Below are 57,671 nucleotides of genomic sequence, written 5' to 3'. Positions count from 1 at the left end.
TATATCACATTGATCCTTGGCATATTCAATATGCTTATCCACAGAATTCTTGGCTCTCTGACGGATATCATTAATAATGGTACGAGCCTCTTCCAAATTGCCTAACTCTATCAAAGCCTCGGCACGCATCAACATGATATCGCTATAACGGAGCACATAGTCGTTCATCGCAAACGCCTGCCAAGAGCCATTGTAAGTTTCACCCTTTGAACGCTGTGGTACTTCCTTCAGAGAGGTATAGTAACCGTAAACGTTTGGTGTACGAGAGTTGGCTGTAGTCATCGTGTGTTCTGACTCATATTTATATGGGAAGGTAGGCATTCCTACAGTATGGAACAAACGTGGATCCCATTTCTGACTATTAGGCTTACCGTTTACAGGATAATCACAAGTCTTGTTGTAGTCATCAAACTCAGGAAGTCCGTTCTTGGTCTTGAAGGCATTCACCAGGTCCTGTGAAGGCTTGTGGAAATCCCATCCGCAAGACCACATACCCCAACAGCCATTCAGCATATTAGACCAGTTGGCACGTCCGAAGGTGGTATGATCCTCGCTATAGTCGGAAGTCTGGACAGCAAAAACTGACTCCTTGTTGTTCTTATTGTCTGGCAGGAAGATGTCGCCGAAATCTGTCATGTAACCATAGTCTGAATTCTTCACAACATCGGTGTAATCTACTACCTTCTGCATATACTCCTCATTAATATGGTCAACGCCATTGGTTGCCTCATAACCATCACCCCAGGCAATGGTAAGATAACATTTGGCCAGATAACCTGCGGCAGCAATCTTGTTGACACGACCGCCATCCTTCTGCTTAGCAGGAAGTACATCGTATGCAGTCTGGAAGTCGGCAATCACCTTTTGCCACAATTCCTCGTAAGTAAACTGAGTGTTTGATGTGCTCTCTGTTGTTTTATCCTCATAAACCTTCTCGTCTATCCAAGGAATCTGACGATACATGCTAAGTAACTTGAAATAGAAATGAGCACGGAGGAAGCGAACCTCAGCCTCACGCTGCTTGGTTACCTCAGCACCCAGTGTGCTCTCACCATTCTGTTGCAAAGAAACCAAAGCACGGTTGCAACGGGAAACGGCACAATAGAGACGATACCATAACTCGTCGAGTTCGCCCTTAGTAGAGGTTAAGGTACTCCAGATCTCCACATCGTGATAACCGGTGTCACCGGTGCCACCGCCACCCTTCAAGCAATCGTCTGAAGAAAGGTCACCATATGGCCAAAGGTTGAATGGGTAAGAATACCAACAGTCGCCCAACATCGCATAGGCACTGTTTACCATCTTGTCTGGCTCGCTGAAAGCCTTGTCTTCATCAACCACAGCTGTTGGGGTGTAATCCAGGAAATCATCACAACTGGTGAATGTTCCTACCAGTGCTGCTGCAAGCACCATTGTATATAACTTTTTCATCTTAGAATTCTCTTTAAAAATATGAAACATTTTAGAAACCTACCTGAAGTCCGAATGATACGGATGTTGAAAGCGGATAGTTCCAGTTTGGATTCTCTGGGTCTGAACAAGTCAGGCTATTGCTCTTGATGGTCAAAAGATTCTGACCTGAGAGATAGACACGGGCACTTGTCATCTTCAACTTAGAGAGGATGCTGCTTGGGATGGTGTAACCCACCTGCAAGGTACGCAACTTCAAGTAAGATCCATTCTCAACGTAGTAAGAGGAAGCACGACCCTCATCAGCTGTATTCATGGTGCTCAGACGTGGGATAGAAGAACCGGTATTGTTGGTATTCCAAGCATCGAGCAAACGGGTTCCCTTGTTAGAACCACCATCAGTAATAGCCCAGAAGTCGGTCTGGAACTTTTGGTTGTTATACACATCCTGGTCATAGACACCCTGCCAGAACATACTGAAATCAAAGCCCTTGTAGTTGAGAGCAATATTCAAACCATAAGAGAAGGCTGGCACAGGGTCGAAAATCCAAGTCTGGTCATCTGAAGTAATTCCATTTTTACCATCTAAGTCCTTGTATTTCAATCCACCGACACGTGCGTTTGGCTGTCCAGACTTATCTACTTCTTCCTGATTCTGGAAAATTCCATCGGCTACATAACCTACGATAGAACCATAAGACTTGCCACTCTGCACCAGGTTTTCCTTAGATGTGTGAGCGTAAGCACCTGTTGTTGATGCTGGCAAATAAGTAACCTTGTTGCGGAAAAAATCCAGATTGCCGTTCACGTCAATGCCAAGTCCATTAGCCAAGGTCTTGCGATAGCCCACGGTGAACTCCATACCCCAGTTGCGGAGCGAAGGACCATTCTGCCATGAATTTCCACCTTCACCAGTTGCACCCAGATAAGCAGGATTAATCAACATATCCTTCACATTCTTAATATAGGCATCCACTGTACCATAGAGGGTGTTGCCAAACAGGGTGTAATCCAAACCTACGTTATACTGGGTAGCAGCCTCCCATTTCAAGTTAGGGTTAGCCAACTGTGTGGCACGATAACCAGAAGGGAAGGTACCTGAACCTTGCAGGAAGAGGTCGTATGCAGTAGAGGTTACACGGTCTAATCCGTAATCCACTACATAAAGACCAAACTGTGCATTGTTGTCGATAGCCTGGTTACCTGTCTGACCCCAAGAGAGTCGCAACTTGGCATCATCCAACCAATCCTTCTTCAGGAGATTAGAGAATCTGAAACCGAGTGATGCAGCAGGGAAAGTACCCCAGCGATGTGCCTTACCAAATCGGGATGAACCATCATGACGGATAGTAAAGGAAGCCAGGAGGAGATCATCCCAGTTGTAGTTCACCTTTCCAAAGAAAGAAGCCAGGCGATAACCAAACTTTGCACCCGAGTTACGCATCGTTCCCGTGGCAGCATTTGGCCACATATAATCTTTATCTTCCAGCGCATAGCCTTCTGAATAGGCAGAGAAATCGATAACCGACTGCTTGGAAAATTCCATACCACCGAGTACATCAATGTTGTGCTTGCCAATCTGGGTAACGTACTGGGCTGTGTTAGACCATGTCCAGTTGGTCTCATTGTTATTCGAGAGCGTTGTCTTGGCGATGTCATTGTTGACAATATCGGAATGATAAGTATTCGTCATCGCATTGATAAACGACGTTTTGAAATCCAAACCGAAGTTAGAACGCAGGGTCAATCCCTTGACAGGCTTCAATTCTACGAAAGCATTACCGAAGATGCGCCAGTAGTCGAGGTGGTTATTGCGGTTCTGATACTGCTCACGACAAGGGTTCTGACGGTCGGCCATACTTCCTACAGGACCAGCGAAGGTCTTGCCATCTTCTTCGTAAACCGGAACAATGGAAGGCATCTTCAAGGCATTCTCCATCGGATGGCAATCTACCTGAGAGGTATAAGTCAAAGTCAAATTCTCACCTACGGTTACGATCTTGTTTAAATTCCAAGAAGTATTCAAACGAGCTGAGATATTCTCGAAGTCGGTATATTTCAAGACACCCTCATTGTTCTTGTATCCCAAGGAGAACATAGCGCTATGCTTGTCATTGGCATGAGATACAGAGAGGTCGTAGTTCTGCGAGAAACCAGTGCGAGAGATTTCATCGAGCCAGTCGGTATCAGAGAATCGCATGGTTTTCTTGGCATTGATGTAGCCGTCATATCGACCATTGATAGTATAGTTCTGATACTGGTTGGTAGCAGGATTCCAAACGGTGATTGGAGTACCAGAGGCCGCATTCAAGTCGATGCCGTAGTTGGCAGCATAAGCCACAGGATCGAGTCCATCGTTCAGGGCAGCCTGAGCCATCGCAGTAGCATACTGGCTGGAGTTCATCAACTTCATCTTCGACTGGTTGGAATAGAACTGTGCAGTTAGGTTGGCAGAGAAGTCAACAGCCACCTTGCTACCCTTCTTACCTTTCTTGGTGGTGATGATGATGACACCATTCGAAGCACGGGAACCATAGATAGAAGCTGATGCAGCATCTTTCAAAACCTGCATACTCTCGATATCATTTGTATTGAGGGTATTCAAAGCCATATTGGTAGGTACACCATCTATGATATAAAGAGGGTCCTGAGAAGAGTTGAAAGAACCGATACCACGAATACGCACGGTTCCTGAACCAATAGGAGAACCATCAGTAGTAACAGTCATACCAGGAACACGCCCCTGCAAAGCACGCATCGGGTCTGTCTCTGAACTTGTCTTCAGGTTCTTGGTTGAAACCACAGCCACGGAACCGGTCAAGTCTGCCTTCTTCTGAGTGGTATAACCTGTTACAACTACTTCCTGCAAGTCGTTGGCATCTTCCTGAAGTGTTACCTCCATATTGTCTGAAGCCTTTACTTCTTGCGTCTTATATCCAATATAAGATATAACAAGTGTGGAACCAGGAGCACATTCTACATGAAAGTTACCATCAAAGTCGGTAACAGTACCAGTCTTTGTGCCTTTCACCATGACAGATGCACCAATGACTGTCTCACCAGCAGCATCTTTCACAATGCCATTTACATTTACCTGTTGTGCACTAGCTACGGTGCAAACAGTACAGAGCGCAGAGCTCATCAGTAATCTTGAAAGATTGTTCATACTATTTCTAACGTTTTAAGTTTCAAAATTGTTTTATTTTAATTTCTGCCGCAAAATTAGGCAAAGAATGGTAACATAAATAAAAAAAATCGTTCCTGCAACAGTAATTATGTTACATGAAACGATTTTCGAATCTTACGCCACGATTTTAAAATACTTATTTTAAAGGAGTTAGAAAACTATTTCTTTTTAGATGCCTGTTCATTTCTAAAATCGGTAGGAAGAACTCCAAACTGCTTCTTGAAACAGGAAGAGAAATAGCCCGGTAACGCAAAGCCTACTTCTGCCGAAACTTCAGAGATTGTCTTGTCTGTTTGCTGCAAGAGGGTATAGGCTCTCTGCAGGCGCATCTCTTTCAGGAGCTCGGCAGGCGTTTTTCCTGTCATAGCCTTCACCTTGCGATAGAGCTGCACCTTGCTCAACTGCATCTGGGCTCCCAAATCATCCATCTTCATATCAGCATTGCCCATATTCTCAAGGATTTTCTTCTTGAAACGATCCATGAAGTAACGATCACTCTCATCCAGATGATTCAGTTCAGCAGCCCAGCCCTCCTTGTTCTCGATAAAGCCACGAGCCACGGCTTTCTGTTTCTGCAGCTTCTTTCTATATACCTTATATATATAGTAGATGACAAAGAACTGAATCAGAACTACAATAAAGGCGATCAAAAGCATCCATTTCTGGATACGGGAAACCTTTGAATAAGAATCAAGACTGTCAGAAATCTGATCCAGATTCTTCATCTTGGCTACCAAATCCTGATATTGTAGGGCGATGGCATCGCAGTTTTCCTGGGTAGCAAGAAATGATTTCATCACATTATCCTTCTTATAGGATTTACCCTGAAGGATATTCATCGCCAATTCCATAATCTTTTCGCCCTGGGTAGGATAGACATAAGAAGCTGCAAACTGTCCTCTCTTCACTCTATCCACTCCTTCCCATTCTCCAGGCAATCCATCAATGCCTACTATCAGCATCTGCTTATCAATGCCTCGTCTCTCTGCTTCCAGAAAGGCTCCTATGGCTCCCAGGTCGCTATGTCCGAACACGCCATCCGCATGTCCGCCCTTATCCAGATATTGCTTCATCAACTCCTGGGCACGTTCCATCTTCCAGTTGCTTTCCAGGGTAACCACCTTGATTCCCGGGTAATTCTTCATCACCTCTTGAAAACCACGATGGCGCTCGATGACAGGAGAAGCATCCTTCAAGCCCGTAATCTCAACAACGGTACCTTTTCCATCCAGCTTCCTGGCAAGAAAGCGGGCTACTTCCCTACCCGCTTCTACATTATCGCCACCGATGGAAGCTGTATAATGGGTTGTCTTTACCTTTCTGTCAAAGAGAATAACCGGGATATGCGCACGATAAGCTCGCTCGATGGCGGGAGTAACATCATTCACGTTATCAGGGGCCACCACGATTAAATCTACCTTCCTGGCTATCATACTGTCTATCTGGCGAGCCTGGCGTTGCCCGTCGTTCTCTGCAGTAGTAAACAGCAAATCCACATTCTTATATTGATACTGCGCCAGTCGCATCTCATTATTCACCTTCTCGCGCCAAACTCCGCTGCAACATTGCGACACACCAATCACCATCTTCTTCTGGGTGCATGAATCCAGAAGAAGAAGCATACTACTAAGTAATACTATTAATATAATATAGAGTCTTTTCATTAATTTCATACTTCTTCCATCCGTTTAAGTTCCCACCCCTCAAACTGCATGATGATGAGATGGAGTTTTGTGCCTTGGCGCAAAGCCTCAACCCTTGGAGCCTCAGCATATCGATGAATCTGTTCTACAGCCTCACGCCACTGTTTCTCGGCCTTGGTCATAGGCTTGCCATCTTCCGTAAACTCACCTTCAACTATCGCAGAGAAATCTTTCTTAGAAAGAACCTTCAATTCCAGAATGTAGCTATGCTGACTGGCATAATGGGTAAGGTCCGGCAAAAGGAAGAAATCACAATAGCCATGATTCAACTCTAACTCTGGAGCCGTGATATAATAATCATTCAGATTCAGATAAGCCATGAAGAATCCCTGCAGGTTTCGCTCAGCCTCAATGCCATCACGCACCGATGAAACCTTGGCATAGGCATCTGCCATGAAGCGCAATCCTTCATCCCACTTACCATCGTATGCCATATCATAATAGTAATCGGTGAGCTGGTTGACATCCACATAAGCCTTTGCCTGATACTCCTCTTCCAGATAACCATAATACTGCTTGCGGACATTATTGTTCGGAATGCCCAGAATGAGCTTGGAGCCACGAGTTCCCTGTCTTATACGTGAAAAAGTTGTCACCTTTAGGATGGTTAAACTAAATATGTTACTATCTATTTTTCTTATCACTAAATGAGTTACGCATTTTTAATTTTATCACTATATGGGTTGTCAGCGAATCCCCATTATACCTAACTAGGTTACTCTTTTTAAGGAGCTATCCCTAGAAAGGTTACGGTGATGATATTCTTTCAAATGCAAAGATACACATTTTCAACTAATTAGAAGAATTTTCCCAAGGATTTTTCCACATTTTCTGCTGTGGCCCCGCTTGAGTATGTGCAACAGATGGTGTTTGATTACCGATACTCATATGCGGTCTTTCGTCGTTATAAAACGCAATAATCCTGGTCAGTTCCTTCTTACATACTTTACGAGTAGGAATTGTCATCCTATAAAGCCATTCCGTTTTTAAAATGCCGTTTGCACGTTCTGCTATGGCATTCTCCAAAGGATCTCCTGTTTGAGTCATACTTATTTGTGAGCCATGACTTTTTAGGATAGACACATAATTCTGACTGCAATACTGGCTTCCTCTGTCAGAGTGATGGATGAGTCCTTTTGCAGTTTCTTCATCAATGCTTTTATATGCCATTTTAAGCGCTTCTAATGGATATACAGTTTCTAATGTTGGACCAACAGCCCATCCAACGATTTTATGGGAATACAGGTCTGTTATAAGCGAGAGGTAGCACACACCTTCATTGGTTTCAACATAGGTGATGTCACTTGCCCAAATCTGGTTCGGATGGGTAGGAACTACTCCCTTAATCAAGTTTGGATATTTGCGGTAATTATGGTCGGAATCTGTTGTCTTATAGCGCCTACGGCGCTTTATACGCACCATGAGCCCATGCTTACGCAGCATCTCAATAAATGCGTCACGACCAGGGAAGCAGCCTGTATCCTCAAACATCTGTTTCAATATGGCATGCAACTTTACAGCTCCTAAGCCAGGATTTGACTTACGATACTCACGTGCCTTTTCAATGATGATAGACTCAATGACATCTTCAGCAAAGCCGTCAGAGACATTGCGCTTATTATATGCTTGCCGGGTGAAACCAAACAGCCCGCATAGAGTGCCTAAACCTTGACTCTGGCACTCTGTGCGGAGCAAGCTTACTGTTTGGTACCAGATTTTTTTCTCACAGGAATATTGAAGGTTTCTTCTGCGAGGTCAATCATGGTGGAGAATGCCTTAGAGCGAAGCTTCTCTAACTCCAAAGCCTTGCGGAGACGCTTAATCTCTGCATCTTTCTCTTTCAACTGTTCATTTGTTGTCTTTGCCATATCGTCACGGTTTTGGTCTTCTGGCGGCAAAGATAACAAATCTTTTTCATTTAAGAACTTATCCATCCAAGAAAATAGCACTGTACGACTGCTTATATAGTATTTCTTGATGATTTCTTCTGCTGGGAGCCCACTCTCCATATACTCTCGAACTATCATGATACGATCATCATCTGTAAAAGAGTAGCTATTCAACTCTACCTCACGGGTCTCAAACCAACCAGTGTCCTCATTATACACACGTTCAATTCTTGTCTTACGTTTCATTGTCACTTCTGTTTGTTCCTAAGTGACAACCTTTTTCAGGGAAGTACACATAGCTTTTCCGTAATGTCTTAGACGAACCGTTTTAAATTACGTCCTGATGCGGCATCTGATACGTCCCGACGTAACAACCGACGCGTCGCGATGTAGCGTAAGCTACGTCGCGACGCATTTTCAGCTACGTCCTGCCACCATCAAGTGAGTCTTCAGTATTACGGACTTATACCACAGTACCTTCTGCCCTGTTAAGGCATGTGGAGCTTACTTGCGAAAGTTCTGTAAAAAATAGTAGAGAAGAAAGTATTAGTTAAACCGCAGAAAAGTGTGAAATTCCGTTCATGTAATAGCAATTATGTTACAATGAACGGATTTTTTTATTCGATGAAATGATTTTTTAAGCCGCTGTTCAGACCTTTATGTACTTTTGCACCAGAAATCAAAACAATAATGCTAACAAAATTAAACGAATAAGGTTATGAACAACTTTTTCAATGGAAAGAGCGCAGCCATGATGCTTGCACTTTCATTAGTTAATGTTACAGCAGCTTTTGCACAGGATGATAATTCTAGTGCGAAGGAAGAGGGTAATCGTAATGTGATGCTCAATGCTGCCAGTGCGAATGGTCCTCGTGAGATTCAGATAGGTCTTCCATCTGCCGATGTCAATGTATTGGAGAATGGATTGCCTGTTACTTACGCAACCAATCCGCACTCTGTGAATACAATCTGGCGTGGCGATGCAAGTTTGAGCCATCAGGGTTTGCTCAAGATAGCTGAAACAGCCATCACTACCGGTAATATCGGTTATGCCGTGAACTCTTTCACCCAGAAGGGTCAGAAAGGTTTCAATGGTACTTTGAATTACAAGAGCAATCACTTCGGATTGCAGGAATTCTCTTTGAATATGAATGGCGACTTGGGAAGCGACTGGTACTACAGCTTTAATATGTATCAGGATTTCGACCCGGGAACCTTCAAGATCAAGTCAACTCCTTATCAGGACCGTACTCAGATTTACAAGGCGCTCCTCACCAAGAAGTATAACGGCAACCGTGGTGAATTTACCGCTATGTATAAGTATGCCAACAGTCATAATGTATATAACTATGCCACCCAGAGTGCTCCATTCATTTATGTAGGTGATGGAAGCGTGAAGGAGTATGGCAACTTCAAGCTCGGAACCACCTCTTATCTTCCTATTGATAATGAGATGACTTATCGCGATATGCGTACCGGCAAACTGGAGCAGACCTCTCTCTACGATGCCTGTCTGAACAAGACAAGCGAGGTAACCCTGATGAACAACTACCGTTTTAACAACGGTTTGAACTGGAAGGCTACCTTGAAGTACGATCACTCACGTGGTGCGATGGTTTACCAGTCACCAATGTCTATCATCGATTTGAAGAACGAGGCTAACAAGGGTGTATATAATTATATGTATCGTGATATCGATGGACAAACCAAGTCTTACGATGGTCAGTATGTGCAGACCCGTATGTCTTGCCTCAATTCCGGAACCATCGATGAGGCTCTCTTCACTACCGAACTCAGCAAGAAATTCAGAACTTCCACCTTCCGCCTTGGCGTGAACGAGTGGTTCTACCATATTGATTATTGCTCAAATACAACCATGTATGATCAGAGCGTTCCATCTGATGGCAGTTATGCGTTGCGTGTCTGGGATGCCAACCAGCGCAACAGCTATTTCTATGATTTCAACAAGAACGCATCTGAGTATTACAAGGGAAGCGAAAACAAACTGGCTCTCTACTTCACCCACGATTGGGACGTGACCAATAAGTTGAACCTCTACTATGGTGCACGTTTGGAGTGGCAGAAGCTGAAGGGTGAAAACGCAGCAGTGAAGAATGCAAACGGTGATTTTGTTGGTCGTTTCACAGATTACCATCTCGGTGCTACGGCAGCAGATGGAACTAAGATTGCACCAGCAGACTTGAGTTACAGCTGGTTGAACTACGATTTCTCTGTAGCAGCAACTTATAAGTTGACCGATAACTTCGGCTTCACTGGCGATTTCACTTACATTGTGCAGCATCCTAAGTTCGAGGCTTTTGCTCCAGCTACATTGCCAAATACAGGTAAGATTTCTGTGCCACTCGGTCGTGCAGGTATCTACTACAACAACTCTTGGCTGAGTTTGACATCGTTGTTCTCTTACATCTCAAAGACCAACAACAACTCAACTCTGAACCTGCAGCATGGCAGGGAGATCAAGGCTGCGCCAATGACTTACGATATCCAGACATGGGGTTGGACAACCGATGCTGTGGCTCATCCTTTCAAGGGATTCGATTTCCACTTCCTCTTCACTTATCAGAAGCCAACTTACAAGAAGTATGAAACCTGCATCACCTTCAGCGATGGCTATGTTGGCAACATCAATGCCACAGGTAATATCGTAGCCGAGATTCCTCAGATTCTCATCGAGTTGGATCCTAGCTACATGATTACCAAGGACATTAAGCTCTGGACCAGTTTCCGTTACTTCAGCAAGACCTACGCCAACATCAACGAGGCATATTACTTCAATGGTCACTGGGAGACTTTCGGAGGCTTGAACTGGCAGGCAACCAAGCGCTTGGCTCTCGGCTGCACCGTAGTCAACTTCCTCAACCAGACTGGTGCCAAGGGTAGTATCGCAGGTGCCGAGCTGATTACCAAGGATGAGGCCAAGGGAATCAAGAACCAGATAATGACGGGTAGCTATCTCCGTCCATTCACGGTAGAATTCACAGCTTCGCTGAAGTTCTAATTAGTTCAAACATAATAAGATAAGGCAGTACTATATTGTATAGTGCTGCCTTTTTCTTGTTTGGATTTTGAACTTTGGAGAAAACGCTGTTTTTCCATAATAAAATAGGTGAAAAGAGTGTTTTTATCAGTCATGATTAATAAAATAGAGGAGTTTTAGTGTTTGTCTTCCTAAAAACGTCCGTAAAAGAAAAGTTTTAGGAATCAATTCCTAAAACTTTCTAAATAATCGCACTTTTAGTATGTAGATTCCTAAAAAATATGTATATTTGCAGCGTGACATGTAAAAATACAAAAATGAAGAGAATAGAACGACATAACTATCTGCAAAAGCTGATAGCTTTCAAGGATAAAAAGCTTATCAAGGTGATAACAGGCATCCGCCGTTGTGGTAAATCGACCATTATGGAGATTTATCGTGACTGGCTGATAGCTCATGGAGTAATGCAAGAGCAAATCATCTATCTCAATTTTGAGGACTATGACTATTTTGAATTGCGAGACCCGAGAAAACTGTATTCTTATGTCAAACCTTTGATACAGCAAGATAAGATGACTTACATCTTTTTTGATGAGATACAGCATGTCACGGATTTTCCGGATATCATCAATAGTCTTAATTTGAAGCCAACAGTTGATTTATATGTGACGGGTTCGAATGCCTACATGCTTTCTAGCGAGATAGCTACACTCTTGTCTGGCAGGTATGTAGAGATTGCGATGCTTCCGTTGTCTTTCAAGGAGTATGCGGAAGGTATCGGTGGTACGGATCAACTTCCACAGACATATATAGAATATGTGAGCAAGAGCAGTTTCCCATATACATTGGAGTTGGATACGGCGAATGAGATTAGCGATTACTTGAATGCTGTTTACAATACGATAGTGGTAAAGGACATCATGAGTCGAAATAAACTTTCTGATGTGATGATGTTGGAGAGCGTGATACGTTTTACGGCAGATAATATCGGCAATATTCTCTCGACGAAACGTATTGCAGACTTGATGTCGGCTGATGGGCGAAAGATTGACCAAAAGACCGTGGAGAAATACCTGTCAACCCTTTGCGAGTCTTTCTTCTTGTATGAAGTGAAGCGATATAACATCAAGGGTAAGCAACTCCTCAAAACTTTGGGAAAATACTATCTGGTTGATATTGGTTTGCGACGTATGTTGCTTGGCTCTCGCTCTTTTGATGCAGGGCGCATTTTGGAAAATATCGTTTTTCTGGAACTCTTGCGTCGGCAGAAGAAAGTGTATATAGGCAAGATGGATAATTTGGAGGTTGATTTTGTTGCTATCGACGAGAATGACTTAACCTATTATCAGGTAGCTGCAACGGTAAGGGATGAGAAGACCTTGAAGCGCGAACTCGCTTCGCTTCAGCAAATCAAGGACCAATATCCCAAGTATATCTTGACGCTCGATGAAGACCCGACGGCAGATTATGATGGTATCAAGCGAATCAATGCGTTGAAATGGCTGATGGGGGAAGTATAGTCTTGTTGCCTCCAAGGAGATGTGAGGAAAAGAATCGTTCATGCACTGCAAAAGATGTTGCATGAACGATTTTTTGTATCGGATGAAACGAGATTTATATGATAATTCCTGCTTTATCCTTACCTTTGCAGCAGAATTTTAAACAATAACGCTAACAATTTAAAAAAGAAAAAATCATGAAATCCAATTCAATGATTACAAAGGCTGCCTGCCTCATGTTGATGGCATCAGCTACCACTTCTGCTTTTGCACAGAAGATGAACATCGAACACAAGGGTGATACTACTATCATCAAGGTGGAGAATCCTACCAAGTATCTTCTTCTCCCTATCCAGGAAGAGAAGGATGAGGCTCAGGTTTTGCTCGATACAGGTTCTAAGGATGATACCTGGATGGACGTTCGCCTGGCTCAGAATGGTTCTGATTACTATGTGCCTTTTGCTTTGGGCAAGGGTAAGACTGCTACAGTCAAGATTCTTGGTCTGAAGAAGGATGCTTTGGCACTCAACTTGCTCAAGCTCAGCGATACATTCGACACCACCAATACCGATTACTATCGCCCATCTTATCACTTCACTCCGCTCTATGGTTGGATGAACGACCCTAACGGAATGGTGTATAAGGATGGTGAGTATCATCTCTATTTCCAGTATAACCCATACGGAAGTAAGTGGGGCAATATGCACTGGGGACATGCCGTAAGCAAGGACCTCGTTCATTGGGAACACCTCGATCCAGCCATCGCCCGCGACCCTGTAGGTCATATCTTCTCTGGTAGTTCGGTTGTGGATAAGAAGAATACGGCAGGTTTCGGCAAGAATGCCATCATCGCCATCTATACCAACAACAGTAGTGTAAACCATGATGAGGTGCAGTGCATCGCTTATAGCAATGACAATGGTCGTACCTTTACCAAGTACGAGGGCAACCCAGTGTTGACTCCATTCGATGGCTTGAAGGACTTCCGTGACCCTAAGGTGTTCTGGTATGAGAAGGGAAAATGCTGGTATATGATTGTTTCTGCTGATAAGGAGACCCGCTTCTACAAGTCAAAGAATCTCAAGAAATGGACTTACGTGAGTGCCTTTGGTAAGGGTTTGGGTCAGCAGCCATGCCAGTATGAGTGCCCAGACTTCTTCCAGTTGCCTGTAAATGGTGATAAGAAGAAGATGAAGTGGGTGATGACCATGAATATCAATCCAGGTTGCTGGTTTGGTGGCAGTGCAACCGAGTATTTCGTAGGCGATTTCGATGGCAAAAAGTTTACTTGTCCTGATGCCCACGATGTGAAGTGGCTCGATTGGGGTAAGGATCACTATGCTACCGTTACCTTCTCAAACACAGGCGACCGAGTATTGGGTATCACCTGGATGAGCAACTGGCAGTATGCCAACCTTACTCCGTTCAAGCAGAATCGTGGTGCCAATGGTTTGCCTCGAGAGTTGAAGCTTTACGAGAAGAATGGCAAGTATTATATTTCAGAAGATGTAGCTCCTGAGGTTTATGCATTGCGTAAGGACACCAAGAATGTAGCAGATGCTTCTGTCGTCGGCGAAAAGATGCTTGCTGGTGTTGCTGCCAATATGGAGGGAGCTTTCGAGATTGAGGCTGATGTAACTCCAGATGCCAACGGCATTGCCGGTATTGAGATTTCTAACAACAAGCGTGAGCGTACCATGATCTACTTCGATATGAAGCAGGGCAAGGTAGTGATGGATAGAACAGAGAGCGGTTTGACCGATTTTGGCAAGCAGGCAGTTCCTCACGATATCGAGTTGGCTTGGGACAAGCAGCGTGCTGCAGAAGGCAAGGAGCCTGCCCGCATCGCCAACTCCATCAACTACAAGAACGATTTCGCCCTGGCTACCTGGGCTCCATTGAGTCTTTGCGAGGATGGCAAGAAGACCTATCATGTTGATATCTTCGTAGATAAGTCATCTGTAGAGCTCTTCGTAGATGGCGGTCGCATCGCCATGACCAACCTCGTCTTCCCTGTAGCTCCATACGAGAATGTGAAGCTCTACACTCAGGATGGCAAGGCTGAATTCAAGAATCTGAAGGTTCATAAACTTGGCTTGTAATCACGTAGATATTGTATGGTCGAATTGTAGGTTTAAATGTAAATAGTAATGAGTCGCAACCTGATAATATTTTAGGTTGCGACTCTTTTTTTTGGCTCAGGGGAGATTGTCCGTGGATAAAACAACCTCTGTTTCTTATTTACCGGTTTGCTGTTTCATTCCCTCAAAAAACTTTTGCTGCAATTGTTTGGCCAGTTGATTATCAGGGTTGAGTTTGAGAGCTTTCTCGTAATCCTGCATCACTTCCAGATAATAGCGTTGACCGTTTTGCTCTGGATTCTGTACGATGCGTACCATATAGAGAAAACCGCGAAGGGTACAGATGTCAGACGGGTCAGCATGTTTTATATTCTCCATCTTAGCAATAGTTTCTTCAGTCTCTTTTAGAAGATTCTCCGTTTGTGGAGCATGCGGATTCATCACGGAATAATTGAGACTTTGCAAAGCTATCTGAAACTTGGGCTGGATGCTATCAGGAAACATATCATCAATACGCTTCATCTCTGCAATACAATTAAGTATGCTCTCTGATGTCGGTTGCTGGAGTTTAGCAAGCGACTGTCCGATTAGTCCCTGCATTGTGGATTGCTGGGCATAGATAACTACAGATGTTGTCATGAAGAAGACAGACATCAATACGAATCGTTTAAAAGTTTGAAATGTCATATGCTTTATTATTTTTAAGTGAAACAAATATGCCTATATATAAAAATCTGTCTCTAGAAGGAACTATCGAACGTCCGTTAGTATCATATCCGAAAATATTTGTACGACCGAGGATGTTGTTCAGAGAAGAATAGATAATGACCTTGGGACTTAGCAGATAAGTAAGGTTTATATCTACGCTATTATAATGTGGTGTCTTGCCAATCAGGAAATGACGCCCGCTTGCATACGATTCTGTCAGTCCAATGATTGCTTTGCCGAATGAATATTTTGCTGTCAATCTCAGATTATGCCTTGAGGCGTAGTCAGGTATTCGCTCTTCTGTGTATTCGTGATAGAATCGCTTGGAATCGTTGTAGGAATATGAAAATGCTGTGGTCAGATGTTTGAAAAGCGAATGCTCTTCTACAAAAATGTCTATACCTTTACTCTTTCCATATCCTTTCGGTTGGTAAATACCCTTTTCCCATAAAGGCAATCGCTGATATTTTTTCCAGTAGGGTTCTATTCGTATGAGTGTACCAGGCGATTTATATTGTATGGATAGGATTGCATGATCTGCCGTACTTTGTCCAAGAGATTTCTTGTTTGTTGCAAGATAGTCATCTCCAGGAGTCTGGCTATATCGGCCGGTAGCGAATGAAAGCTGAAAATTCTTGTTGGGAATATAGCATAGTGTAGCCCTTGGCATAAACAGCCAGTTGGCATGAGTCATATATTCTGTCCTTGTCGAAATATTCAGGAACATATGGGGCATCATCCTCCATTGGACATCAATATGAGCAGCAAGAATATTATAATCCAACTTGTAGCAATCGTTTTCGTACTCCATGAGGCTGTTTCGCTGATAGTCCTCCATTCCTACCGATATTTTTAGTGCATCCGAGCAAATCTTGCGTATTTCTGTTTTCAGATGTATCTCATTTCTGAAGTTGTAATATCGGTCACCAGCAAACTTCGCATCTTCTATATCGTTGAATACCGATGAGTTTGCCATACCGCAAAAGAGCGTGTAGCCAGCACCCCACTGTGCTTTGTAGGTTGTGTTGGCATAGATATTATTCTCTTTGAGTGAAAGGTTTTGGTTGTCTATATGCTGTCCTACAGATGTAAAATCATAGCCAACGTATGTTTTCAATATTCCGGCATTTCGGAATTCATTCTTGTATTGTGATTCGCCTGACAGTTTTAGATATGGCTTGTTGAAATCAAGCCTTTCTGAAAATAGTTGATTGTAGATTCCCAAACTTGTCAGTGCGGCATTAAATGATAGGCTGCTGTGGGGATATGCCTTGGTGCCACCGATGTTCCAGTCAACCAATGATGCGCTGACTCCATATTTGTCACTTGTCGCAGCATCTGATGTTTCCATAGGGAGAACGGAGGAAAGTGCTTGTCCATATTCTCCGCTATATCCACCAAGAGAAAAGTTGATACCTTTAAATATAAAAGGAGAGAATCGTCCACGTACAGCAGTATTTTCTGTGTTTGTACTATATGGAACAAGGACGTGCATTCCGTTAACAAAAGTCTGGCATTCTTCGCTTTCTCCACCACGGACATAGAGTTTTCCATTTTCTCCCACTTTTTGAGTTCCAGGTAAAGTTTGCAGGGCTGCAACAATGTCTCCGCATGAATTACCTGCCATCACAACATCTAGGGCATCCATAGTCTTGAAGTTGTCACTTTTCCCGAAACTGTAAGTGCTGGCAGATATTACAACTTCTTGAATTGCCGTAGCTTTTTCTTTCATTTGGATAGAAAGATTACGTAGCTTGCTGGCATCTGCAGTCTGCATATATTCTTCAAAACCAATCATGGTAATCTTGATAGACGCTTCTCCAGTTTTTGATGTGGAAAAGGAAAACCTACCCAGAGAATCTGTCAGGCATCCATCAATCGTACCTATGATGAAAACATTGGCACCAGCAAGCGGTTCCTGACCGCTTTTTACCATGCCTGATATGATGGTCTGTGCAGCCAGGTTGCAGACTGAAGTCAGCAGCAATGCGATATGTATTATTCGATGTTTCATGCCGCAAAGATACTGCATGAAACTGGAGTTGCCAAATTCTTAGGATATACAACTAAAACTTATGATAGAAAGCTAGTTAAGATGCCGAATAACTAAGTTGAAGGACAAATAACTATGTAAGATAAGTCTTTAACTTGGGCACAAATCTTCGGGAAACGGGTATGATGTTTGTGCAATTTCCGAGAGTCAGTTGATAACCATTTGAGTTGCCTCGTGCCGAAGTGATATTATTCACATTGACAGCAAAAGAACGGTGACATTGGAAAATGTTCTCAAACTCTTTCAACTCTTCAAGAGCATGGGTTAGTGTTGTATGGATATCAACAGCAACAACATTACCTTCTTTTAGAAAACAGACGGATACATTGTTTTTCTGTGCTTCCATATAAAGTAGATCGTTGATGGCAATCGACAGATCGTTTCCTCTTACGTTAGTATCATGGATGGTAATAGATACTTCTTCCTGTTCCTTTGTTGTATTGCGTAACAACTCTTCCATTCTCTCTCGTAATGTTCTGTTGTATTGCATTCCGATAGATAATGTCGTAAGAAATATGCCTATGATAATAGTCCAATTAAGAAACAAGAGAAACAGACTGAATGTAATCGTATAATGAAACAAGTATGAGAATAGGAGGAAATTACCGAAGGCAATGATGAAAATCAGTCCGAGTATAGCTACTCCTTCATGCCAGATACGCCAGGGCTTGATAGTTTGATGCAAATACTTCAATATCGTTGCTGCGTATGTTATGTGGCATCCAAAAGTTACCAGTCCGAATAATGTAGCAACAAAGCATTTGTTACCTTGATATAAGCAGAGTCCAAATGGCTGCAGAAAATATAAAATTACCCAAATGATGAAGCCAAAGATGCTACTGTCTTTTAGCAAGTGTTTACTCTGTTTAAAAGGATATGTTCGAGTTAGAAACGACATGTTGAATCTGATTTATTTAATTAACGCAGCACTATCATTTATCTTCTTTATCAGGGTGTACCTAAGCTACTCTGTTGGTGCACCGGGATGCTTGCCATATCCAGACATTTTGTTTATTATCGTGCTGTAAAAATAAAACAAAGTTCTGAATGACACTGCAAAAGTACAAATAAAATTTGAGAAACGCACTTTTGGAGACGTTTATTTTGGTAATGAAGCATTTTCTTATGATGTCTCAGGACTTTTTATCACATTATTATTATATATATGCATCATCTTTCATGATAGCAAGAAACATCAATCCTACTCAGTTCGACCTCTCGGGAAGAAAAGTCCTTGTGCCACAAAAAGGACACATTTATATTATGGGCAACAAGAAAGTCGTATGGTAGGAACGTGTGTTTCGGATAAAATATAATAAAAGTCGCAGTTTGTAAACGCAAACTGTGGCTTTTTCGTTTTTTATGCTATCTTTGCACACATATAAGTTTTTAAAGATAGATTATGATGGAACTCCAAGTTAAACAAGTACCTTATGGGGTGGCAGATTTTGCTATGGTAATAGAGCAGAATCTATATTATGTGGATAAGACGATGTTTATCCCGGAGTTGGAGAAGCAGCCTCGCAATTACATGGATTACGGATGTTCTCCTCGTCAGATGATAGACCCGAATACCCGTACCGATTACGGCAAGATGAAGAAACTGTTGCAGTTTGACAAGCTTGATGGAGAGCGTAAGGGCATTATCCGCAAGATAGCAGAAGAGGAGCAGATTGTTACCCAGCTTTATGAGTCGTTTTCTGCGTATCAGATTCCAAAGGCAGAGATATTCCCAAGTCTTCTGTTCTATTATGGCATGTTGACCATCAAGGGTGTACTTCCCTGAAAAAGGTTGTCACTTAGGAACAAACAGAAGTGACAATGAAACGTAAGACAAGAATTGAACGTGTGTATAATGAGGACACTGGTTGGTTTGAGACCCGTGAGGTAGAGTTGAATAGCTACTCTTTTACAGATGATGATCGTATCATGATAGTTCGAGAGTATATGGAGAGTGGGCTCCCAGCAGAAGAAATCATCAAGAAATACTATATAAGCAGTCGTACAGTGCTATTTTCTTGGATGGATAAGTTCTTAAATGAAAAAGATTTGTTATCTTTGCCGCCAGAAGACCAAAACCGTGACGATATGGCAAAGACAACAAATGAACAGTTGAAAGAGAAAGATGCAGAGATTAAGCGTCTCCGCAAGGCTTTGGAGTTAGAGAAGCTTCGCTCTAAGGCATTCTCCACCATGATTGACCTCGCAGAAGAAACCTTCAATATTCCTGTGAGAAAAAAATCTGGTACCAAACAGTAAGCTTGCTCCGCACAGAGTGCCAGAGTCAAGGTTTAGGCACTCTATGCGGGCTGTTTGGTTTCACCCGGCAAGCATATAATAAGCGCAATGTCTCTGACGGCTTTGCTGAAGATGTCATTGAGTCTATCATCATTGAAAAGGCACGTGAGTATCGTAAGTCAAATCCTGGCTTAGGAGCTGTAAAGTTGCATGCCATATTGAAACAGATGTTTGAGGATACAGGCTGCTTCCCTGGTCGTGACGCATTTATTGAGATGCTGCGTAAGCATGGGCTCATGGTGCGTATAAAGCGCCGTAGGCGCTATAAGACAACAGATTCCGACCATAATTACCGCAAATATCCAAACTTGATTAAGGGAGTAGTTCCTACCCATCCGAACCAGATTTGGGCAAGTGACATCACCTATGTTGAAACCAATGAAGGTGTGTGCTACCTCTCGCTTATAACAGACCTGTATTCCCATAAAATCGTTGGATGGGCTGTTGGTCCAACATTAGAAACTGTATATCCATTAGAAGCGCTTAAAATGGCATATAAAAGCATTGATGAAGAAACTGCAAAAGGACTCATCCATCACTCTGACAGAGGAAGCCAGTATTGCAGTCAGAATTATGTGTCTATCCTAAAAAGTCATGGCTCACAAATAAGTATGACTCAAACAGGAGATCCTTTGGAGAATGCCATAGCAGAACGTGCAAACGGCATTTTAAAAACGGAATGGCTTTATAGGATGACAATTCCTACTCGTAAAGTATGTAAGAAGGAACTGACCAGGATTATTGCGTTTTATAACGACGAAAGACCGCATATGAGTATCGGTAATCAAACACCATCTGTTGCACATACTCAAGCGGGGCCACAGCAGAAAATGTGGAAAAATCCTTGGGAAAATTCTTCTAATTAGTTGAAAATGTGTATCTTTGCATTTGAAAGAATATCATCACCGTAACCTTTCTAGGGATAGCTCCTTAAAAAGAGTAACCTAGTTAGGTATAATGGGGATTCGCTGACAACCCATATAGTGATAAAATTAAAAATGCGTAACTCATTTAGTGATAAGAAAAATAGATAGTAACATATTTAGTTTAACCATCCTAAAGGTGACAACTTTTTCACGTATAAGACAATGGAATTCACCATGCATTGAACCGAATACTACAAAAAAACAATGGCAATAGCTAAGTATCGAACCGAAAACAAGTGTTTTTGCGCAATGCTTCCTGTCTTTTTGCCTCTAAAACACCTAAATATCGCTATTTTATGGCAATTATATGGCAGATAAAGCCCAAATACTGAGAATTGCCATAGCCTTAATATACTTATAATCTGACAGTTAGTTGTAAGATATGGCAATATGGCAATTCTTGCAAGAAAAAAAACAATCACAACAGACTAATAAGAACGTATCATGATGTACTTGAATTAGTGAGTACAAGTGCTTGAGTTTACGAGTACAAGTGCTTGAATCAGCTTACGAAAGTGGCTGAGTGAGCTTACTAAAGTAACTGAGTTAGCATATTCAATCGGCTTTGCAAGCTATCGGAGATGTCTCAATGAATTAACGGAGACGACTCAATAAGCTATCGATGACGACTCCGGAAACAGACACAGATAGCTTCGTTGGCTATCGTAAGTACTTTCATTGGCTAACGCAAGTACTTGCAATGACCAACGAAGCCTGTTTCAATAGGCAAAGAAATGACTCATACAAAAAACAGCGTTAAAAAACCATTGCATCAGATACAAGAATTCGTCCAACATAACATAAGCAATAGAGGATAAACGAAAAGCATGGGGGCTTCTGCAATGATTCAAAACATTTTTTTCACCAAAACGGCACAAATATCAAATATTTCCATTATCTTTGCAGAAAGAATAAGAAAGAAAGGAATCATTCATCATGGAACAATCTAAAAGAGTACCATACGGAGTATCTAATTTCGTCGATATTATCGAGCGAAACCAGTATTATGTCGATAAGACTATGTATCTGCCTTTGCTGGAAAAAGAGGCAGACGCTCTCTTCTTTATACGTCCTCGAAGATTCGGCAAGAGTTTGCTGATAAGCATGATGCGTGCTTATTACGACATCAGCATGACAGAAAGGTTCCAAGAACTTTTTGGCAACCTTTGGATTGGCTCCCATCCTACCCCACAGCAGGGCAAGTACCAAGTACTATACCTTGACTTCTCGAAGATAGGAGGCGGCATCAAGCTCTTGGAAGACCGATTCAATGACTATTGCGGTCAATGCGTGGATTTCTTTGTAGATACGCTTTACAAGGACTACTATACCCCAGAGGCTATCGCCAAGATAAAAGGCATCAACTATGCTTCGGGCAAATTGAACGCCCTCGCAATGGAGGCTCAGAAGAATGGTTATCAACTATTCCTCATCGTGGACGAATACGACAACTTCACCAACGTGGTGCTTAACGAGCACGGGGAAGATGTATATTGGGCATTGACCCATGCCAGCGGCTTCTATCGTGAGATTTTCAAGGTGTTCAAGGGCATGTTTGCCCGTATCTTCATGACTGGTGTAAGCCCTGTAACGCTCGATGACTTAACCAGCGGTTTCAACATCGGCTGGCATATCTCTACCAAGGCACCATTCAACCAGATGCTTGGTTTCTCCACAGAAGATGTAAGAGACCTATTCACTTACTACAAGAATTCAGGCGACTTACCAGCCGATACAGATGTAGAAGCTATTATCGAGGACATGAAACCTTGGTACGACAACTATTGTTTTTCAGAGGAGGCATTGAGAACCCAAAGCAAGGTATTCAACTGCGACATGGTACTATACTATCTCCGCAACTATATGGAGACTGGGGAAGCTCCACGCCAGATGATTGACCCTAACACCAAGACCGACTACAACAAGATGAAGAAGCTCCTCCAGCTCGACAAGTTGGACGGAGACCGAAAGGGTGTCATCATGACCATTGCGGAAAAAGGAGAAATTGTAGGAAACATCGAGGAATCATTCCCGGCAAAGGCATTGACAAATCCTGAGATATTCATCAGTTTATTGTTCTACTATGGTATGTTGACCATCAAGGATACTTTTGGAGATCAACTGATTTTGGGCATTCCTAATAATAATGTACGCAAACAATATTATAATTATCTGTTAGAGCAGTATCAAGAGGAGAAATACATCAATACCTCCAACCTCAAGACCATGTTTACCTATATGGCTTTTGAGGGCAAGTGGAAGGAATGCTTGGAGTATATGGCAAAAGCATACGCCGAAGTATCATCTGTTAGGGATGGCATAGAGGCAGAGCGCAACTTGCAAGGTTTCTTCATGGCATATTTCAGCCTCAACAATTATTACTATACTGCCCCAGAGTTGGAATTGAACCATGGTTATTGCGATTTCTTCCTCCTTCCAAACTTGACCCACTACCCTACGAAGCATAGTTATATCATCGAGCTAAAGGTATTGTCTAAGAAAGAATTCGATACTCTAACAGAAGATGGCAAGATGACTAAGGGTGCAAAGCAATGGCTTGATGCCGAGGAACAAATCAAGCGATATGCCAAAGCACCAAGAGTGGAGGCATTACGCCAAGGCACGACACTCCATAAGATTATCATGCAGTTCAAGGGATGGGAACTGGCGAGAATTGACGAAGTAAATGAAATATAAACACATAGAGAATGAATTCATGCCAAACTCGCATTATATTGCCAGTTTGCATAACAATGACAGAGCGAAAGATCATACATATCGACATGGATGCCTTCTTTGCTGCGGTAGAGCAAAGAGACAATCCGGAACTTCGGGGCAAACCGGTAGCGGTTGGCTTCGACGGACCTCGTGGTGTGGTTTCTACAGCCAGCTATGAGGCAAGGAAGTATGGCGTTCACTCGGCGCAATCCATCGCTCAAGCCAAGCAGCGCTGCCCTAACCTCATCATCGTGCCCTGCCGGCATGATTATTATGCTAAAATATCCCATCAGATACATCAGATATTCCAGGAATATACCGACCTCATCGAACCCATCTCCATTGATGAAGCCTTTCTTGATGTAACACAGAATAAGAAAGGGATAGAACTGGCGGTGGATATTGCCAAAGAAATCAAAACCCGTATCAAGGAGGCAACCGGACTCACCGCCTCGGCTGGCATCAGCTACTGCAAGTTTCTCGCCAAAGTGGCTTCTGATTACCGCAAGCCCGACGGCATCTGCACCATTCATCCCGACAAGGCACTCGATTTCATCGCCCAGCTTCCTGTAGAGGATTTCTGGGGCGTGGGCAAGAAAACACTGCAAAAGATGCATTTCATGGGTATCTTCAACGGAGCTGACCTGAGGAAAGTATCCGAAGAACATCTGGTAGAAGTGTTCGGAAAAGCCGGACACATCTTCTATGATTTCGCAAGGGGGATAGATGAACGACCTGTCATCACCTACCGGGAACGGAAATCGGTAGGCTGCGAACAGACTTTCCTGGAAGATATCTATCTAAAAACGGCTGTGATTATCGAACTGTATCATACCGTACTCGAACTGCTGGAGCGCATCGCCAAAAGCGGTTTCGAAGGAAGAACCCTGACGCTGAAGGTGAAGTTTGCCGATTTTACCCAGATAACACGAAGCATCTCACAAGAAAAGGTTCTGAAAAAGAAGGATGATATCTTGCCCCTGGCGAAGCGCTTACTTCAACAGGTAGATTACTCTTCAATCCATCCCATCCGTCTTATCGGTCTATCCGTAAGCAATGCAACATCCGAAGAAGCAAGGATGGAGGATAAAGAAAACAGTATACAAAAGCCTGAGTACAAAGAGCTTGAACTGGAATTTGAAGATTGGGAGACATAAAAGGAAAGCAGCTGACGACATTTTGCCCCCAGCTGCTTTCTCTCATTACTAGTTATTTCCCAAAACATTACCTACATCACCAGGTAACATTCCATACTCTTCCTTGAAACATTTTGTGAAGTAAGACGGCGCTGAGAAACCCACTTCATAGGCAACTTCTGACACACTCATGCTACGGGTTTCGAGCAAACGCCTAGCCTTGGCAAGGCGAGCCTTACGGAGTAAATCTACAACAGAAGAGCCAGTCATCGCCTTCACCTTGCGATAGAGCTGCACACGGCTTAAACCAATCTGCTGTCCCATATCCTCAACTCCAAACTCGCTATCAGAAAGATTCTTCTGGATAATGGCTTGAAGCTGCTTGAGGAACTGCTTGTCACGGTCTTCCAAATGAGACTCAGAAATCTCTTTCTCAGCCTCTTGAGCCCCCTGATAAAGATTCTTCAGAAGCTGACGCTGTCGCAGGAGATTCTCGATACGGGCGAGAAGCACCTTGCTGTGGAATGGTTTGGTAATATAGGAATCAGCGCCATGCTCATAACCCTCTGCGCGATGCTCCTCCAGGTTCTTCGCCGTAAGCATAATAACAGGGATATGAGAGGTAGCCGTATTCGTCTTCAGCTGTTCTGTCAACTCCAATCCGTCCATAACAGGCATCATCACATCGCAAATCACCAGGTCAGGCACCTCTTTCAAGGCGACAGCCAGACCCTCTTTACCATCAGCAGCCTCAAGAACAATATACTCATCCTGCAAAAGTGTACGCTCATACTGACGGATATCAGTATTATCATCAATAACCAGAACAGTAGGACGATTGGTATTCTCGCTTACCAACCGCTGAACTTTTCCACGACTTCTGTCTCCATCGTCAATATATTGCAAAACAGATTCATCTACAACATTCTTACCAGTTGATGCAGAAGCATTTACAGAGTTATCCACAATATCCACATCATTGTGGATAACTTGTGAATCACCCTCCTGCTCACGAGGAATGACAACGATAAAATCAGAGCCCTTTCCCAGTTCACTTTCTACCCTAGCCTCACCATGATGCAACTCTACAAATGATTTCACCAGAGCCAGACCGATACCCGTACCGCTGGCAGCACCCTTAGCCTGGAAGAAGCGTTCAAAGATCTTATCAGCCTCATCCTGCGAGATACCCTTGCCCGTATCTTTCACATCAAGACGGAGATTGGCACCTTCATCTTTCAACGATACAAAGATTTCGCCACCAGCAGGCGTATATTTCAAGGCATTGCTCAACAGATTGAACACGATACGGGAAATCTTCTCCTGATCGGCAATCATTTCATGGCTGCCTGTCAAGTCATCAACATCCAGATGCAGTCTGATCTGCTTGCGCTCGGCAGTAAGCTGGAAGTCGCCCACCCACATCGTCAAGGTTTTCACAATGTCGAAACGATAGAGTTTCAGTTCCATCTTACCATTCTGAATCTTACGGAAATCAAGAATGTTACTTACCAACTGTTGGAGAGCAAGGGCGTTACGCTGCACCATCTTCAAGAGTTCACGACTCTTTCCCTTGATGCCGGTATCTTCAAGAAGCATCTCTACCGGGTCGGCTATCAGGGTTAAAGGCGTGCGAAATTCATGACTGATATTAGTAAAGAATACCAGACGGGAATGAGTCAGCTCTAATACCTCCTCGTTCAGTCGCTTCATTTCCTCATTCTTCTCACCCAATTCAACATTCAGTCGCTTCAGTTCGCCATTTGTCTTAGCCAATTTTTCGTTCAGTCTCACTTTTATCATATAACCTCTGAAGATCAAAGCAGCTGCTGCGAGGCAAACAAAGAGGAACAGACACAGACCTATGAGCATGATTTTCTGTGAGTTATAATCAGACAGATACTGATCAACCTGTTTATGCAAAGCCTTCAGATTTCGCGCCTGGCGCTCGGCATCCCTAGCCTCCATCAAGGTGAGATCGGCATTTGCCTGGGTTATGATAGAAGTGCTCAGATAATTATCACGTTTATAAGGCTTATGCTTTAATATCTTCATGGCAAGCGCTATAACCTCATCACCCTTGGTAGGATAAAGATAAGAGGCTTCGAAAATACCATCGCGCACAAGTTCCAAACCGCCACCTTCGGTAGCCATGCCGTCTACTCCGGTATACTTATAGTTACGCTTTACCCTCATCTGGCGGGCAGCCACATAAGCTCCCCAGGCAAGACGGTCATTATGGGCAAAGACATAATCAAAGTCCTGTGTCTGTTGCAATATGCGTTTCATCGCCTGGATTCCACCCTCTTCTTTCCAGTTTCCTCCTTCGGAGGCTACAACTTGTAACCCTGAATAAGGCTTGATAGCATCCATAAAACCACGATGGCGCTCCAAAGCAGGCGAAGATCCCTCTAAGCCACTGATTTCAACGATGCGCCCTTTACCCTGAAGCTGCTGGGCGATAAAAGTGCCCATCGACTTACCTATCGTATAGTTATCGCAGCCGATAAATGCCGTATACTTATCAGAATTGGTCTTCCTGTCATAGAGAATCACAGGAATACCTTTATCGTAAGCACGCTCTACAGCCTTGGATATAGCACTCAGCTGATTAGGAGATACGATAAGCAAATCTACGCCCTCATCGACAAACCGGTTAATTTGCTTATTCTGCAACACATTATCATCGTTGGAAGAAGCCAGTTTCACGATAAGCGAATCGTTGAGATATTCGCCCATCTTGAGTTCATCATTCAGTTTATCACGCCAGATATCTTCCGAACACTGGGATACGCCAATGACATACTTCCTAGGCTGCTGAGCACAACCGGTCAGCAACACGATGATCGCTACATATATAATAAGGTGTAATTTTCGTTTCATACAGCTTATGCAAATTCTTTGTTTATAAAGAAGAGGCATTCAACAAATGCCTAAAAATAAAACTTACCGCTGCAAATATACAACTTTTTTTTTGTATTTTAGCCCCATTGGTCAGTTTTTTGCAAATAATTTATTCTGAGAACACCAAGAAAAACATACGAAAATCTTTCATATTTATCTTTTCCACACCAGTTACCAACAGGAAAAACATCTGATAACCAACGGAATAACATAGTTATCAACACATATGTGGATAACTTTTCTATGAGAAGTGAATAAGTGTGGAAAAGTTTAGAGCATAAAAAAGACATCAACTAAAAAGTTGATGTCTCTCATCTTGTAGCGGGAGGGGGCCACGATCCCTCGACCTCCGGATTATGAATCCGACGCTCTAACCAGCTGAGCTATCCCGCCATCCAAGCAATTGATTTCTCATTTGCGGGTGCAAAGGTAATACATTTATTTGAATTGAACAAATTTTTCGGCAGAAATTTTCAAAAAAAGTTTCATTTTCTCTTTTTCCTCACATTTCAGCCCCTCTTTCACCTAATTACATATATAAAAAAAACGAAAAATAAAGGTTTTCTTATTTTTTTGTATTACCTTTGCACGCTGAATAACAGACCTGCTATTATTTTAAATAAAAAAAGGTCTGAAACAACAGAATATTGAAATGCTTAGAATTAAGAAATTAGACATATTTATTGCCAAGCAGTTTGGTCTCCTTTTCATGGGAACTTTCTTCATCTGCCAGTTTGTGCTGATGATGCAGTTCTTGTGGAGATATATTGATGAACTCATCGGTAAGGGACTCACGATGGACGTGATGGCTCAATTCTTCTGGTACATGGGCCTGATGCTCGTACCGCAGGCCCTGCCATTGGCTATTCTCCTGTCTTCACTCATGACGTTCGGTAATCTCGGCGAGAGTTCGGAACTTACAGCCATCAAGGCTGCCGGCATTTCACTGATGCAAGCTTTCCGCTCACTCATTGTCATCACCGTCATCATCATGTTTGGCTCATTCTATTTTCAGAACAATGTGGGACCTAAGTCGAACATGAAACTGGCACAACTTCTGATTTCCATGAAACAGAAAAGCCCGGAGCTGGAAATTCCGGAAGGAATCTTCTATGATGGTATTCCAAACTGCAACCTTTATGTGCAGAAGAAGGATTTGAAAACCGGAAAGCTTTACGGCATCATGATTTACCGCATGACCGACAGCTATGAAGATGCCGCCATCATATTGGCAGATTCTGGCATGCTCCAGAGTACAGCAGAAAAGAAGCATCTTGTTCTGAGTCTCTACAGTGGAGAATGGTTTGAGAACATGCAAAGCAGTGCACTTGCCAATACTGCTGCCGTACCATACAGACGAGAGACTTTCGTTTCCAAAAAAATCATTCTCGACTTTGATGGAGACTTCAGTATGACCGATGCAGCTTCGCTTTCAGGAAATGCAAAGGGTAAAAGTCTGGAGAAAATCAACCACGACATCGATTCGCTCAACCAATTATATGATTCAATCGGAAGAATTTACCTGAACGAAGCCAACGCGAGATTCTATGGAGGTGCACAGCGCATCAACAAGAAGGACTCTCTCAAAGAAATCAAGAAGGGCGAAAAACTCATTTTCGACACCTTATATAATAAGTTGCCACAGGACAAGAAGCTCATGGCGGTAAACCAGGCACAGTCTACCGTACAACAGGAGCTTTCTGACCTTGATTTCAAATCGATGTCAACGAGCGATGCAGACTACATGATAAGACAGCACAAGATTGAGGCTATCAACAAGTTCACCTTAGCCCTTTCGTGTCTCATATTCTTCTTTATCGGAGCGCCATTAGGAGCCATCATCCGAAAAGGAGGACTGGGTTTCCCTGTCGTCATCTCCGTACTTGTGTTCATCGTCTTCTTTATCCTCGACAATACAGGATACAGAATGTCAAGAAGTGGCATGTGGGCCATCTGGTTCGGTAAAGGTCTTGCACCGGCAGTATTGACGCCTTTGGCTATCTTCGTAACCTACAAGGCAACCAATGACTCTTCCGTATTCAATATGGATGTTTACAAAGAGTTCTTCATGAAACTGCTCGGTTTACGACAGAAACGCCATTACTTCGGCAAGGAAGTCATCATCACCGACCCGGACTATCAGGCGGATGCAGAGAAACTGGAAAGAATAAACCAAGACATCACCTTATATAATAAGGAACACAAACTGGTTCATCTTCCAAACGTCATCAATGTATTCTTCAAATACGAGCCTGACCATGAGATAGAAAGAATCAATGCAGAATTGGAAGAGGTAATAGAAGATTTGACCAACACCGCCAACAAGTATATCCTGCACGACATGAACCAATATCCGGTTCTTTCTGTCAAGGCACATACACGCCCATTCGAGCGGAAATGGCTCAACATCATTGCAGCCATCATTTTCCCAGTGGGCACACTACTATATTTGAGAATGTGGCGATTCCGACTGCGCTTGTTCCGTGACCTCAAGGTCATCAGTCAGACCAATACGGACATCCTCCATCGGATTAAAGAACAGAAAAAGTAAAATGTAACTATATAATAAGGTATCAAAATGTCAGAAATCAAATTAAATAGCATCGAAGATGCTGTAAAAGACTTCAAGGAAGGAAAGTTCGTCATTGTTGTAGATGATGAAGACCGCGAAAACGAAGGCGACCTCATCATTGCCGCAGAGAAGATAGACGCAGAAAAAGTAAACTTCATGCTGAAACACGCAAGAGGTGTACTCTGCGCCCCTATCACCCTGAGCCGCTGCGATGAACTCGACTTGCCTCATCAGGTTTCAGAGAACACCTCAGTATTGGGTACACCATTCACCATAACCGTAGATAAACTGGAAGGCTGCTCTACCGGTGTTTCTGCACACGACCGTGCCGAAACTATCAAAGCACTTGCCGACCCGAATTCTACCCCGCAGACTTTTGGCAGACCGGGTCACATCAATCCGCTCTACGCACAAGATAACGGTGTGTTAAGAAGAAGCGGACACACAGAAGCTGCCATCGATCTTTGTAAAATGGCAGGCCTCTATCCAGCAGGCGCACTTATGGAAATCATGAATGAAGACGGCACCATGGCACGTCTGCCAGAACTGATGAAGATGGCACAGGAATGGAACCTCAAGGTTATTTCTATCAAAGACATGATAGAATACCGACTCAAGAAAGAATCACTCATCGAAGTGGGCGAAGAGGTTGACATGCCTACAGAATACGGCCACTTCCGCCTCATTCCGTTCCGCCAGTCTAGCAATGGTCTGGAGCACATGGCACTCATCAAGGGAGAATGGAAAGAAGACGAGCCTATCCTAGTCCGTGTTCACTCTTCTTGCGCTACTGGCGACATTCTGGGCAGCAAGCGTTGTGACTGCGGCCAGCAGCTCCACAAGGCCATGCAAATGATAGACGAGGCAGGAAAGGGAGTTGTTATCTACATGCAGCAGGAAGGACGCGGCATCGGTCTGATGAACAAGATTGCAGCCTACAAGCTTCAGGAAGAAGGCTACGATACCGTTGACGCCAATACTCATCTCGGTTTCAAGCCAGACGAGCGCGACTATGGTTGCGGTGCACAGATGCTCCGTCATCTTGGTGTACACAAAATGCGTCTGCTCACCAACAATCCGGTAAAGCGCGTAGGTCTCGAAGCATACGGTTTGGAAATCGTAGAAAATGTACCTATCGAAGTTGTGCCAAACAAGTACAATGAGCGTTATCTCAAGACCAAGAGAGACCGCATGGGGCACACTTTGCACCTCGGATAATAAAATTATGTTATTATTTCAATATAAAACGTGAAATAATGCTCAATTTTCTTCCGAAAAAGAAATAATTTGCTTACTTTTGCACACGATAAACAAATATAAGAATAAAATTATGGCACAATTATCTGATCGTTTAAACAGATTGGCACCTTCAGCAACGCTGGCGATGTCACAGAAGAGTAGTGAAATGAAAGCTCAAGGTATTGATGTAATCAACATGAGCGTAGGTGAACCAGACTTCAACACTCCTGACAATATTAAACAGGCAGCAAAGAAGGCTATTGACGAGAACTATTCCCGTTATTCACCAGTACCAGGTTATCCTGACTTGCGAAAAGCAATTGTAGCCAAATTAAAGAACGAGAATGGTTTGGAGTACACTACCAATGAAGTAATCGTTGGTACAGGTGGTAAGCAGTGCGTCTGCAACGCAGTATTGGCACTCGTAAATCCAGGCGACGAGGTTATCATTCCTGCACCATATTGGGTAAGCTACCCGCAGATGGTGAAATTGGCAGGAGGTACTCCGATCATTGTGAATGCCGGTTTCGACCAGGACTTTAAGATGACAGCAGAGCAGTTGGAGAATGCCATCACAGAAAAGACCAAGATGCTCATTCTCTGTTCACCAAGCAACCCTACCGGTAGCGTATACTCTAAGGAAGAACTGGCTGCACTGGCAGAAGTACTCAAGAAGCATCCTGAAGTATTTGTGTTGGCAGATGAAATCTACGAACACATCAATTATATCGGCAAGCACCACAGCATTGCTCAGGAACCGGGCATGAAGGAGCAGGTTATCATTGCCAATGGTGTATCTAAGGCTTACGCCATGACAGGATGGAGAATCGGTTTCCTGGCTGGTCCGGAATGGATCATCAAGGGCTGCAACAAGCTCCAGGGACAGTATACCAGCGGTACATGTTCTGTCAGCCAGAAGGCAGCAGAAGCAGCCTACACACTCGACCAGAGTGCAGTAGAGGAAATGCGCGTAGCTTTCGAGCGCCGACGCAACCTGATTGTAAAGTTGGCTAAAGAGGTTCCAGGCCTTGAGGTAAACATGCCACAGGGTGCCTTCTATCTCTTCCCTAAGTGCAACAGCTACTTTGGCAAGAGCAATGGTGAGAAGACCATCAACAATTCAACCGACTTTGCCATGTACCTTCTCGAGGAAGCACATGTAGCCACCGTAGGTGGTGACGCATTCGGTGATCCAGACTGTTTCCGCATGAGCTATGCAACAAGCGACGAGAACATCGTTGAAGCTATCAAGCGCATCAAGGAAGCTTTGGGCAAGTTGAAATAAAAATGGCTTAAACACCATTTTCAAGGGGCAAAATGTAAGAAAAATGCGAGATATTGGTATAAAATAAGCCAATATCTCGTTAAAACTTCTTAATTAGGCTGATAGTAAACTTTAATTTATTATCTTTGCCAATGCAAAATAGATAACCCAACTGTGTTTATTGACAAACGACACATTCAAGGTCTACGAAGCGAGAAAGAAAAAAAAGAAAATATTAATAATTTATTAACTAATAATTTAAAAAAAAGTAAAATTATGGCAACTACAAAACAAGCAGCCCCAGCTAAGAAGTCTGAGGGCTTTCAGGGAGTAAGAGGCGCATTCTGGATCATCGTGGTATGTGCTATCATCGCATTCACATTGTTCTTCACATGGTTCGGAAATGACATGCACTTCCAGGATCCAGGTGTACAGGATCACCCAGCAGACATTTGGGGTACTATCTACAAAGGTGGTGTAATCGTACCAGTTATCCACACATTGTTGCTCACAGTGTTGGCTATGACAATCGAGCGTTGGTTGGCTCTTAAGACCGCTACAGGTACAGGTGCTCTTCCTAAGTTCGTTGCAAACATCAAGGCAGCTTTGAACGCTAATGATTTCGCTAAGGCTGAGCAGCTCTGCAACAAGCAGCGCGGTACAGTAGCTAACGTTGTTATGGCTTCTTTGAACGCTTACAAGTCTATGGAGTCTGGTGCTAACGCATCTTTGAAGAAGGCTCAGAAGGTAGCTAAGATCCAGCAGGCTCACGAGGAGGCAACTCAGTTGGAGATGCCAACTTTGACAATGAACTTGCCTATCATCGCTACAATCGTAACACTTGGTACTTTGACAGGTCTTCTCGGTACTGTAACCGGTATGATCAAGTCATTCCAGGCCATGGGTGAAGGTGGTGGCGCTGACTCAGCAGCACTTTCTGTAGGTATTTCTGAGGCGTTGATCAACACCGCATTCGGTATCTTGACATCATGGTGTGCCGTTGTATCTTACAACACATTCACCAACAAGGTAGATAAGTTGACATACGCACTCGACGAGGTAGGTTACTCAATTGCTCAGACATACGAAGCTAACCACGCAGAAGAGGCTTAATTTTTGCTAACCCTTTAAAATTTTATCGCTATGGGTAAAGTAAAAATTAAGAAGAGTGACATCTGGATCGACATGACGCCTATGTCAGACGTTATGACCCTGCTGCTTACCTTCTTCATGCTCACCTCTACTTTCGTAAAGAATGAGCCAGTTAAGGTAAATACTCCAGGTTCTGTGTCTGAGATTAAGGTGCCAGAGAACGGTGTCTTGACCATCTTGGTTAGTCCTGAAAAGGACAAGGCTGGTAATCCTACCGGCGAGGGCCAAGTATTTATGAGTATTGATAATACTGATCAGTTGGGAGCTACACTGAGCACAATGACAGGAGCATTCGGCGTGTCATTGAACCCAAAACAGATTGAGACATTCAAGAGCGAGGGTTTGTTCGGCGTACCTATGGGCGACTTGAGTACTTATCTGACAATGAACGCTTCTAAGCGTCCACAGTATCTCCAGACTAAAGGTATTCCTCTCGACAGTATTAAGGGCGGTATGAGCGAGTTCCAGCAGTGGGTTGACGCAGCTCGTAACGTAAACGAAGACATCAAGATTGCCCTCAAGGCAGATGCTTCTACACCTTACAAGACCGTTAAGAGAGTGATGAACGAACTCCAGGATATGGACGAGAGTCATTACTATATGATTACACAGTTAAAACAACAGGGGGACGAATAAATGGCAAAGAAAGAAAGCAAACAAAAGAAAATGAATGTCCGCGTAGACTTTACGCCTATGGTGGATATGCTCATGCTGCTTATCACGTTCTTCATGCTGTGTACATCATTGAGCAAACCTCAGACTATGGAGCTGACTATGCCAAGTAATGATGAGAATACTCAAGAAAATCAGAAGAACGAAGCTAAGGCTTCTGAAACTGTGACACTCTACGTAACAGCAGACAACAAGATTTATTATGGTGCTGGTATTCCTAAGTACGATGATCCAACATGGATCAAGGAGACTACATGGGGAAGCCAGGGCATCCGTAAGGTCTTGAGAGAGCACGCTACAGAAAACGGCACACGCCCTGTAGAAAGAATCGCACTTGCTGTCAAGGAGTTGAACATGGACCGTCAGAAGAATCCTAAGCAGTATCCTGATAGCATCTATCAGAAGAAGTTGAGCGATTTGAAGGCTGGTAACTTGAAGGACGGAAAGATTCCTACTCTTACTATCGTCATCAAGCCTACAGATAATGCTTCATATAAGAATATGGTTGATGCACTCGATGAAATGCAGATTTTGAACATTGGTACGTATGTCATCGATAAGATTAACGGAGACGATGAGAAGCTTCTCAAGTCTAGAAACGTTAAGATGTAAGATGTGTACTAACAATTAAAACAAGAAAGAAATGGCAAAAATTGATCTTTACGATCCTAAATGGGTCGATATGGTTTTCGCCGGAAAGAACAAGGAGTATGGTGCATACCAGCTCCGTAAGGGTACTTCTGGCCGAAATATCAAGGCTCTGCTTATCTTGGTCATTGCTGCAGCTCTCGTGGGTGGTTTTTTAGCTTGGAAGGTTATTGAACAGAAACAGGCTGAAGAGCAGCAAGCATATATGGAAGCTATGGAGTTGGCTAAACTCCAGCAGCAGGCTAAGAAGGAAGAAAAGAAGAAGGAGCCAGTGAAGCCTAAGGTTGAAATGAAAAAGGAGATTCCTGTGGCTCGCGAAACTCAGAAGTTTACCGCACCTGTCATTAAGAAGGATGAACTCGTAAAAGAGGAAAACCAGGTTAAGCAGATGGATAAACTGGATGACAAAGTTGCAGTCGGTACTGAAAACAAGGAAGGTGTGAAGGACCGTACAGTTGAAGCTGTAAGAAATGATATTGCAGTGGCAGCTCCACCTCCACCACCAGCACCAAAACCTGAGGTTGCTACTAAGGTCTTCGACGTCGTAGAGGAGATGCCTTCATTCCCTGGTGGACAAGGCGCCCTGATGTCTTATCTTGCAAGCAACATCAAGTATCCTGTCGTTGCACAGGAGAATGGTGTACAGGGTCGTGTTATCGTATCATTCGTGGTAGAACGTGATGGTTCTATCTCTGATGTTAGGGTAGCTCGTTCCGTAGACCCTTCACTTGACCGTGAAGCACAGCGTGTCGTTAAGAGCATGCCTAGGTGGAAACCAGGTAAGCAAAACGGTTCTGCTGTACGTGTTAAGTATACTGTACCAGTTGTATTTAGATTGCAGTAATAGAATGAAAAGAACATCTTATATTTTTTTAGGTATAGGATTAACAGTACTATCAATGGCTTTCTTCTCGTCATGTGGCGAGAAGAAAGCCAAAGATGGTAGAACTGATACTCCTACTTCAGGCACAATTGAATTTGTGGCTGACGAGAGTTTGAGTCCTATCATTGACGAAGAAAGAAGTCAGTTTGAGTATGAGTTCCCAAAAGCTAAACTCAAGCCGAAGTATACAGATGAAGTCACCGGACTTCAGATGATTAAAGATTTCAAAACAGCGCTTTTATTCACTACACGTAATTTGAAAGATAGTGAAATAGCCTACTTGAAGTCTAAAAGCAATGTAATTCCTTCTGTTTTCCCTATCGGTTACGATGGATTGGCATTTATTGTAAACAAGCAGAATAATGATACTTGTATTACGGTAAAAGATATCAAACGTATCCTTACAGGTAAGGCAACTAAATGGAGTGATATTGTGAAAGGTTCAAAGAGAGGCAACATCGAAGTCATTTTCGACAATACCCGCTCTGCAACAACCAATTATGTAGTAGACTCTGTACTGCACGGAGCTAAAATGGGTGCAAAAATCATGGCCGCAAAAACTAGTAAAGAGGTTATCGACTATGTGGATCAGAACCCAGGCTCAATCGGTGTTATCGGATCTAACTGGTTGAATGACCGCAGAGATTCCACAAACACTACCTTCAAAAAGAATATTCATGTAATGTCGGTTTCTATCAAGGACAAGGCTACTCCAATGAATAGCTGGAAACCTTATCAGGCATACTTGCTTGATGGTAGATATCCGTTCGTTAGAACATTATACGCTATTGTAGTTGACCCTCACAAGGCATTGCCTTGGAGCTTCGCAAACTACATTTCAGGACCAAGAGGTCAGCTCATCCTGTTCAAAACCGGTTTACTTCCATACAGAGGTGACATCACAATAAAGACCGTTAATGTAAAACGCTAAGAAAGAGACGCATATAAAAAAGTAGAATTATGAAAGCAATTAAATATTTAGTAGCAGGTTTGCTCGTCATGGGTTTGGCAGCACCTGCAATGGCACAGGATGTCAACTATAAGGACATGCTGAAACCTATAGAGACTACATTAAAGGCTGGTAATGCAGATCCTAAGGCTTTTGCCAAGGAAATCAAGGAATACCAGAAGGAGTTCAAAAAGGATCCTAAGGCATTGGTAGCTTTGGGCAACCTTCTTGCTATGAACAAGAACTATGATCAGGCTAACGCTGTTGCTGATGCTGTCATCGCTAAGTTCAAGAACTATGGTGACGCTTACATTCTGAAAGGCGACATTTATGCAATGCAGGACAATGGTGGTGAGGCAGCTACATGGTATGGTCAGTGTATGACAATGGATCCTAAGAATCCTCAGGGATACATCAGCTATTCTAACGTTTACCGTAAGATTGACCCACAGGCTAGTGCGGAAGCTTTGAACAAGCTGAGAGAAATCAACCCTAACTACCCTATCGAGGCAGAAGCAGGACACAACTTCTTCAGCGCTGGCAACTACGAGAAGGCTTATGAGTATTTCTCAAAGGCTAAGCCAAACACACTTGAAGAGTATGCTCAGTACGAATATGCATTCACAGCTTATATCGTTGGTAAGAAGGAAGAAAGTTTGAGCCTTTGCGAAAGTGGTATCCAGAAGTTCCCTAAAGATGCAGCTATGCAGGTTTTGGCTATGCGCGCTGCTGTTGACGTAAAGAACTTTGAATCTGCTCTCCAGCATGCAAACATCGTAATGAATACCGATTCTATCAAGAAGAATGCTAGTATCGTTGCTTATTATGGTTTGGCTTTGGCTGGCAACAAGCAGTATAATGAGGCTATTGCTCAGTACCAGAAGGCATTGGAGATGAAGGCTGACGACCCTAAGCCATTGCAGTATATCTCTGAGGCTTACAAGGAGTTGGGCGATGAAGACAAGGCATTGGAGTACAACCAGCAGTACATGGATAAGAATCCAAATGCTGCTCCTACAGACTTCATGAAGCTTGCTGAAATCTATATAAACAAGGCTAAGAAAGATCCAGCCAAGAAGGTTGAGAATATCGACAAGGCTATCGGCGTATACGCTAAGTTGGCAGAGAAGTATCCTACATTGAAGCCATTTGCTAAGCTTCAGGAGGGTAACACTGCTTTCCAGAACGAGTTGGACGACAAGGCTATTGCTGCTTATACAGAAGTAATCAATGAGCTGGAAGCAAAGCAGTGTGATGAAGATGAACTCAGCTACCTGAAGACATCTTACCAGTATATGGGCTTCATCTATACCTACGACAAGCAGGACTTCGACACAGCTAAGCCATACTGGGATAAGCTTCTGAAGCTTGATCCACAGAACAAGTTGGCAAACGATGCTTACGAGAAGGCAGGTCTCAAGCCAGGTGAATAAGCATAACATTAACTACAACATATTGGGGATTGCATCAGTCATTGATGCAATCCCTTTTTCGTTTCTATGATTTATACTATGAGTTAAAAAGATAGAAAGATAAACAAATCTATAAACAACGGAAAACGAAAAGAGCGATTCCCAAGGGAACCGCTCTCAATGTTTTATGTAACTAAAAGTATCTACCTTATAGATTAAGGAAGACTGATTGCCTCGTTAGGGCAAACATCAGCACAAGTGCCACACTCTGTGCAGAGGTCTGGGTTGATTGAATACTTATCGCCCTCAGAGATTGCACCTGATGGACACTCATCAATACATGTACCGCAAGCGATACAATCGTCACCAATTACGTATGCCATAATTATTAATGTTTAAATGTTTATAATGTTTTTGTATAATATGCTTTTAATTTGTCTTACTTCATAACATCAGGTATATTACCTAATAATTATGGTGCAAAGATAATAATAATTTCTGAAATACCTACAATTAGGTATAAGAATTTTCAAGAATTAGATTAATTTATACATAATCGAAATAAAACGGAAAGCAATATGAAGAGGAATATTCCGTTATAAATATATGAAACAGAAACTATTGACATTCATCATAAGCCTTGCCATCACAATCCAGGCTGGCGCACAGGAAAGAACGGTAGAAAACCGTCCTTATACCGATTTGCGCCCATTCCACTTCGGTGTATTAGTAGGCACCCACTTCCAGGATATAGAATTCCAGAATGCAGGACCGGTGACTTATCTTGATGCAGACGGCATTGAGCAGCAAAGCTGTGTAACAGTAGACCAGGACAGATGGGATACTGGATTTACAGTAGGTGTACTAGGAGAATTCCGCCTCAACACCCACTTCCAGCTACGCATAGCACCAACCATGTATTTCGGTACCCGACATCTCTCCTTCTACAACATGCTGGAAAAAGATGGAGCCGATAATCCGATCCAACAGAAACAGGAGATGAAGACGGCTTACATTTCCAGTGCCCTCGACCTGATATTTTCAGCACAGAGATTCAACAATCACCGCCCATACATCATGGCAGGAATCAACCCGATGATGAATCTGAACAGCAAGAACGAAGATTATATCAAACTGAAGAAAACAGATCTGTTCCTAGAACTGGGATTGGGGTGTGATTTCTATCTGCCATATTTCAAACTTCGCCCTGAATTGAAATTCATGTATGGAATAACAGATACATACGATAAGAATCACATCAAAAATGTAAAAGACAAGAGTACACTTCCATATACACTATCAGCTAAGTCAGCACATAGCAAGATGATAGCTCTCACATTCTATTTCGAATAATCGAACAATATCATAAAAAAATGAGGCAGACTCCCCACAGCGAGAGTCTGCCTCTTCTATTTTATAAAGAACAGATATCTTTACTCAACAACTTCCCAACCGAAAACACATCCGTTCTTCATGCCGGCATCAGCACCTTGGTAATCTGCAGAATAAGGGCTTCCATCCACAGGATTTTTACCTACATAACGCTGCGTCTTCAGAGAAAGCAGCATGCAGCGGTTATAAAGCATATCCTGCCATACAAACTCCTCTGCCTTGGAAGAGTCGGAAGTCAGACGAACATCACCAGATAAACCAGCACCAGCAATATAAACATATCGTCCGTCAGCTGTCTTCAAAGCAATCTTTCCCTTACCTCTATCCTCTACAACAAACTTCACCTGATTTCTCATGTCCTTTCGATTACTAGAACTATGCATCAACCCATGTCCGGTAGCATCCATTAAACTTCCATCAGCGAGATTAGAGAATCTTATGGTCTTTCCGATAGGCAGATTGGCAGTTCTGTCTGCCATCGGCTCCTCCACCTTGAAATCATCAAAATCAGCCACACCGCCATTCAATTCCTTCTTGTTGAAAGCATAAAGTGCCACACGTACACCCTGAAAGGTCTTCAACTGATAAGGCGAAAGCATCTGCTCACCGATATTCTCCCAGTTCTTACCATCCAGAGAGTAGGAATATTGCAACTGGCTCTTGTCATAATCACCCCAAAGTCGCAACCATACGACCTTACTTTTAGCCAACGGCTTCAACACTTCCTTGTTGGTATTCTGGTCATAACATCTCAAGTTCAACCCCTTATCCGTCTTGACAACGCCCAATGAAGCGTATGGCGTATTGATGGCACCCAAACCAGCCTCATCACCTACCTTCAAGCGGGAAGCATCCAACTTTACAGATGTATAAGATACCGGTCCGATGGCACGCTGCGTCAATGTATTCTTTGCCCAAAGCAGTTGCTTGGCAGGCATGGAATGCAAACGGAGCCATCCTTTTCGTTCCTTATTCAGCGACCACATCTTGTCATTCGGATTATGATTCCATTGCCAAACCGGTTTAAAAGTTTTACCCGAGAAATCATCACATCTGTCGTATGGAGCCTGAGGCGCTTTTACCGCATCATTCGGTTTGAACCAGGTACGAGGCGAGCGTCCCAGGTTCTTCTCCAGTCCGAAGTAAGGCCAGCCGTCAACCCAAGTGATAGGCGACAAGCACACCGTTCTTCCCACAGCATTGAAGTCCTGCATCGAAACGCCCCACCATTTCCCGTCAGGAGCCTGCACGATGCCGCCCTGATGAATGGTAGCACAGCCCAGGTTCAGACCATTAGGCTTGTTGTTCTGGAAATTGAAACCATCTTCCGGCAAAGGCCGACCGATTCCCATGTTACCTACACTCCATCCTGCAGCATAACCATACGATTCGCGCTCGCTAATTACGCAAGTTTCATAAGGTCCCCAAATGCTCTTGCTTCGGGCACACTGCATGCGGCCCATCGGTGAATAATCGGCAGAGAGGATGTAGTACATGCCGTTGATTTTATACACATGATGTCCCTCACCCATCGCATTGCCTTCAGGAATCACCACCTTGCTGCTGCCCTCTACCGGACCGCTCAAATCGGGCTTCAACTCCGTAACGGTCACGTTGCCATACTTGTGCACAGCATAAATCTTGCCATCCTCATCGAAGAGCACAGAGAGGTCGTAGATATCGCCATTAACTTTATGATGCGTCCAAGGCCCCTTGGCACTGTCCGAGATATACACCTGCAAGCCATGTCCGTTGATATTGGAGAAGATATAGAACTTTCCGTTATGATATCGGATGGCAGGCGCCCAGATACCCTGTCCGTAAGCCTCCTTGCTATTGCGGAGATTGAAATCATCAGAATCATCGAATCGGTCGAAACAGTAGGAAGAGAATTCCCAATTTACGAGATCCTTGGAATGGAGAACCACCAGTCCCGGCACACTGTGCATCGTGGTACCCGCCAGATAGTAATCCTCCCCTACTCTGATGATATCAGGGTCAGAAAACTCATCATAAAACAAAGGGTTTGTAAAGGTACCATTACCATTATCAGCCGACCAAGACTTCCCTTTCAAAGTCTGTGTCAGAACATTCTTGGCTGCAGATTTTTTCTGCGCCGCAGCTCCCAAAGAACCGCTCAAAAAAGCGATGCAACAGGTTGCAAATAATAATTTCTTCATTCTCATTGATAGGTCTAAAAGATTATTATAAAAAATATTGCCACAAAAGTACGAATAATTATCCAAACAGAGGTGGACAAAATGATACTTTTATGGCAACAAATGTGATTTTAGGACATTATTTAATCAGATAAGTCTTTCCTGGTTCTGTTTCCAAGTCATATTCATATACGTCAGGAATAGGAACATTCACTCCTTCTGCTATCCGATGCTGTTCCATTACAGGCTTCACTTCTGCAGATGCAAAAAGGATATTTGGACATTTTCCTTCTGCCTTCTTCAGATTCTTCGCCTTCAGCGGAACGTAGGAGCGGAGACGCAGCACGCCCCCGATGGTGGAGCGAATCTTCGCCTTCATCAGTCTGCCATTCTTCCAGTCCATATCCACCACAAAGCCGCCACGGGCACGAAGTCCCTTTACGCTTCCCATGTTCCAGGCATCAGGCAATGCCGGCAAGAGATGCACGGCTCCATCATGACTCTGCAGGAGCATTTCGGCGATACCGGCTGTTACTCCGAAGTTGCCGTCAATTTGGAATGGCGGATGGGCATCGAAGAGATTCGGATAGGTTCTGCCCTCAGGATACTCCTTTACCTGCGCATCAGATGGCAACAGGCGAAGCATATTACTGATGATTCTGAAAGCATGATTGCCATCGAGCATACGTGCCCAGAAGTTCGTTTTCCAACCCAGACTCCAGCCCGTAGCCTGGTCGCCACGATGCTTCAGAGTGGTGGCTGCGGCATGGAACAGTTCCGGATGAGAGAAAGGAGAAATCTGATTGGATGGATACAATCCATAGAGATGCGAAATATGGCGATGTTCATTCTTCGGATCATCCGCATCCACAAGCCACTCCTGCAACTGTCCGTACTTTCCTATCTGCATCGGCGGAATCTGCGAAACCAGCTGCAGCATCTCCTTGCGCTCTGCCTCATCAACTCCCAATATTTCAGAAGCCTTCACGGCACTGGTCAAGGCATCGAAGGCTATCTGGTTATCCATCGTGCAACCTGCCGTTACGGCAGTTCTCTTACCCATAGGTCCCTGTTCCGGACTCACCGACGGCACGGTTACCTTCCATTCAGTGCCTGGCAACTTCTGCATATAGTCGAGATAGAACTCAGCAGCACCCTTTATCACCGGATACCACTGCTTGAGGAAAGCCTTGTCGCCCGTATAGAGATAATGCTGCCAGAGATGGGTGGTGAGCCAGGCTCCGCCATTCGGAAACATGCCCCACTGCGCACCGTCCACCGGACCTGCTATGCGCCAGATATCGGTGTTATGATGTGCCATCCAACCACGACAACCATACATTTCCCTAGCCGTCTGTGCTCCCGTTACGCTCAAATCCTTAATCAGCGAATACAGAGGTTCCGTGGTGTTACCGAGATTCGTTACCTCGGCAGGCCAGTAATTCATCTCCGTATTGATATTGATGGTATATTTACTGTCCCAAGGTGCATTTTTGCTGTCGTTCCAAACGCCCTGCAGGTTTGCCGCCTGTCCACCAGGCTGGGAAGAGGAGATGAGAAGATAGCGACCATAGTTATACATCAGCGCTACCATCGCCATATCCTTGCTGCCCGCAAATTTCTCCAGGCGCTGGTTGGTAGGCAACGAAGCATTGATATCGGTTGGCAAAATGAGGGAAGAAGTAGCGAACTGCTTCTGGTAAGCCTTCACATGGCGTTTCTCCAACTGTGCATAGCTCATCAGTTTCACCTTATTTATATAGTCAGCATTGCGTTGGGCAGCATTGCCCGACACATCGTGATAGTTCACAAAATTAGTGGCAGCACTCACGATAATGGTTGCCTCGGTGCCATCCGTCCTTGCATCTGCCACACATTCGGCAGCAAGAGCTGCCTTGATACCCTCCTGGTCTTGTCCCTTCACCGTCAGTACAACCCCTGCAGGCGTTTTCTGAGTCTGATGTTCAAAAGGCGAATCCAGGGTAACATCGATATTCAGGGCACCCTTTCTGCTCGCCTTGATGTGGCAAACAATGACGCCATCAGCCAGCGAAGCAAAGGTAGTACGGGTATATCTTACGCCATCCATCACGAAAGAAGTCGTGGCAATCGCCCTCTTCAAATCCAAGTCGCGCACAAACTGCTCAGCCTTTCCCCGGTTCTTCATTCTGATATGCAGATTTGCCATCGGCAGGAAGCGCATGCCATGAGGTCCCGGGATGAAAGTCTGGTTGATGAGAGCCGCTGCCTCCTCTTCCCTGCCATTGAAGATGAGTTCCCTCACCTTTGGCAGATTCTCCAGAGATTTCTTGCTATTGTTGTTATGAGGACCGCCACTCCAGAAAGTCTCCTCATTCAACTGGATTGTCTCGTCCGTAGTTCCGCCATATACCATACCTCCCAAATGAGAGTTTCCGATAGGCAGAGCCTCCAGCCACTGCTGGGCAGGGGCATTATACCAAAGTCGAGTACTCTTGTCTGTGCAACTTGTCTTAGCCATCAGCTCTATCGGAAACAATAGTCCTATGACCCAAGCCCTCAAAATCATCTTATTTCTATTCATAAAATCAGCATTGATTAGTTATAAAATACGGCACAAAGATAAGGAAACTTTTTGTTTTTCCATCACTTTGTGCCGACAAAATAAAAGATATCTCAACTTTTATCCCTATTTTCTTTTAGAATACTCAAAACTATCTACATCCACATATCCGCCAGCAGCCTTTGTGGCATAGTTGTAGATGGCGATGCGGGTACCCATGAAGAGGCGGCGATAATCATACTGCATCTTGAAATCCTTGATGGCAGGAATCCAGGTCTTTCCATCTATACTATATAATAAGGTGGCGAGATCCTGATGAAGACGGAAATCGCAACTCATCTTCAGATAGATGATGCTTGATTTCGTTGCCTTATCCTGCTTCAGATTCAAAGGCTGGCGATACACCTCCTCACGCTTCACATCGGTCACCGCCTTCTCCTTATCCGTCAGGGCTACACTCTCCTTGGTACCCACCACAAAGAGTTTCTTGCCTTCCTTTACGATAGAAAGCAGGGCTGCATCACCCTGGAAGGCAGACAAGCCAGCCACATCGCCATCTTTCATCTTGCTCACATCCATCTTGATAATTCCCTCGCAGGTTGGTCCTTCGGTACGGGTACTGATGGTATTTGGAGCCAGGAAGATGTTAGGAACAATACGGGATGTCTTCAGGCGGAGCCAGCCCTTGCACTCTGTGAGCGACCAGGCATCATCCACAGGATTGTGGTTCCACTGCCACTGTAATTCCAACTTATCCTTCGAAAAGTCATCACTATACACGAGTCCCTTACCGTCATATCCCAATACAGGCTTTTGCATCTTGGCAGGAATATTGCCCTTCTCATCGCCCAGCATAGGCCATCCATCCTTCCAGGTACATGGCTCCAAAGTGAGAACTCTTCCCACACCACCACGATCTTGGAATACAATACCATACCAGTTGCCTTCCTTATCATCAATGATTGTGCCTTGTCCTACACCATTAAATCCAGCAAACTCCGTTTCCAGAATCACCTTCTTTTCGTAAGGACCCGTTATCTTATCAGCACGATAACAAACTTCACGACGAGGATGTCCCTGTGGCCACGAAATCATCAGGAGATAATACTTGCCGTTGTGCTTGATCATGCGGGAACCTTCGAGCAAACCCGTTTCATCAGCATCACGCTCAAAGAGTTTACGATGGCTGCCCGGCACCACTTCCGTAAGGTCTGCATTCAGCTGCACCATCTCTCCCGTTCCATAAACCACGTATGCCTTATCGTCGTCATCGAAGAAGAGAGCGGCATCATGGAAATGCTGCAAACGGCTGTGGATAGTCCATTTGCCCTCGATATCATCGGCTGTACAGATATAAGTTTCTCCACCTGGATTATCGTTCGGAGCAAAGAGCGCATAGAACTTGCCACGATGATACTGCAGCGAAGTGGCCCACTGACCACGACCATACACCGTACCCTCCTTCATGTCATACTTAGGCGAATCGGTAAGTTTAGGGAAGATATAGTTCACGGTTTCCCAGTTCACCAGATCCTTCGATTTCATGATAGGCGCACCCGGCATCAGATGCATGGTGGTGCTTACCATATAATAAGAATCTCCTACTCGAATTACATCCACGTCAGGCACATCAGCCCAAACCACTGGATTGGCAAAATTCTTCTCAAACTTCCACCAGTCGAAATTGAAGAGTTTGCTTCCCTTCAATCCCTTGAACACGAAGTATATATCATGCTTTCCTGTCACTTTCTTTAGCATTTGTGCCGAGAAAGTCTTCCACTTTTCCCAGCCACCCGTCTTGGTAACATCAAGTTTAGCTATCAGTTCGCCATCTTCCTTATCGAGATGAACCTCCAGCGAACCTCCAAGCGAAGAGCACGCCGCTGAGATGGCAAATGCATCCGGACTCTCATTTCCGAAATCCACCTCGCGTACCTTGATATAATCACCTGTATGAATTTCAGAGATATAAACACCCGTATCATCGGTCTGCTCCGACTTCACTCCCTTAGAGAAAGCGATGGTTTCAACCTCCTGACGCTTGTAAGGATTGAGGGTTGCGATAGGAGCCACTCCTTCCTGAGTATGATGGATAATTGGGAATGTGCCGTCGGCATTGTATTTGAATTCTTCCACAGCCACACTGCGTCCGAATCCGCCACCCAGTTTACCCGTATGATAGAAGAAATAAGACTTGCCCTTGAAGTCGGTCACACCGCAATGGTTAGTAAAGGAACCCGTATCTTCCAATGGCATGATTTCGCCCATATACTTCCATGGTCCGAAAGGCTTCTTGCTCATGGAATAAGCGATATGCTCAGGCACTCCACCTGCAGCATAAAGCATATAATAGTTCTTGCCACGCTTCATGAACCAAGGTCCCTCTGTGTAGCAATCTTTATATTTTCGGGTAGAATCACGCTTCTCCACGTCAGGCGAACCGAATCCCTCCTCAGTCATCACGATTCTGCCCACTTCACGCTTTTTATCAACAGCAGCCTTAGCATCTATACCACCCTTGAAGCTGATCATATCTTTATTCAGTTTGGCATAGTAAAGATGTGGATTACCCCAATAGAGATAAGCCTGACCATCCTCATCCATCCAGACGGTAGGGTCGATATTGTCCCAACTTCCATTATCGAAAAGCGGTTTGCCCAGCGCATCCTTGAACGGACCGGTAGGAGAATCAGCCACAGCTACGCCGATAGCCATTCCACCCGTCAGTTTAGAGTGCGCACAGATATACCAGTAATACTTACCATTACGTTCGATGGTCTGTGCTGCCCAGGCACGGTCATCCGCCCAAGAAAAAGAACTGAGGTCGAGCGGAGCCCCGTGGTCTGTCCAGTTCACCATATCTTTGGTAGAATAGACACGCCATTCGTTCATCCAGAAGAAATCAGCCTTATCTTCATCATGACCGGTATAGACATAGAGACGGTCTCCGACAACCAGAGGTGCCGGGTCGGTAGTTAACTGTGTCTGCACGATAGGATTCTGCGCATAGGCAGCACCCTGCATGGCAAGCAGCCATGCGCTTATCAGTAACGGCTTTCTGAGAGCCAAGATTTTCGTTGTATTCATCATTATGATTGTTTTTTCGTTTAATGCTGCAAAATTACGAAAAAACAATCATAATGACTTTATCGAATGTTTCAAAAACTTTATTGAGTCTATCTTACTCCCCAAACTTCCACCAATCCAGGAAGAAGAGGTTCTGCTTCTGGATGTCGCCTCCCTTAAAGACGAAGTAGAGGTCGTGAACACCCTTTACTTTCTTCACCTGAGTAGAGAAGGTTTTGTATTCATCCTTGGTGTTCTTGATATCCACCTTGCCGATGCACTGGCCGTTTACCCCATCAAGACGGATTTCGATGCTGCCGCCAAACATGTGGCAAGAGGCAGAAACCTCAAACTTTCCTGCTCCCTTCCTGAAGTCAACACCCTTCACGAGGATGTATTTTCCTTCATCAACATTCGTAACCACCTGGTTCCATCTGTCCTTCTGTGCCCATTGGTTCTTAGGCTGCGTCTTCAATCCATAGCCCCAAGCCATCGTCTCAGCCTCAACCTGGCGATAAGGGTTGAACCATTCTATCTGCTCCAACTTGCAGTCCTGGAAGTATGGCAACTCCTGGATGGTTCCGTCAGGATTGTAAGTCATTTCGGCCGCAGATACAGAACGCTGCTCGGCATGACGCCCCGTCTTCAAACGGAAGATGTCATAATTCAAGCCGAAGCAGTAGCTCTTGCCCTTATAGTCGATGATGCCCGGATGATTGCCACGAGTACGAGGCGTATGGTTCATGATATGTCCCTTATATTCCCATGGTCCGAGCGGATTCTTGCTCATCGCATAACCGATGCCCTCAGGACAGCAGGTAGAAGCATAAGCCAGATAATAATTGCCATTGCGCTTCCAGAACCAAGGACCTTCCTGATAATCCTGAATCTTCGGGAAGTGCATGATGGAATCAGAATAAGAAATCATGTCCTCGTTCAGTTTCACTGCCTTCAACTCCGGGTTGCCCCAATACATGTAAGCCTGGTTATCATCATCTACCCATACAGTAGGGTCGATGTCGAACCAGTCGCCCTCCCATGCCAGAGGCTTTCCGATAGGATCCTTAAACGGTCCGTATGGATTATCAGCTACCAGCACTCCGATGCCATGACCATGGATAGGACAATACATATACCATTTGCCATTGCGCTCGATGACCTGCTCTGCCCAGGCACCATTCTCGCCCTTGAACCACTTGAAGTCTTTCAATGAAGCCACGGCACCACGGTCTTGCCAGTTTACCATATCCGTTGAGGTATAGAGCAGCCAGTCTTTCATCAGGAACCCCTCAGCCCCATCCTCATCGTGGGTGGTATAGAGATAAACCGTATCGTTGTACACATAAGGTGCAGGATCGGCAGTATACTTGGTCTGGATGATTGGCAAGTTGATGTTCTGTGCTGTTGCTGCAGTTCCCATGCCAGCCAAAAGCAGGGATAAAATCATTCTGTATCTAGTCATTTTATAATTTATATTAATTATTAGTTGATTAAATTGTTATTTATGGATGCAAAGGTAAGCAAAAAAGCAGAATTCTACTTTTTCATAATTATCAAATACTTTATTTTATGTAACACTTACATCTGTACCTTTACTGCCTTTCCGACATATTCCACCCTCTTGCTTGCCAGCATAGGCTGATAGCCTGCACTGCTATCAGTACTCAACAAGAAAAAAAACACACGGACAAATTGAATTTGTCCGGATTGCCTGTCCGGACGCTCATAACCGCCCAATAATCAACGCATTACAAACAATCGGACAATTTATCCGGACAAATTCAATTTGTCCGTGTTATTTTTTTAGCATGAAATCATAAAGAAATACAAGGATTTCCATCCTGTCAATGAGTTCCCAAATAGAAAACGCTGACTTCAGACCCAAGAAACGGTGAGTTTTAGAGGAGAAAGCTATGAGTTAGGATTTTTAACATAAAGCCTATTTTACCCAATCCAATACAATCGTCTTATCTTCATCAATCATAAAGTTCATACCAATCTTTTCCACGGTTTTGCCTTTTAGGGCAAAAGCATCAGCATAATGCTTGTTGTTGATTTGGTCAAGAGCCTCTTGTGCCGACTTATTAAATTTCAGTTCTATCACATAGATGGTATCCTTTGTTTCCATCGTAATGGCTGTTCTTATACCGAGACTTAAAATCTCTTTTATGAAATATAGGAGTAGAAAAAGAATACTGAAAAAAGAAAGTCGCTGATTATTAGTCCAATACATGATTTTTAACAGTTTTTTCTTTTTCAGACCTTTTTTTTTATGCCATTACTTTATATAATATTTACTATCAAATCGAGTGCCCTCTTTTTCTATCTCCTTCCCAACCATAGAATAGAGCATCTTTCGAATCTCTTTCATATCTATATCAGGAATGCGCTCTGCTATATCAGATATTTTACTCAAAGGATGCACACGGAGATCTTCCATAATTAGTGCCTTAAGAACATGTGGTTCTATAGTCTTCAAACTAGTAACAATGTTAGATTTTGCATTTTTCAGCAAAGTTGTATTGATTTGGAAAAATGATCCTTTCTTGACGCCACCTTTCGTTATCAGATTGCTTTTGTCTAAGTTATCAATATAGCTTCTCAATCGTTCTTCTGCAGATAGCTGGAGGATTTTAGATAAATCAGTTGCGGCAATGCGTTTCTCTCTGGCTATGATACCGAAAGCTATTTTGTTCTTTTGGGAAAGCTGATAATTATGGTCAACATAATCCATCAGGCGAACAACTTCTTTATCCGTAATCTCTGCACTTTGATATACTGTGACTGTGTTGAATGTTGATTCTATCTCAGGTTGTTTCTTTGCTTCAACGGCATCCAACTCATAAATCAAGTCATAGCCAGAGCCCTCACCTTCCATCAATCCAAGTGCAGTCAGTATCTCAATCATATTCGGATTACGTCTGTGCTTAGTATGAAGGATGTTGTCTTTGGTTACACCCAAAGGGAGACCACCAGGATTGGAGATGCTGATATAACCTGGATATACCTTGATTGTGATGTCGTTAGAGATGGTTCTTGAACTATGAGCCAAACTGTTAACAAGCAACTCTCTGATTAAGTTCTCGTTATAATAGCGTACTGTCTTACGGAAGAGTCCATTAGGCATCTCATAGCTATAGGTCAACTCTACAGCCTTGTCCATAATATCTTCCAAAAGTTCTTTCGGATTACGTGTATTGTCACGCCATTCCAATTTGTTGGTTTTGTTCTCCAAGTCATCATATACGATATATTGCACAGTGATAGGATAGCAAATACGGCTACGCTGTTTGGCTGTACCAATCCATAAGACACCAAGATTAGTCATCTTGTTGCCGTCAAGAAGATGGTACTGTTCGCCAATTTCCATATCATCGAGCTGCTTGACATGCTGCTTCACTCTATCAGATTGGCGTATATCATTAGCGAATTTAGAGAGATTCGTCTTATTCTCATCTTCCAATTCAAATCGTGTTGGCACAAGTTCCCATTGGAAAGCTCCTTTCTCTTCTCCTACACGTTGAATATCTTCACTACGCACAGGCTCGCATTTGTCTGCGACACGGATGTACATTTTGCCATCAGAAGTGGTGGCATATGAATGGAGTGAAGGGAATACTGTGATAGCAAAGTACTGGCTGCCAGTTTCGTCTGCACATACGTCGCCTACTGCAAGACCAACATTGAAACAAAGTCCACGCAATCTTGTAACGGCACTATTTGCCTCTTCTTGCGATATAACTTGATTGGAAGCTGGTTTCTTTGTCTTATCTTCCACGCCAATCATAATCTGTCCTCCTTGCGCATTGGCTAAAGCTACACAAGTAGTAGAGAGTTCCTTGAATCCTTTCTCTCCAGTTCGAATCTTTTGCAGACTCTTGTATTCTATCTTTTGTTGCTCTGTATTCATGTTTACTTGTTAATCTTTAAACAGCTACAAAGATAAGCAAAAATCCCGAAACCGCCAAGCGATTTCGGGATTTATTCTGTATAGAACTGTGTACCCAATACCTTGAAGGGAATTTGATCACTCTATCAACGTCTATCAAAGAGTTTATATGATGTAACAAGTAAGAAGAGGATGTGCCAAAAGTCCAAGACACACCCTCTTTTCATATTTACTCAGCTCCTTGATGATTTTCTCAAGTTACTTAATATTCAATAGAAACATCCAGTTTCTTCAAATCCTTATCAGCCGAACTGCTGCCGTAATAAACCTCATACTTTCCTGCCTTGGCACGGACGGTATTGGTTGCAGCATCGAAGAGTTCGAAGTTTCTGCTATCCAGCGTGATGACAGCCTCAGCAGTCTTTCCTGCCTTCACCTCCACTCTCTCGAAAGCCTTCAAGCTCTTCAATGGTCCTTCGGTATCGGCAGGATCCTTCACATACACCTGCACCACCTCGGTTCCATCCTTCTTTCCTACATTGCTTACCGGTACCTTCAGCGTAATCTTTTCTCCCTTCTTCAGGATAGATTTGGAAAGTGTAGCATCGCCAATACGGAAAGATGTGTAGCTCAAGCCATAACCGAATGGGAAGAGCGCATCGTTCATATAACGATAGGTTCTGCCCTTCATGCTGTAATCCTTGAAATCAGGTAACTGCTCTGAATTCTTATAGAACGTAATAGGCAACTTGCCGGCAGGATTGTACTCTCCGAAGAGTACACGAGCCACTGCCTCTCCACCTTCCTGACCAGGATACCAGGCTTGGAGAATGGCATCGCAACTCGCTGTCTCTGGAGTCAAGGCGATAGCCGAACCCGAACAGTTGACAAAGACAACCTTTTTGCCCGCCTCCTTCAAAGCCTTCAGGAAATTGCGCTGGACCTTAGGCAATTCGATGTTGGTGCGGTCACCACCCTTGAAGCCAGAAATCTCGATAGGCATTTCTTCACCTTCCAACTGTGGAGAGATGCCACCTACGAAGACTACTGTCTCGCAATCCTTCAACTGCTTGAGCGAAGCCTGATAGTCGATAGGATTCTCATGCCCGATATTGAACTTCATGTCCGCATTATAGTTAGGCATCTCGTGATAGCGAATCTCTATCTTATACTCCTTGCCCTTCTCGGCTTGGAACTCGATACGACTCTCGGTAGTGCGCCAGATAGAATGCTCTGCCTTCTTCTCACCATTCAGATAAACCTCGTAGTGACCGCAACCAGCCACGTCGAGCAACACCTTGTCTGTCTGCTTAGGACGGAACACGGTTTCATATTTTGCAGAGAAGCCCACCAGCTTCACATTAGGAGCGAAGGAGTGCTGACCATAGGTCGTTACCTGCACAGGATTCTTCTCCTGGGTGATGACAACAGGCTTGCCTTCCATCTTGCGATTGTTCCAGAAAGTGCCCTTAAAGCCCATCTTGCCATCCATGCTACACTGGTCGAAGTAAGAATTCAAAACTTGGTCGTTCACCAAGTCGCATCCATTAAAGGTGACAACCTGGTTTTTCTTCAAACGACTCCTGATACCATCCAGGATGGTAATTGTCTGTCGTGGAGTACCATTATAGTTTCCCCACATCATCGGTTCGTTATCCACATTCGGTCCGATGAAAGCAATCTTCTTTACTTTTTTATTGAGAGGTAATACCTCATTCTTGTTTTGGAGCAGCGTCATGGTCTGCAGAGCCATATCGAGCGAGAGCTGGCGATGCGCCTTACTGCAAAGCACCGATACTGGAATCTTCGACCATGATACAATCTTGTTGTCATCTATCTCGCCCAAATCGAAACGACCTTCGAGCAGACGAATCACATGCTTATCAACTTCTTCTTCAGTCAAGGCACCATACTTCACAGCCTCAGGCACAGACTTATATGCATAATTATATCCACACTCCACATCTGTACCAGCCAGCACGCCCTTGGCAGCCGCATTTCTGGCATTGCTCGAAACCTTATGATTCTCCCAGAAATCAGTAACAGCGCCACAGTCGGAAACTACCAGGTACTTGAATCCCCACTCATCCCTGAGAATCTGCTGCAAAAGGCGGGTGTTGCCGCAGCATGGTTCATCATCCCAACGCTGATAGGCACACATCACCTCACGCACCTTGGCATCCTGCACCAGTGATTTGAAGGCAGGCATATAAGTTTCCCAAAGGTCGCGCGGTGTAACATCGGTAATATTGTCTGTATGGCGAGCCCATTCCGGTCCGCTATGAATTGCATAGTGCTTGGCACAAGCCCAGAGTTTGCGGTATTTCGTATCTTCAGGTCCCTGCAATCCGCGCACCACGGCACATCCCATCCTACTGGTAAGATAAGGATCCTCACCATAGGTTTCCTGTCCACGTCCCCAGCGAGGATCACGGAAGATATTCACGTTTGGAGTCCAGACCGAGAGGGCATGGAAACGGGTTACATCTCCTCCCTTCTGCTGCAGTTCATTCCATTTGGCACGCATCTCATCAGATGTTGCATCAAAGACTCTATACACCATTCTGTCGTTAAACGAAGCTGCCATTCCGATAGGTTCTGGAAAGACGGTTACATCTCCCATGTTCGCCACACCATGCAGTGCCTCGCTCCACCACTGGAATCTCTTGATTCCCAATCGCGGAATAGCCGGCGAATCATCCAGCATCAGAGAAGCTTTCTCTTCCAAAGTGAGACGACCACATAAATCTACCGCTCTCTCATGAGCCGAGAGGGCTGGATTCTGATAAGGCAACTGCTGCGCTGAGGCATTGCCGGAAGACATAGTTACCACAAACATCAAAGCTGCGTATATAACTTTCTTGTTCATTGTAATTACTATTAAGCTATTGGTATATTAAATTGTTATTTGCGCTGCAAAGATAAACAAAAAAGCAGAATACTACTTTATCACAAGTATCAAATACTTTATATGATGTAACACTTACAGCTGTATCTTTACAGCCTTTCCGTCATATTCCACACTCTTGCTTGCCTGCATAGGCTGATCGCCCGCTCCACTATTGGCATCCACCAATACGATATGGAATCTGCGATGCTGGAGCATTCCCTTATAGCTACCCTTGCGTGGAGCGATGCTTAGGGTTCTGCCAGCTTCATTCCAAACAAACTGGATTTCCGAGAATTTACCCTTCTCGTAGTTGTAGTTGTCGCCCTCGTCCTCATAGAGCGTAAACGTTCCATCAGCACCAGGATAAACACGGATTTCCAACTCATCCCAAGGCTTCTCTGAACTATACTGCACTTCAGGACCGAATGGCAGGATGGTACCTGCCTTGATGAATACAGGCATGATGTCGATAGGACAAAGGCGCTGGATATCCTGACCGCCCTCATACTGGGTGTTGCTCCAGAAATCATACCATTTATTACCCTTTGGCAAGTAAACATTCACAGGCGCAGCTGCCTTCCTTACATCAGGATAGATGGTATGGCCCTTCTTCTCCTTATCCTTCCAGGAGTATAAAGGATCGGTTACCGGCTTCACCAGAATGTTGCGGCCGAAGAGATACTCATCGTTCAGGCGGGAAGCCTTCTTGTCTGCCGCATAATCCATTACCAGGGCACGCATCATGCTTCCGCTATTCTGTACACAGTCGCCAGCCGTACTGTAGATATAAGGCAAAAGGCGATAGCGCAGCTTGATGGCCTTAATCATAGCATCATAAGCCCAGTCGCCCTGCTTTCCGAATTCATACAGTTCGCTTACCATCGGCGAAGAACAGTGGTTACGCATCAATGGCATAAAGGTTCCCCACTGCATCCAGCGGGTCTGCAGTTCCTGAATGGCAGGGTTCTTTGGATTCTGTTCAAACTCCCAGTAGAAGAAACCACCCAGGTCGGTGTTCCAGAATGGGATACCGCAGAGCGAGAAGTTCAAGCCCGATGGAATCTGATTCTTCATCTCGTTCCAGGAAGCCAGCACATCACCGCTCCAGCAAATGGTGCCATAATGCTGAATACCGAGACTGCCGCTTCGGGTCATCTGGAGCGAACGCTTTGTGTTGTCCTTCATCGCTCTCTGGTGCTCATAGATGCTCTTGTTGTGCAACAATGGGAAGGCGTTCTTCACGCCCAACCATGAACCATCGAAGGTCTGATAGTTCTCATCGCCCGGCTTCTCAAAATGGTCTGGCTCCGTAGAATCGGTCCACCAGGCATCAAAACCCATCTGGTAGAGATGAGTAAGATACTTCCAGTAGAGGTTGCGCGCCTTTGGATTGAAGACATCGTATGGCATCACGCCACTGTTTCTTGGCCAGGTATCGAAAGGAAGGAGGGCATTCATCTTCTTCAGTTCACGATACTGCTCTGTCCAAGGACCGAAACTTGCCCAGATGGAAATCATCAGATGGGCATCGTTCTTGTGAACATACTTCACCATCTCTTCCGGACTCTTCAGGCGGGGTTCTTCCTGTGCCTTCATCTGCTTCATATCGGTAGGAAGATACTTGGCATAGGCTGGGTCGCCCACCTTATTTATATAATATGGATTCTGGAATTTCATCGCATTCCAGTTGGAGTCGCATCCCCAATACTGCCAGTCCTGCACGATGGCATCAGTAGGAATCTTCAGTTCGCGATACTTGTCCAACACGCCAGCCAGTTCATCACTGGTCTTATAGCGCTCACGGCATTGCCAGAAGCCCATCGCCCATTTCGGGAACATGGTAGCCTGTCCGGTGAGTTCACGGATGCTGGCGATGACTCCATCTTGCGTACCATCCTTATACATGAAATAGTAGTCGGCGCAGGTTCCCACTTCACTGGTAAAGGAAGTGCATGATGGCTGGTTGCCATTATTCTTGGATGCTACGATATCATTGAAATAGGTTTTTCCTGCATTGTCCCAGTAAAGACCATAGCCCTTCTCACTGGTGAAATAAGGGATGGCGATATAAGTATTATTGTTCCAGAGTACGATATTCTGTCTACCACGCTGATTCATGTAAACATCGCGCAACTGTCCCAGACCATAGATGGCCTCGTCATCAGCAAGACGGAAGTCCTGCTCTATACGGTACTTGCCCTTGTTGGCTTCATCCTTGCGAGCTTCCAGACGGGTCTTCGTATCAGTAAGCAGCAGCTTTCCATCCTTCGAAAGAAAGCGGATTTCGCCAGTCTGCTGATTCAGTTCAACGGAAATAAAACTAGAATTGATTTTTACAATATCACCGTTTTCCTGTATTTGAACGCCCTTCATCTGCTGAGGTTTCAAGATGACAGAATAGCTTTTCTTCTGAACAGGAGCACCAAGTCCGGCATCAGATTTCAAGATGCGGACGATGGATGGAGAATAGAATTCGATGGTTACATTCTGCTGAGCCACCTGACGGGTGATAGACTTGGCAGCCACACCTTTCTGGGTGCCTGCCACCTTTACGCTCTTGGCGCTGAGTTCACTTGGAACACCAACGACAGCGATGCCCAAAAGGGCAATGAGAGATAAATTCTTTAGCATACTTTTGTTTATTTTATTAGAGGGTTTATGATTGGGACGCTTCTCGATTGTCAAATCATCATGAATTTATTGTTGCCTGAAATTCCATTTAGAATTATCGCTGTTGAAATCGAAGGGAGCCAAGCCTGGGGTACAGTCGCCGAGTGAAACCAATGCAAGCTTCTCTTCAGTGCCTGGCACTGCCTTAGGCATGATGCGATAGGTGCCATCGGTGAGCTGTTCGATGCGCCAAAGCTGGGCATCTTCACCCGTAAACTCAGGTTTGGCGATGACATCATGCTGAGCGGTTGCGGTAAGATAGCGAGTAGTGCCTTCTATGCAGATTTTATAATAAGGACCACCCAGATAACCACCCTTTCCGGCAGGCATGATACTCCACTTCTGATGAGGACGGAACATATAATCGTTCATTCTTACCTTTACCTCGCCCTTAGGCCATTCTGCCTCTACCTCCTTCAAGGTCTGAGGTTCAATATTCTTCAGAGGCTTGGTTGGCTTGATCCAGAAAGGTTCGATATCCCGCTGCATTCTCACGAAATCTACGGCAATCTCCAGGGCATAGCCTCTTCGTTCCGATTCTATCTCGTAGGTTCCGGCATGAAATTCATCACCAGCCACAGGCCAGTCGTTCTTCCACAACAAAGGACGGATAGCCAACACGCTTCGTCCACCCTGTCTGAAATCAGACTCATAGTGGAACGACATCTTTTCTACACCTTCTTCCTCAATATAGCGTCCGAAGTGACCGGGACCCGTCTTCAGATTGTTGGCTGCAATCACCATCTTTCCACCGCCCTGCAA

Annotated in this window: 36 protein-coding genes, 1 tRNA gene and 2 pseudogenes (2 of these 39 only partly in view); 18 read left to right on the top strand and 21 right to left on the bottom strand. The window is 44.1% G+C overall.

The genetic code is table 11. The features are described from left to right. From ONT19_RS14645 to ONT19_RS14620, 6 genes and pseudogenes are all read right to left on the bottom strand, one after another. A protein-coding gene (locus tag ONT19_RS14645; protein ID WP_264953191.1) for a RagB/SusD family nutrient uptake outer membrane protein crosses the window boundary here: on the bottom strand, nt 1–1,431 show its 5' portion. It extends 306 nt beyond the left edge of the window; 1,431 of the gene's 1,737 nt are visible here — the first part of the coding sequence; its start codon is at nt 1,429–1,431; its stop codon lies off the left edge, out of view. A gap of 31 nt (nt 1,432–1,462) precedes the next feature. Continuing rightward, a complete protein-coding gene (locus ONT19_RS14640; protein WP_264953189.1) occupies nt 1,463–4,576 on the bottom strand; it encodes a SusC/RagA family TonB-linked outer membrane protein in 3,114 nt (1,037 codons plus the stop codon). A gap of 179 nt (nt 4,577–4,755) precedes the next feature. Continuing rightward, complete coding sequence (locus ONT19_RS14635) at nt 4,756–6,270, bottom strand: AraC family transcriptional regulator (protein WP_264953187.1); 1,515 nt, start codon at nt 6,268–6,270, stop codon at nt 4,756–4,758. Beyond that, nucleotides 6,267–6,869 (bottom strand): annotated as a pseudogene (locus ONT19_RS14630) (PD-(D/E)XK nuclease domain-containing protein); the annotation flags it as partial. The pseudogene ONT19_RS14630 and the gene ONT19_RS14635, both read right to left, overlap by 4 nt. A 223-nt stretch (nt 6,870–7,092) precedes the next feature. Beyond that, complete coding sequence (locus ONT19_RS14625; protein WP_158577301.1) at nt 7,093–7,995, bottom strand: IS3 family transposase; 903 nt, start codon at nt 7,993–7,995, stop codon at nt 7,093–7,095. Nucleotides 7,996–7,997: 2 nt separating this feature from the next. After that, nucleotides 7,998–8,435 carry a transposase gene (locus tag ONT19_RS14620; RefSeq protein WP_089543290.1) on the bottom strand — a complete coding sequence of 146 codons (438 nt, stop codon included), beginning with the start codon at nt 8,433–8,435 and terminating at the stop codon, nt 7,998–8,000. Between the two features lie 505 nt (nt 8,436–8,940). Here ONT19_RS14620 and ONT19_RS14615 point away from each other — a divergent pair. The 3 genes from ONT19_RS14615 (at nt 8,941) to ONT19_RS14605 (ending at nt 14,788) form a co-directional block, all read left to right on the top strand. After that, nucleotides 8,941–11,208, top strand: a complete 2,268-nt coding sequence (locus ONT19_RS14615; protein WP_437183514.1) for a TonB-dependent receptor — start codon at nt 8,941–8,943, stop codon at nt 11,206–11,208. Nucleotides 11,209–11,504: 296 nt separating this feature from the next. Then, entirely contained in the window at nt 11,505–12,707 is a 1,203-nt protein-coding gene (locus tag ONT19_RS14610) for an ATP-binding protein (RefSeq protein WP_264953184.1), read from the top strand. A 176-nt stretch (nt 12,708–12,883) separates the two neighbouring features. Next, complete coding sequence (locus tag ONT19_RS14605) at nt 12,884–14,788, top strand: GH32 C-terminal domain-containing protein (protein WP_437183513.1); 1,905 nt, start codon at nt 12,884–12,886, stop codon at nt 14,786–14,788. A gap of 135 nt (nt 14,789–14,923) precedes the next feature. Here ONT19_RS14605 and ONT19_RS14600 read toward each other — a convergent pair whose 3' ends face one another. The 3 genes from ONT19_RS14600 to ONT19_RS14590 all read right to left on the bottom strand — a co-directional run bounded on the left by ONT19_RS14600 (nt 14,924) and on the right by ONT19_RS14590 (nt 17,988). Then, a complete protein-coding gene (locus ONT19_RS14600) occupies nt 14,924–15,454 on the bottom strand; it encodes a hypothetical protein (protein ID WP_264953183.1) in 531 nt (176 codons plus the stop codon). Continuing rightward, nucleotides 15,435–17,489 carry a TonB-dependent receptor gene (locus ONT19_RS14595; protein WP_264953182.1) on the bottom strand — a complete coding sequence of 685 codons (2,055 nt, stop codon included), beginning with the start codon at nt 17,487–17,489 and terminating at the stop codon, nt 15,435–15,437. The genes ONT19_RS14600 and ONT19_RS14595 overlap by 20 nt, the downstream gene beginning before the upstream one ends. Nucleotides 17,490–17,601: 112 nt before the next feature. Further along, a complete protein-coding gene (locus ONT19_RS14590) occupies nt 17,602–17,988 on the bottom strand; it encodes a LytTR family DNA-binding domain-containing protein (RefSeq protein WP_181976471.1) in 387 nt (128 codons plus the stop codon). A gap of 978 nt (nt 17,989–18,966) precedes the next feature. Between ONT19_RS14590 and ONT19_RS14585 the strand changes: the two are divergent. From ONT19_RS14585 to dinB, 5 genes and pseudogenes are all read left to right on the top strand, one after another. Then, nucleotides 18,967–19,296, top strand: a pseudogene (locus tag ONT19_RS14585) (AAA family ATPase); the annotation flags it as partial. Between the two features lie 53 nt (nt 19,297–19,349). After that, nucleotides 19,350–19,787 (top strand): transposase, encoded by a 438-nt coding sequence (locus tag ONT19_RS14580; RefSeq protein ID WP_089543290.1) that lies wholly within the window; start codon nt 19,350–19,352, stop codon nt 19,785–19,787. A 2-nt stretch (nt 19,788–19,789) separates the two neighbouring features. Beyond that, nucleotides 19,790–20,692, top strand: coding sequence for an IS3 family transposase (locus ONT19_RS14575; protein ID WP_158577301.1), 903 nt, complete (start codon nt 19,790–19,792; stop codon nt 20,690–20,692). A gap of 996 nt (nt 20,693–21,688) precedes the next feature. Beyond that, nucleotides 21,689–23,449, top strand: a complete 1,761-nt coding sequence (locus ONT19_RS14570; RefSeq protein ID WP_264953179.1) for an ATP-binding protein — start codon at nt 21,689–21,691, stop codon at nt 23,447–23,449. 56 nt (nt 23,450–23,505) lie between these two features. Then, nucleotides 23,506–24,627, top strand: a complete 1,122-nt coding sequence (gene dinB / locus ONT19_RS14565) for a DNA polymerase IV (RefSeq protein ID WP_264953178.1) — start codon at nt 23,506–23,508, stop codon at nt 24,625–24,627. 48 nt (nt 24,628–24,675) lie between these two features. Here the strand turns inward: dinB and ONT19_RS14560 are convergent, their stop codons facing one another. Together ONT19_RS14560 and ONT19_RS14555 are read right to left on the bottom strand one after the other, a co-directional pair. Then, nucleotides 24,676–27,489 (bottom strand): hybrid sensor histidine kinase/response regulator transcription factor, encoded by a 2,814-nt coding sequence (locus ONT19_RS14560; RefSeq protein WP_264953177.1) that lies wholly within the window; start codon nt 27,487–27,489, stop codon nt 24,676–24,678. A 340-nt stretch (nt 27,490–27,829) separates the two neighbouring features. After that, a tRNA-Met gene (locus ONT19_RS14555) sits at nt 27,830–27,903 on the bottom strand. A gap of 259 nt (nt 27,904–28,162) precedes the next feature. Here ONT19_RS14555 and ONT19_RS14550 point away from each other — a divergent pair. From ONT19_RS14550 to ONT19_RS14510, 9 genes are all read left to right on the top strand, one after another. After that, nucleotides 28,163–30,061 carry an LptF/LptG family permease gene (locus ONT19_RS14550; protein ID WP_264953176.1) on the top strand — a complete coding sequence of 633 codons (1,899 nt, stop codon included), beginning with the start codon at nt 28,163–28,165 and terminating at the stop codon, nt 30,059–30,061. Nucleotides 30,062–30,088: 27 nt separating this feature from the next. After that, nucleotides 30,089–31,300, top strand: coding sequence for a bifunctional 3,4-dihydroxy-2-butanone-4-phosphate synthase/GTP cyclohydrolase II (locus ONT19_RS14545; RefSeq protein ID WP_117727165.1), 1,212 nt, complete (start codon nt 30,089–30,091; stop codon nt 31,298–31,300). Nucleotides 31,301–31,412: 112 nt separating this feature from the next. Beyond that, the gene (locus ONT19_RS14540; protein WP_117727166.1) at nt 31,413–32,606 is read left to right on the top strand and encodes a pyridoxal phosphate-dependent aminotransferase; all 1,194 of its coding nucleotides are present in this window, start codon (nt 31,413–31,415) and stop codon (nt 32,604–32,606) included. 255 nt (nt 32,607–32,861) lie between these two features. Next, nucleotides 32,862–33,698 (top strand): MotA/TolQ/ExbB proton channel family protein, encoded by an 837-nt coding sequence (locus ONT19_RS14535; RefSeq protein WP_006849145.1) that lies wholly within the window; start codon nt 32,862–32,864, stop codon nt 33,696–33,698. 30 nt (nt 33,699–33,728) lie between these two features. Then, entirely contained in the window at nt 33,729–34,373 is a 645-nt protein-coding gene (locus ONT19_RS14530; protein WP_117586464.1) for an ExbD/TolR family protein, read from the top strand. Further along, nucleotides 34,374–35,021 (top strand): ExbD/TolR family protein, encoded by a 648-nt coding sequence (locus tag ONT19_RS14525; protein ID WP_144155531.1) that lies wholly within the window; start codon nt 34,374–34,376, stop codon nt 35,019–35,021. Between the two features lie 31 nt (nt 35,022–35,052). Next, nucleotides 35,053–35,901, top strand: a complete 849-nt coding sequence (locus tag ONT19_RS14520; RefSeq protein ID WP_117586466.1) for an energy transducer TonB — start codon at nt 35,053–35,055, stop codon at nt 35,899–35,901. A gap of 4 nt (nt 35,902–35,905) precedes the next feature. Beyond that, the gene (locus ONT19_RS14515; RefSeq protein ID WP_118064821.1) at nt 35,906–36,871 is read left to right on the top strand and encodes a PstS family phosphate ABC transporter substrate-binding protein; all 966 of its coding nucleotides are present in this window, start codon (nt 35,906–35,908) and stop codon (nt 36,869–36,871) included. Between the two features lie 29 nt (nt 36,872–36,900). Then, nucleotides 36,901–38,322 (top strand): tetratricopeptide repeat protein, encoded by a 1,422-nt coding sequence (locus ONT19_RS14510; RefSeq protein WP_264953175.1) that lies wholly within the window; start codon nt 36,901–36,903, stop codon nt 38,320–38,322. Nucleotides 38,323–38,516: 194 nt separating this feature from the next. On the opposite strand, the gene ONT19_RS14505 is transcribed toward ONT19_RS14510, so the two are convergent. Further along, complete coding sequence (locus ONT19_RS14505) at nt 38,517–38,684, bottom strand: 4Fe-4S binding protein (protein WP_022120089.1); 168 nt, start codon at nt 38,682–38,684, stop codon at nt 38,517–38,519. A gap of 223 nt (nt 38,685–38,907) precedes the next feature. Between ONT19_RS14505 and ONT19_RS14500 the strand changes: the two genes are divergently transcribed. Continuing rightward, nucleotides 38,908–39,654, top strand: coding sequence for a porin family protein (locus ONT19_RS14500; protein ID WP_264953174.1), 747 nt, complete (start codon nt 38,908–38,910; stop codon nt 39,652–39,654). Nucleotides 39,655–39,734: 80 nt separating this feature from the next. On the opposite strand, the gene ONT19_RS14495 is transcribed toward ONT19_RS14500, so the two are convergent. From ONT19_RS14495 to ONT19_RS14455, 9 genes are all read right to left on the bottom strand, one after another. Further along, complete coding sequence (locus ONT19_RS14495) at nt 39,735–41,873, bottom strand: glycoside hydrolase 43 family protein (RefSeq protein WP_264953173.1); 2,139 nt, start codon at nt 41,871–41,873, stop codon at nt 39,735–39,737. Nucleotides 41,874–41,991: 118 nt separating this feature from the next. Continuing rightward, the gene (locus tag ONT19_RS14490) at nt 41,992–44,415 is read right to left on the bottom strand and encodes a glycosyl hydrolase family 95 catalytic domain-containing protein (protein ID WP_437183509.1); all 2,424 of its coding nucleotides are present in this window, start codon (nt 44,413–44,415) and stop codon (nt 41,992–41,994) included. 105 nt (nt 44,416–44,520) lie between these two features. Continuing rightward, entirely contained in the window at nt 44,521–47,484 is a 2,964-nt protein-coding gene (locus ONT19_RS14485; protein WP_437183508.1) for a family 43 glycosylhydrolase, read from the bottom strand. A 91-nt stretch (nt 47,485–47,575) separates the two neighbouring features. Continuing rightward, complete coding sequence (locus ONT19_RS14480; RefSeq protein ID WP_437183510.1) at nt 47,576–48,907, bottom strand: glycoside hydrolase family 43 protein; 1,332 nt, start codon at nt 48,905–48,907, stop codon at nt 47,576–47,578. Between the two features lie 492 nt (nt 48,908–49,399). Continuing rightward, nucleotides 49,400–49,693 carry a PD-(D/E)XK nuclease domain-containing protein gene (locus ONT19_RS14475; RefSeq protein WP_234699016.1) on the bottom strand — a complete coding sequence of 98 codons (294 nt, stop codon included), beginning with the start codon at nt 49,691–49,693 and terminating at the stop codon, nt 49,400–49,402. A 45-nt stretch (nt 49,694–49,738) separates the two neighbouring features. Next, nucleotides 49,739–51,370, bottom strand: coding sequence for an ATP-binding protein (locus tag ONT19_RS14470; protein WP_117727172.1), 1,632 nt, complete (start codon nt 51,368–51,370; stop codon nt 49,739–49,741). 241 nt (nt 51,371–51,611) lie between these two features. Continuing rightward, nucleotides 51,612–54,218: a xylan 1,4-beta-xylosidase gene (xyl3A, locus tag ONT19_RS14465; RefSeq protein WP_264953171.1), complete on the bottom strand. Its 2,607-nt coding sequence runs from the start codon at nt 54,216–54,218 to the stop codon at nt 51,612–51,614. 114 nt (nt 54,219–54,332) lie between these two features. Continuing rightward, complete coding sequence (locus ONT19_RS14460; RefSeq protein ID WP_264953170.1) at nt 54,333–56,870, bottom strand: glycoside hydrolase family 31 protein; 2,538 nt, start codon at nt 56,868–56,870, stop codon at nt 54,333–54,335. A 66-nt stretch (nt 56,871–56,936) separates the two neighbouring features. Then, nucleotides 56,937–57,671, bottom strand: partial view of a family 43 glycosylhydrolase gene (locus ONT19_RS14455; protein ID WP_264953169.1) — the 3' end only. It continues 756 nt past the right edge of the window; only the last 735 of its 1,491 coding nucleotides appear in the window; its start codon lies beyond the right edge, outside the window — the gene reads right to left on this strand; the stop codon is at nt 56,937–56,939.

It is taken from the genome of Segatella copri, assembly GCF_026015625.1.
In the GTDB taxonomy this organism is placed as follows: Bacteria; Bacteroidota; Bacteroidia; order Bacteroidales; family Bacteroidaceae; genus Prevotella; species Prevotella copri_H.
This window is presented reverse-complemented; position numbering and strand designations above follow the sequence as displayed.

Bases quoted from the DNA above. Each gene is read 5' to 3' on its own strand.
- ONT19_RS14620 (WP_089543290.1), bottom strand. From the start codon at position 8,435: ATGAAACGTAAGACAAGAATTGAACGTGTGTATAATGAGGACACTGGT.
- ONT19_RS14530 (WP_117586464.1), top strand. From the start codon at position 33,729: ATGGGTAAAGTAAAAATTAAGAAGAGTGACATCTGGATCGACATGACG.
- xyl3A (WP_264953171.1), bottom strand. From the start codon at position 54,218: ATGAACAAGAAAGTTATATACGCAGCTTTGATGTTTGTGGTAACTATG.
- ONT19_RS14510 (WP_264953175.1), top strand. From the start codon at position 36,901: ATGAAAGCAATTAAATATTTAGTAGCAGGTTTGCTCGTCATGGGTTTG.
- ONT19_RS14515 (WP_118064821.1), top strand. From the start codon at position 35,906: ATGAAAAGAACATCTTATATTTTTTTAGGTATAGGATTAACAGTACTA.
- ONT19_RS14500 (WP_264953174.1), top strand. From the start codon at position 38,908: ATGAAACAGAAACTATTGACATTCATCATAAGCCTTGCCATCACAATC.
- ONT19_RS14490 (WP_437183509.1), bottom strand. From the start codon at position 44,415: ATGAATAGAAATAAGATGATTTTGAGGGCTTGGGTCATAGGACTATTG.
- ONT19_RS14640 (WP_264953189.1), bottom strand. From the start codon at position 4,576: ATGAACAATCTTTCAAGATTACTGATGAGCTCTGCGCTCTGTACTGTT.
- ONT19_RS14600 (WP_264953183.1), bottom strand. From the start codon at position 15,454: ATGACATTTCAAACTTTTAAACGATTCGTATTGATGTCTGTCTTCTTC.
- ONT19_RS14570 (WP_264953179.1), top strand. From the start codon at position 21,689: ATGGAACAATCTAAAAGAGTACCATACGGAGTATCTAATTTCGTCGAT.
- ONT19_RS14615 (WP_437183514.1), top strand. From the start codon at position 8,941: ATGATGCTTGCACTTTCATTAGTTAATGTTACAGCAGCTTTTGCACAG.
- ONT19_RS14470 (WP_117727172.1), bottom strand. From the start codon at position 51,370: ATGAATACAGAGCAACAAAAGATAGAATACAAGAGTCTGCAAAAGATT.
- ONT19_RS14535 (WP_006849145.1), top strand. From the start codon at position 32,862: ATGGCAACTACAAAACAAGCAGCCCCAGCTAAGAAGTCTGAGGGCTTT.
- ONT19_RS14520 (WP_117586466.1), top strand. From the start codon at position 35,053: ATGGCAAAAATTGATCTTTACGATCCTAAATGGGTCGATATGGTTTTC.
- ONT19_RS14610 (WP_264953184.1), top strand. From the start codon at position 11,505: ATGAAGAGAATAGAACGACATAACTATCTGCAAAAGCTGATAGCTTTC.
- ONT19_RS14525 (WP_144155531.1), top strand. From the start codon at position 34,374: ATGGCAAAGAAAGAAAGCAAACAAAAGAAAATGAATGTCCGCGTAGAC.
- ONT19_RS14495 (WP_264953173.1), bottom strand. From the start codon at position 41,873: ATGAAGAAATTATTATTTGCAACCTGTTGCATCGCTTTTTTGAGCGGT.
- ONT19_RS14635 (WP_264953187.1), bottom strand. From the start codon at position 6,270: ATGAAATTAATGAAAAGACTCTATATTATATTAATAGTATTACTTAGT.
- ONT19_RS14590 (WP_181976471.1), bottom strand. From the start codon at position 17,988: ATGGAAGAGTTGTTACGCAATACAACAAAGGAACAGGAAGAAGTATCT.
- ONT19_RS14545 (WP_117727165.1), top strand. From the start codon at position 30,089: ATGTCAGAAATCAAATTAAATAGCATCGAAGATGCTGTAAAAGACTTC.
- ONT19_RS14580 (WP_089543290.1), top strand. From the start codon at position 19,350: ATGAAACGTAAGACAAGAATTGAACGTGTGTATAATGAGGACACTGGT.
- ONT19_RS14595 (WP_264953182.1), bottom strand. From the start codon at position 17,489: ATGAAACATCGAATAATACATATCGCATTGCTGCTGACTTCAGTCTGC.
- ONT19_RS14480 (WP_437183510.1), bottom strand. From the start codon at position 48,907: ATGATTTTATCCCTGCTTTTGGCTGGCATGGGAACTGCAGCAACAGCA.
- ONT19_RS14460 (WP_264953170.1), bottom strand. From the start codon at position 56,870: ATGCTAAAGAATTTATCTCTCATTGCCCTTTTGGGCATCGCTGTCGTT.
- dinB (WP_264953178.1), top strand. From the start codon at position 23,506: ATGACAGAGCGAAAGATCATACATATCGACATGGATGCCTTCTTTGCT.
- ONT19_RS14605 (WP_437183513.1), top strand. From the start codon at position 12,884: ATGAAATCCAATTCAATGATTACAAAGGCTGCCTGCCTCATGTTGATG.
- ONT19_RS14485 (WP_437183508.1), bottom strand. From the start codon at position 47,484: ATGATGAATACAACGAAAATCTTGGCTCTCAGAAAGCCGTTACTGATA.
- ONT19_RS14475 (WP_234699016.1), bottom strand. From the start codon at position 49,693: ATGTATTGGACTAATAATCAGCGACTTTCTTTTTTCAGTATTCTTTTT.
- ONT19_RS14550 (WP_264953176.1), top strand. From the start codon at position 28,163: ATGCTTAGAATTAAGAAATTAGACATATTTATTGCCAAGCAGTTTGGT.
- ONT19_RS14540 (WP_117727166.1), top strand. From the start codon at position 31,413: ATGGCACAATTATCTGATCGTTTAAACAGATTGGCACCTTCAGCAACG.
- ONT19_RS14560 (WP_264953177.1), bottom strand. From the start codon at position 27,489: ATGAAACGAAAATTACACCTTATTATATATGTAGCGATCATCGTGTTG.
- ONT19_RS14505 (WP_022120089.1), bottom strand. From the start codon at position 38,684: ATGGCATACGTAATTGGTGACGATTGTATCGCTTGCGGTACATGTATT.